51 protein-coding genes, 1 pseudogene and 1 riboswitch are annotated in these 57671 nt (G+C 42.7%); of the genes and pseudogenes, 31 read left to right on the top strand and 21 right to left on the bottom strand.

From position 1 onward, the window contains the following. The first annotated feature begins 199 nt into the window (after positions 1-199). From BMZ58_RS12935 to BMZ58_RS12925, 3 genes are all read left to right on the top strand, one after another. Positions 200-1072, top strand: a complete 873-nt coding sequence (locus tag BMZ58_RS12935; protein ID WP_075036980.1) for an AraC family transcriptional regulator — start codon at positions 200-202, stop codon at positions 1070-1072. A gap of 234 nt (positions 1073-1306) precedes the next feature. After that, on the top strand, positions 1307-2176 hold the full coding sequence (locus BMZ58_RS12930; protein WP_075037152.1) for an SDR family oxidoreductase: 870 nt from the start codon (positions 1307-1309) through the stop codon (positions 2174-2176). Between the two features lie 19 nt (positions 2177-2195). After that, on the top strand, positions 2196-2723 hold the full coding sequence (locus BMZ58_RS12925) for a cupin domain-containing protein (protein WP_075036979.1): 528 nt from the start codon (positions 2196-2198) through the stop codon (positions 2721-2723). Between the two features lie 115 nt (positions 2724-2838). Here BMZ58_RS12925 and ahpF read toward each other — a convergent pair whose 3' ends face one another. Together ahpF and ahpC are read right to left on the bottom strand one after the other, a co-directional pair. Beyond that, complete coding sequence (gene ahpF / locus BMZ58_RS12920) at positions 2839-4374, bottom strand: alkyl hydroperoxide reductase subunit F (protein WP_075036978.1); 1536 nt, start codon at positions 4372-4374, stop codon at positions 2839-2841. Between the two features lie 14 nt (positions 4375-4388). Continuing rightward, the gene (ahpC, locus tag BMZ58_RS12915) at positions 4389-4955 is read right to left on the bottom strand and encodes an alkyl hydroperoxide reductase subunit C (protein ID WP_075036977.1); all 567 of its coding nucleotides are present in this window, start codon (positions 4953-4955) and stop codon (positions 4389-4391) included. Positions 4956-5291: 336 nt separating this feature from the next. Between ahpC and BMZ58_RS12910 the strand changes: the two genes are divergently transcribed. From BMZ58_RS12910 to BMZ58_RS21340, 4 genes are all read left to right on the top strand, one after another. Further along, entirely contained in the window at positions 5292-6119 is an 828-nt protein-coding gene (locus BMZ58_RS12910) for a PRD domain-containing protein (protein WP_075036976.1), read from the top strand. Positions 6120-6408: 289 nt separating this feature from the next. Next, positions 6409-7782 carry a sucrose-specific PTS transporter subunit IIBC gene (locus BMZ58_RS12905; protein WP_075036975.1) on the top strand — a complete coding sequence of 458 codons (1374 nt, stop codon included), beginning with the start codon at positions 6409-6411 and terminating at the stop codon, positions 7780-7782. A 109-nt stretch (positions 7783-7891) separates the two neighbouring features. Beyond that, positions 7892-8833 carry an aminoimidazole riboside kinase gene (locus BMZ58_RS21345; protein ID WP_083412763.1) on the top strand — a complete coding sequence of 314 codons (942 nt, stop codon included), beginning with the start codon at positions 7892-7894 and terminating at the stop codon, positions 8831-8833. 18 nt (positions 8834-8851) lie between these two features. After that, positions 8852-10303 carry a glycoside hydrolase family 32 protein gene (locus BMZ58_RS21340; protein ID WP_083412761.1) on the top strand — a complete coding sequence of 484 codons (1452 nt, stop codon included), beginning with the start codon at positions 8852-8854 and terminating at the stop codon, positions 10301-10303. Between the two features lie 114 nt (positions 10304-10417). Here BMZ58_RS21340 and BMZ58_RS12895 read toward each other — a convergent pair whose 3' ends face one another. Beyond that, positions 10418-11005, bottom strand: coding sequence for a hypothetical protein (locus BMZ58_RS12895; protein ID WP_075036974.1), 588 nt, complete (start codon positions 11003-11005; stop codon positions 10418-10420). Positions 11006-11148: 143 nt separating this feature from the next. Between BMZ58_RS12895 and BMZ58_RS12890 the strand changes: the two genes are divergently transcribed. Then, positions 11149-11508, top strand: a complete 360-nt coding sequence (locus BMZ58_RS12890) for a hypothetical protein (protein ID WP_075036973.1) — start codon at positions 11149-11151, stop codon at positions 11506-11508. 101 nt (positions 11509-11609) lie between these two features. Here the strand turns inward: BMZ58_RS12890 and ymzB are convergent, their stop codons facing one another. Both ymzB and BMZ58_RS12880 read right to left on the bottom strand, forming a co-directional pair. After that, the gene (gene ymzB / locus BMZ58_RS12885) at positions 11610-11951 is read right to left on the bottom strand and encodes a protein YmzB (RefSeq protein WP_244151569.1); all 342 of its coding nucleotides are present in this window, start codon (positions 11949-11951) and stop codon (positions 11610-11612) included. A gap of 147 nt (positions 11952-12098) precedes the next feature. Further along, the gene (locus BMZ58_RS12880; RefSeq protein ID WP_075036972.1) at positions 12099-13067 is read right to left on the bottom strand and encodes a hypothetical protein; all 969 of its coding nucleotides are present in this window, start codon (positions 13065-13067) and stop codon (positions 12099-12101) included. 167 nt (positions 13068-13234) lie between these two features. Here BMZ58_RS12880 and BMZ58_RS12875 point away from each other — a divergent pair, with 167 nt between their 5' ends. Continuing rightward, positions 13235-13942 carry an LppM family (lipo)protein gene (locus BMZ58_RS12875; RefSeq protein ID WP_075036971.1) on the top strand — a complete coding sequence of 236 codons (708 nt, stop codon included), beginning with the start codon at positions 13235-13237 and terminating at the stop codon, positions 13940-13942. Between the two features lie 259 nt (positions 13943-14201). After that, on the top strand, positions 14202-15110 hold the full coding sequence (locus tag BMZ58_RS12870) for a hypothetical protein (RefSeq protein ID WP_083412753.1): 909 nt from the start codon (positions 14202-14204) through the stop codon (positions 15108-15110). A gap of 33 nt (positions 15111-15143) precedes the next feature. On the opposite strand, the gene BMZ58_RS12865 is transcribed toward BMZ58_RS12870, so the two are convergent. The 5 genes from BMZ58_RS12865 to BMZ58_RS12845 form a co-directional block, all read right to left on the bottom strand. Next, complete coding sequence (locus tag BMZ58_RS12865; protein ID WP_075037149.1) at positions 15144-15764, bottom strand: NUDIX hydrolase; 621 nt, start codon at positions 15762-15764, stop codon at positions 15144-15146. A gap of 60 nt (positions 15765-15824) precedes the next feature. Continuing rightward, positions 15825-17768, bottom strand: coding sequence for an ABC transporter permease (locus BMZ58_RS12860; protein ID WP_075036970.1), 1944 nt, complete (start codon positions 17766-17768; stop codon positions 15825-15827). After that, positions 17758-18519: an ABC transporter ATP-binding protein gene (locus BMZ58_RS12855; RefSeq protein ID WP_075036969.1), complete on the bottom strand. Its 762-nt coding sequence runs from the start codon at positions 18517-18519 to the stop codon at positions 17758-17760. Before BMZ58_RS12855 ends, BMZ58_RS12860 begins: the two co-directional genes overlap by 11 nt. Positions 18520-18619: 100 nt before the next feature. Continuing rightward, positions 18620-19624 carry a sensor histidine kinase gene (locus tag BMZ58_RS12850; RefSeq protein ID WP_075036968.1) on the bottom strand — a complete coding sequence of 335 codons (1005 nt, stop codon included), beginning with the start codon at positions 19622-19624 and terminating at the stop codon, positions 18620-18622. Then, a complete protein-coding gene (locus tag BMZ58_RS12845) occupies positions 19621-20304 on the bottom strand; it encodes a response regulator transcription factor (protein WP_075036967.1) in 684 nt (227 codons plus the stop codon). Before BMZ58_RS12845 ends, BMZ58_RS12850 begins: the two co-directional genes overlap by 4 nt. A gap of 227 nt (positions 20305-20531) precedes the next feature. Here BMZ58_RS12845 and BMZ58_RS12840 point away from each other — a divergent pair, with 227 nt between their 5' ends. Next, the gene (locus BMZ58_RS12840) at positions 20532-21593 is read left to right on the top strand and encodes a branched-chain amino acid aminotransferase (protein WP_075036966.1); all 1062 of its coding nucleotides are present in this window, start codon (positions 20532-20534) and stop codon (positions 21591-21593) included. A gap of 113 nt (positions 21594-21706) precedes the next feature. Next, positions 21707-22066 (top strand): nuclear transport factor 2 family protein, encoded by a 360-nt coding sequence (locus BMZ58_RS12835; protein ID WP_075036965.1) that lies wholly within the window; start codon positions 21707-21709, stop codon positions 22064-22066. A gap of 82 nt (positions 22067-22148) precedes the next feature. Here the strand turns inward: BMZ58_RS12835 and dapA are convergent, their stop codons facing one another. Then, the gene (gene dapA, locus BMZ58_RS12830) at positions 22149-23045 is read right to left on the bottom strand and encodes a 4-hydroxy-tetrahydrodipicolinate synthase (protein WP_075036964.1); all 897 of its coding nucleotides are present in this window, start codon (positions 23043-23045) and stop codon (positions 22149-22151) included. A gap of 120 nt (positions 23046-23165) precedes the next feature. Beyond that, a riboswitch (Lysine riboswitch) is annotated at positions 23166-23344 on the bottom strand. Between the two features lie 437 nt (positions 23345-23781). Between dapA and BMZ58_RS12825 the strand changes: the two genes are divergently transcribed. Then, entirely contained in the window at positions 23782-25053 is a 1272-nt protein-coding gene (locus BMZ58_RS12825) for an MFS transporter (protein ID WP_139207343.1), read from the top strand. Between the two features lie 150 nt (positions 25054-25203). Here the strand turns inward: BMZ58_RS12825 and BMZ58_RS12820 are convergent, their stop codons facing one another. The 3 genes from BMZ58_RS12820 to desA all read right to left on the bottom strand — a co-directional run bounded on the left by BMZ58_RS12820 (position 25204) and on the right by desA (position 28117). Continuing rightward, positions 25204-25812 (bottom strand): response regulator transcription factor, encoded by a 609-nt coding sequence (locus BMZ58_RS12820; RefSeq protein WP_075036963.1) that lies wholly within the window; start codon positions 25810-25812, stop codon positions 25204-25206. Beyond that, positions 25809-26945 carry a sensor histidine kinase gene (locus tag BMZ58_RS12815; RefSeq protein ID WP_075036962.1) on the bottom strand — a complete coding sequence of 379 codons (1137 nt, stop codon included), beginning with the start codon at positions 26943-26945 and terminating at the stop codon, positions 25809-25811. Before BMZ58_RS12815 ends, BMZ58_RS12820 begins: the two co-directional genes overlap by 4 nt. A 122-nt stretch (positions 26946-27067) precedes the next feature. Beyond that, entirely contained in the window at positions 27068-28117 is a 1050-nt protein-coding gene (gene desA / locus BMZ58_RS12810; protein ID WP_075036961.1) for a Delta(5) desaturase DesA, read from the bottom strand. A gap of 270 nt (positions 28118-28387) precedes the next feature. Here desA and BMZ58_RS12805 point away from each other — a divergent pair, with 270 nt between their 5' ends. The 5 genes from BMZ58_RS12805 (at position 28388) to BMZ58_RS12785 (ending at position 34047) form a co-directional block, all read left to right on the top strand. Further along, entirely contained in the window at positions 28388-28822 is a 435-nt protein-coding gene (locus tag BMZ58_RS12805) for a universal stress protein (RefSeq protein WP_075036960.1), read from the top strand. A 497-nt stretch (positions 28823-29319) separates the two neighbouring features. Continuing rightward, entirely contained in the window at positions 29320-30237 is a 918-nt protein-coding gene (locus tag BMZ58_RS12800) for a proline dehydrogenase family protein (RefSeq protein WP_075037147.1), read from the top strand. A gap of 30 nt (positions 30238-30267) precedes the next feature. Then, a complete protein-coding gene (pruA, locus tag BMZ58_RS12795) occupies positions 30268-31815 on the top strand; it encodes an L-glutamate gamma-semialdehyde dehydrogenase (protein ID WP_075036959.1) in 1548 nt (515 codons plus the stop codon). Positions 31816-32220: 405 nt separating this feature from the next. Further along, positions 32221-33525 carry a PucR family transcriptional regulator gene (locus BMZ58_RS12790; RefSeq protein ID WP_083412752.1) on the top strand — a complete coding sequence of 435 codons (1305 nt, stop codon included), beginning with the start codon at positions 32221-32223 and terminating at the stop codon, positions 33523-33525. 171 nt (positions 33526-33696) lie between these two features. After that, entirely contained in the window at positions 33697-34047 is a 351-nt protein-coding gene (locus BMZ58_RS12785; protein ID WP_075036958.1) for a YidH family protein, read from the top strand. Positions 34048-34256: 209 nt separating this feature from the next. Here the strand turns inward: BMZ58_RS12785 and BMZ58_RS12780 are convergent, their stop codons facing one another. Further along, positions 34257-35654, bottom strand: coding sequence for an MDR family MFS transporter (locus tag BMZ58_RS12780; protein WP_075036957.1), 1398 nt, complete (start codon positions 35652-35654; stop codon positions 34257-34259). A gap of 607 nt (positions 35655-36261) precedes the next feature. Further along, positions 36262-37656, bottom strand: coding sequence for a sodium/glutamate symporter (locus tag BMZ58_RS12775; RefSeq protein ID WP_075036956.1), 1395 nt, complete (start codon positions 37654-37656; stop codon positions 36262-36264). A 123-nt stretch (positions 37657-37779) separates the two neighbouring features. Between BMZ58_RS12775 and BMZ58_RS21165 the strand changes: the two genes are divergently transcribed. Together BMZ58_RS21165 and BMZ58_RS12770 are read left to right on the top strand one after the other, a co-directional pair. Then, complete coding sequence (locus BMZ58_RS21165; RefSeq protein WP_167360081.1) at positions 37780-38025, top strand: hypothetical protein; 246 nt, start codon at positions 37780-37782, stop codon at positions 38023-38025. Between the two features lie 185 nt (positions 38026-38210). Further along, entirely contained in the window at positions 38211-39494 is a 1284-nt protein-coding gene (locus BMZ58_RS12770) for a globin-coupled sensor protein (protein ID WP_075036955.1), read from the top strand. A 94-nt stretch (positions 39495-39588) separates the two neighbouring features. On the opposite strand, the gene BMZ58_RS12765 is transcribed toward BMZ58_RS12770, so the two are convergent. The 4 genes from BMZ58_RS12765 to BMZ58_RS12750 all read right to left on the bottom strand — a co-directional run bounded on the left by BMZ58_RS12765 (position 39589) and on the right by BMZ58_RS12750 (position 41698). Further along, positions 39589-39945: a DUF488 domain-containing protein gene (locus tag BMZ58_RS12765; protein ID WP_075036954.1), complete on the bottom strand. Its 357-nt coding sequence runs from the start codon at positions 39943-39945 to the stop codon at positions 39589-39591. Between the two features lie 83 nt (positions 39946-40028). Continuing rightward, a complete protein-coding gene (locus tag BMZ58_RS12760) occupies positions 40029-40778 on the bottom strand; it encodes a hypothetical protein (RefSeq protein ID WP_075036953.1) in 750 nt (249 codons plus the stop codon). After that, a complete protein-coding gene (locus tag BMZ58_RS12755; RefSeq protein ID WP_075036952.1) occupies positions 40778-41224 on the bottom strand; it encodes a DUF948 domain-containing protein in 447 nt (148 codons plus the stop codon). The genes BMZ58_RS12760 and BMZ58_RS12755 overlap by 1 nt, the downstream gene beginning before the upstream one ends. An 18-nt stretch (positions 41225-41242) precedes the next feature. Beyond that, the gene (locus tag BMZ58_RS12750; protein ID WP_244151567.1) at positions 41243-41698 is read right to left on the bottom strand and encodes a DUF948 domain-containing protein; all 456 of its coding nucleotides are present in this window, start codon (positions 41696-41698) and stop codon (positions 41243-41245) included. Between the two features lie 569 nt (positions 41699-42267). Between BMZ58_RS12750 and glgB the strand changes: the two genes are divergently transcribed. From glgB to BMZ58_RS12705, 9 genes are all read left to right on the top strand, one after another. Then, positions 42268-44187, top strand: a complete 1920-nt coding sequence (gene glgB / locus BMZ58_RS12745) for a 1,4-alpha-glucan branching protein GlgB (RefSeq protein WP_075036950.1) — start codon at positions 42268-42270, stop codon at positions 44185-44187. Next, positions 44177-45337, top strand: coding sequence for a glucose-1-phosphate adenylyltransferase (locus tag BMZ58_RS12740; protein WP_075036949.1), 1161 nt, complete (start codon positions 44177-44179; stop codon positions 45335-45337). The genes glgB and BMZ58_RS12740 overlap by 11 nt, the downstream gene beginning before the upstream one ends. Before the next feature lie 19 nt (positions 45338-45356). Further along, the gene (gene glgD / locus BMZ58_RS12735; protein ID WP_075036948.1) at positions 45357-46463 is read left to right on the top strand and encodes a glucose-1-phosphate adenylyltransferase subunit GlgD; all 1107 of its coding nucleotides are present in this window, start codon (positions 45357-45359) and stop codon (positions 46461-46463) included. A 136-nt stretch (positions 46464-46599) separates the two neighbouring features. After that, on the top strand, positions 46600-48030 hold the full coding sequence (glgA, locus tag BMZ58_RS12730; protein WP_075036947.1) for a glycogen synthase GlgA: 1431 nt from the start codon (positions 46600-46602) through the stop codon (positions 48028-48030). A gap of 31 nt (positions 48031-48061) precedes the next feature. Beyond that, positions 48062-50500, top strand: coding sequence for a glycogen/starch/alpha-glucan phosphorylase (locus BMZ58_RS12725; protein ID WP_075037145.1), 2439 nt, complete (start codon positions 48062-48064; stop codon positions 50498-50500). A gap of 22 nt (positions 50501-50522) precedes the next feature. Continuing rightward, positions 50523-52442, top strand: a complete 1920-nt coding sequence (locus BMZ58_RS12720) for a glycoside hydrolase family 13 protein (RefSeq protein ID WP_075036946.1) — start codon at positions 50523-50525, stop codon at positions 52440-52442. Between the two features lie 11 nt (positions 52443-52453). Continuing rightward, complete coding sequence (locus BMZ58_RS12715; RefSeq protein WP_075036945.1) at positions 52454-52828, top strand: PH domain-containing protein; 375 nt, start codon at positions 52454-52456, stop codon at positions 52826-52828. 602 nt (positions 52829-53430) lie between these two features. Further along, complete coding sequence (gene rpoN / locus BMZ58_RS12710) at positions 53431-54750, top strand: RNA polymerase factor sigma-54 (protein WP_075036944.1); 1320 nt, start codon at positions 53431-53433, stop codon at positions 54748-54750. A gap of 59 nt (positions 54751-54809) precedes the next feature. Continuing rightward, positions 54810-55634 (top strand): YihY/virulence factor BrkB family protein, encoded by an 825-nt coding sequence (locus BMZ58_RS12705; RefSeq protein WP_075036943.1) that lies wholly within the window; start codon positions 54810-54812, stop codon positions 55632-55634. 87 nt (positions 55635-55721) lie between these two features. Here the strand turns inward: BMZ58_RS12705 and BMZ58_RS12700 are convergent, their stop codons facing one another. Further along, positions 55722-56777, bottom strand: coding sequence for a DmpA family aminopeptidase (locus BMZ58_RS12700; RefSeq protein WP_075036942.1), 1056 nt, complete (start codon positions 56775-56777; stop codon positions 55722-55724). Between the two features lie 365 nt (positions 56778-57142). Between BMZ58_RS12700 and BMZ58_RS12695 the strand changes: the two are divergent. Continuing rightward, positions 57143-57352 (top strand): annotated as a pseudogene (locus tag BMZ58_RS12695) (hypothetical protein); the annotation flags it as partial. Between the two features lie 114 nt (positions 57353-57466). Further along, positions 57467-57671 (top strand): transposase (locus tag BMZ58_RS21335; RefSeq protein WP_482793308.1); only part of this gene is annotated, 205 nt, incomplete at its 3' end.

Genomic DNA, 57671 nt, shown 5'->3' with positions numbered 1-57671 from the left:
AGAGTTCCGATTTGCTTTAGGGATAGTAAATATTTGACCTTTATCTACCGCTTTAATTCGCTAATAGATTGGGGCGGGCTCAAAAATAATGAAGAAAGTACATATATTTACTGGTAATGATAATCCTACATAACCGTGCACAGAAAGTCGGGAGGAATATTCATGCTCCTGTTACGATAAAGGAGAAGGAGGTCAGAGGATGGATATGCTTAAGACCATGAATGATGCCATGAATTATTTAGAAGATAACCTTACAGAAACTATTGATTTCAAGATGGCAGCGAGGATAGCGCATTGTTCTGAATATCATTTTAAACGAATGTTTTCTTTCCTTGCCGGTATGACATTATCTGAATACATCCGCAGAAGACGCTTTAGCCTTGCTGCGTTCGAACTTTATAATAGTAAAGTGAAAATCGTGGATGTTGCGTTGAAATATGGCTATCATTCACCAGATTCGTTTACCAGGGCTTTTCAACATTTTCATGGGGTGACACCCTCTGAAGCTAGAAATAGTGATAAACCATTGAAAGCTTACCCCCCAATGACCTTCCAATTATCCATAAGAGGAGGGAATGAAATGAACTATCGAATCGAACAAAAAGATGCTTTTCGATTAGTGGGGATTATGAAAAGAGTGCCAATTATTTTCGGAGGAGAAAATCCGGAGATCACAAAGATGTGGAAATCTTTAACAAAAGGGTGTGTGGATGAATTAAAGCAACTCTCCAATGTTGAACCAAAAGGAATGATTCAAGCATCCACAAACTTTTCGGAAGGACGAATGGAAGAGAAAGGGGAGCTTGATCAATATATCGGTGTAGCTACGACAAAAGAGTGCCCCGAAGATTTTACAGTTCTAGAAGTGCCTGCTTTAACATGGGCCAAATTCGAATCGGAAGGGCCTTTCCCGGATACACTGCAGGAAACTTGGGGCAGAATTTACTCTGAGTGGTTTTCATCCTCTAATTACGAAGTAGCTGAAGGGCCTGAAATGTTATCCATTAAAAGTAAAGATCTTTCCGCGTCATCGGTGAAAAGTGAAATTTGGATACCTGTAAGAAAAAAATAAATGTACGACAGGTTGTTTCTCCATAAAAAAGACGTCATTGCTATTAAAGCAGGACGTCTTTTTTTCAATAAGAAAGCTGTATTCTCAATTGCTTGTTGTAGAGGTGTTACATGTGGGGGCCCCTTTCGTTTTATCGAAATTTCCTATGCATCCGGTTACAAGTGTTTACAAACACAAAAGGTGAGGTATTCCTTCTACATAGACAAAATGATTAAAGATAAAGGAGAATGCGAAATGGATATTAATAAACGCCAGGTCGGCGGTCAACCGAAACAGACTCAAGCGAGACAGCCAGGGATAGAGTCTGAAATGGATCCTCTTCCTGTTCAGCCGCTTGATTACAAAGGAAGTGAGAAGCTCCTAGACCAGGTCGCTCTGATCACAGGCGGAGATAGTGGAATTGGACGTGCGGTCGCAATTGCTTATGCGAAAGAAGGGGCCAATGTGGCCATTAACTATCTAAACGAAGAAGAGAGTGACGCCCAACAGACGAAGGAATGGGTCGAGCAGGAAGGCGTAAAATGCTTTTTGATGCCAGGAGATATCACCGAGGAAGAAACATGCAAGGAGCTAATTGAGAAAACGGTGGATCACTTCGGCCAGCTCGATATACTGGTGAACAACGCGGCGGTCCAATATCCGACGGAAGACCTTCAAGACATTTCCTTTGAACAATGGGATAAGACGTTCAAAACGAATATCTACTCCATCTTCCATTTGACTAAGTTTGCGCTGCCGCATTTGAAAGAAGGGAATTCCATCATCAATACTACTTCCGTTAACCCTTATAAAGGGAATCCGGCTCTTATTGATTATACGTCTACAAAAGGTGCTATCGTCGGCTTTACCCGCAGCATGGCAGCCAATCTCGTGGAAGAAGGAATCCGTGTCAATATGGTGGCACCGGGTCCGATCTGGACACCACTGATTCCCTCCACATTCGATGAAGAGAAGGTTGGCGAGTTTGGTACCGATACCCCGATGAACCGTCCTGGTCAGCCTTCAGAGTTGATAGGTCCATATGTGTTGTTAGCTTCAAAAGAAGGTTCTTATATGACTGGTCAGTGCATTCATGTCAATGGTGGCCAGATTATGACCTCGTAGAATAAGGTGGTGATTTGGCATGTATTTGAATGAATTACCTGAACGGGAAGTCCAACGGAAAGTTAATGAATATTTTCAGAAGGCAGATGTAATCTTGAGTGATGAGGAGATTCAATCGATCGAGGTGAATGATTTCGGTCTCAATCGGTTGGATGAGGTAGGTCTGCAATTGTTTATCTATATCAATACTGACCGCTACTGTGCGAAGGAATGGGTGTTATTTCCGCGTCAAACTTGTCCGGAACACTTGCACCCGCCGGTGACAGACGGGGATCCCGGCAAGGAGGAAACATTTCGAGTGAAATTCGGTACGGTTTACTTGTACGTAGAAGGAGAGCCGACCGAACACCCTAAAGTTCAGCCACCGGAGCGAGATCAAGAATATTTTACAGCAGCCCATGAAATCATCCTTACAGCGGGCGATCAATATACAATCCCTCCGAATACCAGGCACTGGTTTCAGGCCGGGGAGGCAGGAGCTGTGACTACGGAGTATTCGTCTCCAAGCACCGATGAACATGATCTATTCACACATGCAAATATATAAAAATAAACAGCAGGGCTCTTCATGGGCCCTGCTTTACTATTGTTGGCTATGAGCCATGAAAAAATCCCGGATTTGGCTTGAACAAATCCGGGATTTTTAGTAATCTATGAACCTATTAGTTACGAATCAAATAATCAAATGCACCGAGAGAAGCATTGGCTCCATCCCCCATTGAAATGATGATTTGATTGTGCGGGCTGTCGGTAACATCACCGGCAGCAAATAAACCAGGGACGCTTGTTGCTCCGCGTTTATCTGTGATGATTTCACCGATGCGGTTTCTCTCAACTGACTCATCCAACCATTCCGTGTTCGGTACAAGACCGATTTGGACAAAGACCCCTTCAAGGTCGACGTGTTGTTCTTCACCAGATGCACGGTCGATATATGTGATTCCGTTCACATTATCATCACCAGTGATTTCTGTTGTTTGTGCATTCGTTTTAACATCGACATTCGGGAGGCTATTCAAACGCTCTTGTAAGACTTCATCAGCTTTCAATTCGCCTGCGAACTCAAGTACAGTCACATTCTGAACGATGCCTGCAAGGTCGATTGCTGCTTCGACACCAGAGTTCCCTCCACCGATCACTGCAACGTCTTTGCCTTCGAACAATGGACCATCACAGTGCGGGCAATACGCGACACCTTTGTTCTTGAACTCTTCTTCGCCAGGAACGCCGATTTGACGCCAGCGTGCCCCTGTGGAGATGATGACGGTTTTACTCTTCAGTACACCACCATTGTCGAGTTCCAATTCGAACATGTTGTCGTCGTTCTTTTGCAAGCTTTTCGCACGCTGCAAATTCATGATATCGATCTCATAATCCTTGACGTGTTCTTCGAGGCTTGCTGCAAACTTCGGTCCTTCCGTGCTTTTTACACTGATGAAGTTTTCAATCGTCATCGTATCAAGAACCTGACCGCCAAAGCGTTCGGCAACGATTCCGGTACGAATACCTTTACGCGCAGAATAAATAGCTGCACTCGCACCTGCAGGTCCACCACCAATAACAAGAACATCGTATGGATCACGGTTGGTGAATTCCTCTGGAGATGGTCCTTCACTGATTTTCGCAACAATTTCCTCAAGTGTCGTGCGTCCTCCACTGAAGAATTCTCCATTAAGATAAACAGATGGAACTGCCATGACGTTGTTGTTTTCCGCTTCTTCTTTGAATGCTGCACCGTCGATCATTGTGTGCGTAATACCAGGGTTCAGCACGCTCATGATATTCAGAGCCTGAACGACATCCGGACAGTTATGGCAGCTTAAGCTGACATAGGTTTCGAAATGGAACTCACCGGAAATGTTTTTGATCTGATCGATCATCGTATCGTCGATTTTTGGTGCTCTGCCACTCACTTGCAGTAAAGCAAGTACAAGGGACGTGAATTCATGACCAAGCGGAACGCCGGCAAACGTGACACCTGTTTCTTCTTGAGGACGGTTCACACTGAAGCTTGGTGTGCGTTTCATTTCTTTATTTTGTACAGTAATTTTAGGTGACATGGATGCAAGCTCATCCGTGAGAGCCAGCATGTCACGGGAGACTTTATCGTCTCCCGCGCTGACTTTCAGTTCGATGTCACCTTCTAAAAGCTTTAGATACTCTTCTAATTGTGCTTTTATTTGTGCATCGAGGACCATTGATGTTTCACTCCTTAAATTTTGCCGACTAGATCAAGGCTTGGCGTAAGTGTTTCTTCGCCTTCTTCCCATTTCGCTGGGCAAACTTCGCCTGGGTTGTTGCGTACATATTGAGCGGCTTTGATTTTACCGACAAGGTTGTCTGCATCGCGGCCGATTCCGCCTGCGTTGATTTCTACTGTTTGGATGACGCCGTCTGGGTCGATAACGAAAGTACCGCGATCAGCTAGGCCGTCTTCTTCGTTCAATACGTCGAACTGACGGGATAGTTGCTGAGATGGGTCACCGATCATTGGATATTTGATTTTGTTGATTTTTTCAGAGCTGTCATGCCAGCCTTTGTGTACGAAGTGTGTATCTGTAGAAACAGAGTAAACTTCTACACCTAGTTCTTTCAGTGTTTCGTAATTATTTTGAAGGTCTTCCAATTCTGTTGGGCAAACGAATGAAAAGTCTGCCGGGTAGAAGCAAACAACGCTCCATTGACCTTTGAAATCTTGTTCTGTTACATCGATGAAATCTTGACCATCTTTGAATGCTTTTGCCTGGAATGGTTGTACTTCTTTTCCGATTAGAGACATAGTAGAATTCCTCCTGTAATGTTTGTAAGCAGCGTATGTTTACGCAGCTTTTTATAATAATTCTAATTCAGTAACCATTATTATATAAAATCTAATGTTTGTCAACAAAGACACAAATCTGTCGAAAATTAGGTCCACATCAGGAAATTATATTATTCATGAATAATGGGGACTGGTGGTTACTGATGGCAAATGTGCTGAATATTTCTTCTCTCTTCTTTAATAGGCTGGCTAAACGGCTTTTTTCTATTCAGACAGGAATAAACCAATATCATATCTTCAAGGCAGCTCTTCGTGGTAATATCTAAGAAGTAATGATTCAACCGGAGGGCTAGCATGCGTATTTTTAGAATTTTGAACAATAACGCTGTCGTTGTCTATGATGGATCCCAAGAAAAAATCGTGATGGGCAAGGGAATCGCCTTTCAAAAAAAGCGTAACGACATTGTACCGAAAAGTAAAGTAGAAAAGGTTTTCCTCTTGCGCGATAAGTCATCAGAGAAGTTCCAACAAATCTTAGCGACGCTGCCTGAGAAACATATTGACATTGCAGAGCGTATCATCAGCCATGCAGAGGGATATTTAGAGGCGCCGCTAAATGATCATATTCATATCGCTTTGACGGACCACTTATCCTTTGCGCTTGAGAGGCTCGAGCAAGGATTCCCTATTCAAAATAAATTGACGAATGAAATTAAGTTCCTTTATAAAAAAGAATTCGATGTCGGGATGTGGGCTAAGGAGGAGATAAAGAAAGAACTGGGGGTCGATATTCCAATGGATGAAGTCGCTCATATCGCTCTCCACGTCCATACTGCTAAGATGGACTCACCATCCATGAGTGAATCCCTTCAAACGGCGACGGTACTCCGTGATTTCGTTGAGAAAGTCGAAGAGACCGTAGGAATTACAATTGAGGATACGAGTATTAACTATCAGCGATTGATCACTCATCTGCGTTTTGCCTTGAATAGAGTCGAGGAAGGCAGTAACTTTGAACCGATTGATGAAGATATGCTCGATTTAATTCAAACAAAGTATAAAGAAGCTTATGAAACATCGGCTGAGGTAGCGCGGTATTTAAAAGAAGAATACGGGATTACTTTTCCAGATTCCGAGATCGCCTACATCGCTTTGCACATTCAACGGCTTTTAAGGGCATAAAGGGAAACGTCCGAATTTCACCCACCTCCTTGAGAGGAATACTCACGGTCTCTGAGCTCAGAGGGGCAGACAGTGCAAGAAAAATTTTGTGATAAAAGCGTTGACGGTAACGCTTACATGATATAGACTAAGAAGTGTTAAAAGCTTAATATTGTAGGATTGTTACTGTTTAAGCAGGCAAGACCTAAAATGTGTAGAGTGACAGAGGTAACTCGTGTATTCGACTTACCTGTGCGTACTGTGCGCGTTTTAGGTCTTTTTTATTGTCCAAAAAAAGGGGGAAAATATCATGAATCATAAAGAAGTAGCAGAAAAGCTGGTTCCATTGCTAGGTGGAAAGGCCAATGTTGTAAGTGCCACTCATTGTGCCACACGTCTCCGTCTCGTTATTGATGACGAGAGTCAAATTGATAAATCAGCCATTGAAGAACTTGATGGCGTAAAAGGGGCCTTTTCAAGTTCCGGGCAGTTCCAGATCATTTTCGGAACAGGTACGGTAAATAAAGTTTTTGCTCACTTTGGTCCACTTGTAGGAGTTTCGATGGAAGAAGAGGAAGGTGGAAAAGACGTCTCCCATAAAGATGCAGCGAAACGAAAAATGAATCCGTTCGCTCGTTTCGCCCGGACGCTTTCTAACATCTTCGTCCCTATTATCCCGGCGATTGTGGCTGCAGGTATGTTGATGGGACTACTCGGTCTGATGAATACGTACAACTGGGTAGACCCGGAGAGTGGCATGTTCGTCATGCTGGACATGTTCTCTTCTGCTTCCTTTATCATTCTGCCGATTCTGATCGGTTTTAGTGCTGCCAAGGAATTTGGCGGGAATACTTACTTAGGTGCTGTCATCGGTGGAATTATGACCCACCCGTCCCTTTTGAATCCGTGGGGACTTTCTGATGCACAGCCGGAAACACTTGATTTTCTCGGTTTCGGGGTAGAAATGCTCGGTTACCAAGGAACAGTCATTCCAGTTCTTTTAACAGTCTATGTAATGGCGAAGATGGAGCAAGGTTTCCGGAAAATTGTACCAAATGCGATCGATCTATTGCTGACACCGTTCTTGACGGTCATTTTCACCGGTTTTGTTGCTTTATTGGTCGTAGGACCACTTGGGCGCATGCTCGGTAATGGTTTGACTTCTGTCCTTGGTATTGTCTATGAGACGGCTGGGCCGATTGCCGGTCTCATCTTTGGTGGGTTGTACTCTACCATCGTACTGACAGGGGTTCATCACAGTTTCCACGCGATTGAAGCGGAACTCTTGAATGTCGGCGGGAACTACTTACTGCCAATCTGGGCGATGGCCAACGTAGCCCAAGGTGGGGCAACGTTAGCGGTCTTTTTTAAGACGAAAAACAAAAAGACAAAGGAAATTGCTCTTCCAGCTGGAATCTCTGCTTTTCTTGGGATTACAGAACCGGCAATTTTCGGTGTTAACTTGAAACACCGTCGCCCATTCATCGGTGCAGCTATCGGTGGTGCGCTTGGGGGAGCGTACGTGGTGTTCACGCAGGTGATGGCGAATGGAATTGGCTTGACTGGTTTACCGATGTTCGCGATTGCACAGGATCCAATTAACTATGGCATCGGTTGCTTGATAGCCATTGGTGGCGCTGTTATTGCTACATTGCTTCTTGGATGGAAAGAAGAAGTGAAGTAAAGGAACAGGGGCACAAGTCCTTACTGGCGGATGGAGCTGGTAAGGATTTGTTTTGTATAGAGGAATGCAAGATAATAACAATAGAATGACTTTTGGAGGAGGCTGAAAAATGAAAAAAGGTATCATCTCGCTCGGTGAAGCATTGATCGACTTTATTCCATTAGATCCAACGAACACGAACTATCAAAAAAGCCCAGGTGGTGCTCCGGCGAACGTAGCAGTAGGGGTAGCCAGACTTGGTGCGAAGTCTACATTTTTAGGTAAAGTCGGGGAAGATGTATTAGGGCGCTTTTTGAAGACGACGTTAGATGAGTATGGGGTACAGACACACCGCATGTTATTGACGCCGGATGTGCGGACAGGAGTTGTTTTTGTCACGAATGCCGCTTACGGAGAGCGCAGCTTTGATTTTTATATAAATCCAAGCGCCGATCAGTTCCTAGAGCCGGCTGAAATTGAGGATGTTGATTTTGATGACCACAAAGTGCTTCACTTCGGTTCGATTTCCATGATTGGAGACACGGTTAAGGAAGCGACGCGTCATGCAGTTTCTTTGGCTAAACGAAAAGGAATGATTGTCTCTTATGATCCGAATTTGCGTTTACCGCTTTGGAGTTCCGAAGATCAGGCACGTGAGACGATTGCATCGATGCTGGGAGAAGCGGATTTTCTGAAAATATCTGAAGAAGAACTTGAATTCATCACTGGTGAAACAGACATGCAGAGTGGACTTGAGAAGCTCTCCGCCTATGATATTCCTCTTACTCTCATCACAATGGGGGCAAATGGCAGTTATGTTTGTACCTCTGACGGTTTTGAGCATGTACCGGCCAGGAAGGTGAAAGCGGTGGATACAACAGGTGCCGGTGACGCCTTTGTTTCCGGAATGCTGTATTCTTTGAACGAATACAATGGTGACATCAAGGAAATGACGCTTGCTGAAGCGGTGGAGATGGCGAAGTTTTCTTCTGTTTCTGGTGCCTTGGCAGCTTCCACGAAAGGTGCCATGACCGCCCTTCCTAGATTGGAAGAAGTGAAAAAACAGCTGTAAAAGTAAGGAGAGGAATCGATGAGTAAAGATCAAGAGTTACGTCAGGCTGCCTATGAAGAAATAGAAAAATACCAGGAACAGGTCGATCTCGATCCTTACCGACTGCATTATCACTTGATGCCACCCGTCGGTTTGCTGAATGACCCGAACGGCTGGGTTCATTGGAAAGGAACGTATCACCTTTTCTATCAATGGATGCCTTTTCACGCGGGACATGGTGCAAAATTTTGGGGTCATTACACATCTCAAGATCTGGTGAACTGGCAGCACGAAGATATCGCACTTACTCCAGCGGAATGGTTTGAGGAAAATGGCTGCTACTCAGGGAGTGCCATTGACTATAACGGGGAATTGTTCGTCTTTTATACAGGGAACGTGAAGGATGAAGAAGGGAATCGTGAAACATATCAATGCTTAGCGACTTCAAATGACGGCATTCATTTTGACAAAAAAGGTCCTGTCATCCATCTGCCGGAAGGGTACACGGCTCATTTCCGTGACCCGAAAGTGTGGGAGCAGGACGGTACGTATTATATGGTTGTCGGTGCACAAACCGAAGAATTAAAAGGTGCTGTTGCGCTCTTTTCGTCTGATAATGTACAGGACTGGAAACACCTTGGCATTATAGCAGGCGGCGGAAAAGGGCAGCTTGGTGATTTCGGATATATGTTCGAATGCCCAGATTTGTTTGGATTAGCTGATCAAGACGTTCTCGTTTTCTCCCCACAAGGGTTGGAACCGGAGGGAATGAAATATCAGAACACCTATCAGGCCGGTTATGTTGTAGGGAAGTTTGATACGGAAGAGGTGACTTTTGATCACGGTGATTTCTATGAGCTTGATCAGGGCTTTGACTTTTATGCACCACAGACAACAGAGGACGAGCATGGTCGCAGGTTGATGTTCGCTTGGATGAGTGTCCCGGACCAAAACGAACAAGACCACCCGACTGTCGAACGTCAGTGGCTGCATAACATGACACTGCCGCGTGAATTGACGCTTGTAGATGGCAGGATCTATCAAACTCCTGTGAAGGAACTGGAAAACCTACGTTCAAAGGAAGTTGTGGAACATGAAGTGGAGCTGAATCAGGAATGTCGCAAGCTCGAAGGAGTCGAAGGGAAAGCTGTCGAGGTCCAGTTGAAAGATATTGATGTTAAAGACGGATGGTTTGCGATTGAATTCGGTGGTGCGGGTCGTCTCGTCTATTCCAGGGAGCGACAAATTTTTACGGTCGAACGAAAAAGTTATGTGGATGGTGTGATGGAAAAGAGACAAACAAAGCTTCTGGAGTTGAATGATTTACAAATCTTTGTGGATACCTCGTCCATCGAAGTTTTTGTTAATAAAGGAAAGAAAGTGTTTACCGCTCGTTTCTACCCAGACCCTAACAATGACAACATCGAATTCACAGCTTCCAGACAAACGGATTTCCATATGAAAAAATGGAAGCTTAACCAAGTGTTTTAATTTCCAAAATATGTATGACCTGGTACGACAGAAATGGGAAATGAGCAGAAAAAAAGAAGCCGGGGTTTACTTGGTATCGTACTAAGTAAATTCTGGCTTCTTTAGGGAGGGGGGTCATTTATTCTTGTTTGCTTCTTGTATCGATGCTGTGAAATCTTCTTTTTGCCCCCTGAACACAGGGAATTTCTCTTCTTTATGAGAGACATACTTCCCTGTAAATGCGAAGCCGATTTTAGAAGCGATTCTTTCCCCTTCCTCCGAAATTGCGATGGCTCCGATTTCTTTAATGTTCGTTCCCATTGTTTCTATCTCATTTAATCTCTTTGGAATATCTCTGATAAGTTGTTTGGCATACGCTTTTCTTTCCGAATCATAAATATCCACGATCATCGAGATGAAGTAGAGATATGCTTCTTCTGAAGAGGCGTAATCAAGGATGTATGAATCCAGGTGTTTTTCGTCCATCTCTCCCGATAAAATAGCTTCGTATACTTCTTGATTGAGAGGGAACATGCTGTAAATGCCTTTCACCTCACCGTCCACCTCTATAATCCTGTAAACATACGGATTCTTATTCATCACTCTTTCAACAAAAACAGGGGAGACATGCCAATCTTCCGGATAGATTTTATAATTAAGATTCAACATGCCCTGGATGTGATTTTTGGTGGGATAATGTACGGTATATTTTTCTTTCGTCATTTCATTCGCCTCCAATAATTACAAATAGCATATCATATTCACTCCTGAGTAGATTGAAATACCTGTCATGACGTAGGTTTTTCTTCCGAATCAGTCTCCTCCTTCATACTATATAACATTAAGGTTTATCAGGGGGAGATGAGGTGTCCAATCGTGGCAATAACCTTCTCTTTATCACGGATCCAAAAGGCCAGGTGATCGAAGAAGGGGAGACGGTCGAGCTGACGGAAGCCTATCCGGAAGGGTTGGATGTCCAGCCTTTTTATACCATCCGTGTCGCGGCTGGGAACCGGGTGGTGTCAGAAGGGGCAGTGACGTTTAAGTTAATCATGAAAGTCGATGGGGACAGCTTTTTGTTGCTTGATACATTCACCTTATATCCAGGGGAAAAGTTCAATCGGACCTACAATGCGCCTGGGATTGGACTCGCAATTAAAGCAATGGGAGAAAGTGTAACAGGGGTGGATGCGGTCGATGTAGCATTGTTCGGATATAAATTTTAAAACAGGGAGGGAGCCCTGTTTTTTTATTTTGCATAATTGATGGAGATCGGGCGTATGAATCGTCTGAAAAAGGGGCGCCAAAATAGCGCCCCTCTATTCGATTACTCTTTTTCAATTGTGTACGTGCCGCGTTCCGTTTCCAGGGTGAAGCGATCATTCAAATGTTGGTAACGAGTCGAGTCTTCCAGTGGAATTTCATAATATGAGGTAGGAAGTGGCTGGGCATTTTGAAAGCTTGTTTGTGTCTGTCCCTGACCATGCAAAAACAATACATGCATAGGGGTGTAGTCGTCCAAACGCCTCGTATTCGTCTCGTAGGAGATTTCCTGTAAGTTCATGGTAACTGTGTCTTCATCACGAAGTTCGTGTTTTTGAATGCGAATGTTTTCCCCTTGCCATTGTTGCAAAAGCTGGTTGAATTCCTCAATGGTTAAATCGGTCATGTTAATCCCTCCTGCATTTATCATTTCCACGTGGGGGGTTATCATGCAAAAAGGTGACCCCTTACATCCAATATTTTACTTGATAATGGTAAAATGAAAGTAAAGGTGCTTCTATGAAAACCGGTAGCCTTACTTGGGAATAAACCATTACGCAGAATTATTTTTCGGAAAGGTGGTGTTTGCCCACATCGATTCATAGGAACGGATAATTTTTTCTGTCTCTCTTTTTTTCTTATCTAAAAAAGCGATCAGAGCGGAATCGATGACAGACACTTGCCGGAGGACCAACTGCCTGCGTTTTTTCTCCAGCTCCCTCATCCGAAACACTAACCGAACTCTCTTCCTCTTTAATCGAGAAGAAGGTACTTCTTTCCCAAGGCTTATAGCTTCCCGTTCAAAAGACTGGTTGTCGCCTTTGATCACAGATGCCTTGTGGTAAAGAGCATCAAAGATTCCGAATTGAAAGCTGCGCATCCCTTCCGGACATCGGGTGCGGACAGCGCCACAGCCGATGATCAGCTGGTCTTGTTCAGCAATGTATTGTGTAGATTCATTCGATTGAGTTACGAAACGCAGGCGCGACCCTTTATACCCGAGATGGTCGAATGCCTGCCTCATTTGAAAGGCGGTGTGCATCCGCTTATATGTACGGGGATATGCAAAACGGTAAGAAGCAAGCGACAGTTCTTTTTCTTTATGGAATGCCTCTGAGTCAATCAGTAGGTTAGACCGAATCAATAATTTTTCCGCGAGAACCCAGGCCTTCACTTCCGCTTCATATTGCCATTGAATGTGTTTTCGATAAGCCTTTCTCATCGCTTCCAAATCATTAGTTCGGGTAAGGTGGGACTGGGCTTCTTGAAACGACGCTGCGATTTGGGAGAAACGACCGGTCTTTTCAAAATCAATCGCGTGTCCGACCTCATGGGCTAAAGTATAAAAAGGATCATCCGTATGGAGGTGTGCTTTGTTTATATGAATCTCCTTCGTTTTCGGGCGAAGGAAAGCGGTCTGAAAATCGTTAGGACTATTAAAGAAAACGAGGGATAGAGAGAGGGAATGGAGTTCGCTCCACTCTTGACACAGGTTCTTTAGTTTATTGCAAAGGTGGTTCAAAAGGTCACTTCCTTATTTTTTTCTAATTTTATACGCTCAGTAGTAAAAATTCAATATAAAAAACGAATGACAGGCTTTTTTATAAATCCCGTAAGTTTTAACGAATATTCCATCATCATATAAATGAAAAAGCTTACATATTTAGGATTAAGAGAGGTGTTCTACTCATGCAAAGAAAAAGAATGGTATTTTCGCTTATCTTGTTATTGCTTTTTTTGACGGCTTGTGTAGAAGGGGATTTACGCTTGAAGGTCAATAAAGACGGAAGCGGGGAGCACACGGTTACAATAGGAGTTGATGAAGAGACAGTGGAGCGTTTTGGCAGCCGTGCTCAGGGAATGATCGAATCTGCTAATCAGGAGTTGGAAGCTAAGGGCTATGAAGTGGAACCTTACGAAGAAGATGGCTATATTGGTTTTCGGGCGATTAAGAGTTTCGATGATATTCAAGAAATGGACATTCTCCCGGTTTCTGGCGGTCTGACAGAGGCCGGAGCCTCGCCTGCGATCGGTGAGGTCCCTGTTAATATGACCACAGAGAGTGGGATATTTATAAATACATATAAAGCGGAAGCAGAAATCGATCTTTCCAATTCCGGTGTGCTTGGCGGGATGCAGACGCTAGTTGCGGACCAGCTGGACCTTTCGTTCACCCTTGATCTTCCTATATCCCCTAAATCTCATAACGCGGATCGGGTGGAAGGGAATGTATTGCAATGGGACATTCAAGCGGCGGGAACGACGGATATCATGGTAGAAATGAATGTGCCGAATGTGCGAAATATCGCTATTTTGGTTGGCTGTGTGGCCGTCGTCATAGGGATCATCAGCATTTGGTTTATTAGAAAACATAGGAACAAAAAGTTTGAAAAATAGTTAGGAAATCTCTCCGTCTTTTATAGGCGGGGAGTTTTTCTTGGTGAAAAGTCCAGGATGATGAGTTATGAGGAAGTGTAATGATCACTCTTGTACAATAGGAAATAAAGGATTGTTATCCTTTCCATTATTCGACAACATCGGTTATATTAGAAGGAGAACTGAACAACGGTAGACATATAATTTTTTTAGATAGTTTAGCATTCCCGGTGTCTACATTAAGACCTGCACATCAACTAAGGCGGATGGAGGAGAAACCATGACATGCTTCCGGAAGAAGATGAAAAACGGTTCCATGATGATCATGGCCGTGTTAGCTATTGTTGTCGTAGGGATTTTGGCTGTCGGATCGATGGATACAGAGGCGAAAGGTTGGAAGCACAAGCTTTCACAAACGGATGATTTGAAGTATTCAGAACAAATCGTTGAGGGTGTCTTCAAATCGCTTCGTAAACAAGAAAAAGGCCCACTGGATTTTTCTGAAGCATTAGAAGAAATAAACACAATGAGCAAAGTAGAAGTGATGGATACTTATTTGGGGCAGAATAATAAAAATGTGAAGCCGGATGAAATTCGTCACGTTATCCAACAAATTTATGATATTGATTTAGAAGCTATTTCTGAATTGGGTGTAGGAAAACAAACGAATACGTACTCGGATGATGTATTGCAAAAAGTGAAACAAGCTTCCAATCAAGCGGCCACCGCTGAAGAGATTCGTGCCATGAGCAAAATCGAGGTCATGGATCTTTACTGGAAGGCATTTGAGGGAAAAATGACGGGCGAAGATATCCGGATGATGATCAATGCGATTTACGGTGTTAACTTGCAAGGTATCTCTGATCTGGAAGACACCGGGGTCTCGCTTTATTCGAAAGAGCAGTGGATCTCACAATATGACAAAGATTTATTTGTTGTCCAAACAGGAGCAGATGATGTAGATGTTTGGGTCTACCCGACAGAATATTTAAAAGAGCAAGCTGGTATTGAAAATAACCCACGTTCCCTTGAAATGGCTCTTACTAAGTTAGGATTTGACTATAATAAAGAAGTCGATGCTCTTTATTACAGCAATCCCACAGGGGAGTCTGTACCTGATAACTTTAAAGGACAGACCTTAGGGACGATTATCGGTGTCATACAAGAAGAGTATGCTCATTTGAAATGAAAAATAAGCTCTGGGCTTTGATAAAGCGCAGAGCTATTGTTTTATGAGATCAACAAAGTGGGCGAGAATTCTTGCTGTCATCCCCCAGATCACTTTATCTCCATAAATATAAAAATACTCCTCAAGCTGACGCGTGCGCCAGTTGTAATCTTCTCCGCCCGGAATCAAATCAAAAGGGAAGTTCGATTCCGGTCGTGCTTCAAAATGGACATGATGAATCCGTGGTCCATTTTCCATGAAGAAGGAAAGGGGCACGGTGAACACTTCGCGCACTTCGTCCGGGTTGCGAATTAGTTCCTCCTCCGTCACGTTCAGGTAGCCTGCGAACGAGTAAACGATCATTCCAAAAGGAGAAATCAAATAATCCAAGGGATGGACTTCTGTAAAGTTACCAGATTCGACACCCAATTCTTCTTCCGTTTCCCGGATGGCAGCTTGTTTAGCGGAAGGGTCTTCGGGATCGATTTTACCACCAGGAAAACAAATCTCTCCCGGCTGCCTTCTTAGCTGATGGGAACGCACTTCAAAGACGACGTGCAGTTCACCGTTTTTCTCTATTAAAGGTAAAAGGACAGCGAACTTGCGAAATTGTTCGTGCCCAAGAACGGAGGGTTCATGTTTTTTCACTTTATCCAAAATGGTTTTCGCGTTCATAATCTCACCTCGTTCTTTTACTATACCAGAACATTCCTGAGAATAGAAAAGAGGCACTTCTTAAAGCGCCTCTTTGATAATTTTTTTATAATAGAGAATAGATAACAAGCCGAAGATCGAATAAAGGACTGTATAGAGACCCATCACGATGCACATTGGTGTCCATAGCTCTGTCCCGAAGAAGAACCATCCGGATTTGACTGCAAAATAACTATGCAGCAACCCGATCAGTAATGGGATTCCGAAATTGTACAGTTGCTTCCCTTGAATCCCTCGCAAAAGATCACCACGGGTGAAGCCCAATTTTCTTAAAATCGTATAGCTCCCTTTTTCGTCTTCTCCTTCATCCATTTGTTTAAAGTAAAGCACACATCCCGATGTGATCAAGAAAGTAAGACCAAGGAAACCGACGATGAACATGACGACTCCCATGTTTTGCTTTTGTGATTGAGCTTTGTACCATTGGGATCCATGCTCCCAAGTCTCATGCAGTCCCATTTCCTCAAAAACACCATAAGCCTCTTCTTGTTTACTTTCGTCTTCCAGGTTCACGCCTGTGTACAGGGTGGATTTTTCTTGTAAGTCGGGATTGTACTTTTGGCTGAGTTCGGTGAAAAGTGCTTCGTCGATGACAGCAATGGGAAGCCCGCCGGCCACGTAATAAGAGGAGAGTACATAATCCTTTTCCAACCCCTGATAATCAAGGGTGTGCCATTCTCCTTCTAATAAAATTTCTGCAGAACCATCTCCATGCAAAGAAATGAATGACTGCATCAGGTCTGTATAACCTGTCAGTTGCATTTCCCCTTCTTCAAGGCTCACCCCGTCAACAACCGTTTCGCTGACTACAGGTAAGCTCGTTTGCTCTGTATCGAAATTCAGATTGTCAATTTTTGCATCTAAAATGTCTTTCACGTTAAATTCAGCTTGGTAGACTTCAATTTGTTTTTCAGAAAAAGCGATCCCATCCTCTTCTAAACGGTTCATAAACTCACTCGCAAGTGCAGGATCCGTAATGGCAAAATCGTCAGGTACTGAATTCTCCGCCGATTTTTCAGCGGAATAATACGAAATGTAACCAAGAGAAAGCAAACTGATCGTAAGCGCAGACAAGGTTGTAATGACAGTCAGTAGAAATGCGTTCGATTTCATCCGGAACATTACCGAAGAAAGCGAAAGGACCTCATTGATGTTCAAATAACCTTTTTTCTTTTTGCGAATCAAATTCGAAACAAAGCGGACAGAACCTTTATAAAGGAAATAGGTACCGATAATGACCACAGCTAATATGAATCCCATGGCATAAAACAAACCGTTGATGGTTGTTATGTCACCTTCAAATAATTGGGAAGAGACATAGTAACCAGAAGCGATTAATCCGATACCAAGAATACCCATGATATGCTCCCATACGGAAAGTTTCTTCACTCTTCCTTGAGTACTTGATGTTACACGGAAGAGGGCGAGAATAGACTGCCTTTGTATGAACAAATAGGTCGTCCCCATGATCAATATATAAATACCTGCAAAAACGAGAAGCGTCTGTAAGAAAGCCTGTCTGGAAAAACTCAGGTTGGCTACTTCGTCGACACCAACAACCTGAAAGAAGCTCATTAATATCAATTTCGAAATAGCAAAACCGATGAAGATACCGACAGCCAGGGAACTGAAATAAATCAGCAAGTTTTCGATGCTTAAAATCCGGAAGATTCGGTTCTTTGTCATCCCGATCAGTTGAAATAAACCGATCTCCCTGCTCCTTCGCTTAATAAAAAGCGCATTAGCGTATAGCAGGAAGATGGCGACTATGGCAATCAATAAAATGGAGGCGACCCGAACGGCGGCTTCTCCTTTAACGGATCCATCCTGACTCATCGATGGGTCATATTGTAATGTTACAAAAGAAAAATAAAGAGCGACACTGAAAATGAGTGCAAATACGTAGAGGTAATAGTTTTTCAGGTTCTTTTTCAAGTTGCGAAAGATCAGTTGATTAATGCTCATAGTGCACACCACCGAGGACACCTTGTGTTTTCATAATGTCCTTTAAGAATGTTTGTCGCGTTTGCTCCCCTTTGTTCAGCTGGGTGTAAATTTGTCCGTCACGAATGAAAATGACGCGGCTGCTGTAACTGGCGGCAACAGGGTCGTGGGTGACCATGGCAATCGTCGCCTCACGCTTGGCATTCATATCACTCAATTTGTCGAGCAGATCGGAAGCTGATTTGGAATCAAGCGCCCCTGTAGGTTCATCTGCAAAAATTATGCTTGGTTCATGGATGAACGCCCGTGCAGCAGATGTCCGCTGTTTTTGTCCTCCGGATATTTCATTCGGATATTTATCCTGGACATCTTCAATGCCAAGTTCTTTCGCGACCGCTTCAAATTTTTTCTGGGCATCCTTTCTGGAGACTTTCGAAATCGATAGGGGCAGCAGAATATTTTCTTTTACTGTCAACGTATCGAGCAAGTTGTACTCTTGAAAAATGAAGCCGAGATGGTGTTTGCGGAATTCAGCAAGCTTCTTATCCTTTTGACTGGTAATCTCTTGACCATCGATTTGGATTGTCCCATGACTGACACGGTCGATGGAAGATAGTACATTGAGTAATGTCGTTTTCCCTGACCCGGAAGCCCCCATGATGGTGACGAACTCTCCTCGTTCAACCGAAAGATCGATGCCTTCTAGTACATGTTGTTTCATGAATTTATTGCCGTAACTTTTATGGATTTTCCTCGCTATTAGTAAACTCATATCAATAACCCCCTTCGTTCTATGACTTCATTTTATTAGCTTCTATCATGTTTTTCCTTTGATTCACCTAACAAAATGACGGAAGCATGTGACAGTTTTGTCACATGCTTCTTAGCTTTGTGAATTCATTCTCTTCCGGAAACAAAAGCGTGAATCTTGTCCCTTCTCCAGGAGTAGAAGCAACATCAATTTCGATCTTCAATGCTTCCCGAATCTGATCGGTCAGATATAGTCCCATGCCTGTTGCAGCCCCATCCTGGTGGTCGGTGGTCGATGTAAACCCTTTTTCAAAAATGCGTGGTAGATCACGAGGATCGATTCCACGACCCTCATCCTCGATATGGATATGAACACGACCGCATTTTTCATAGCTTGAAATCACGATATCGGATTGCTCACTATACTTGATCGCATTGGTCATCAGTTGGCGGAAGATGAATGCTAGCCATTTTGCATCAGAGAGCACTTTTTCTACTTGCAGATCGATATCAAAGCCAATTCCTTTCTGCATACACCATGATCTTAAAGACTTGATTTCATTGAATAACAATGGCTCGATGTCCACTTCTTCTATATACAAGTCGTTTTTGATAAAAGGAATCCGTTTCTGATGCAGCTGCTGGTCGAGGAGCAGGTGGATCCGCATCCATTCGAATGTCAACTGTGATTTCAGCTTATAATCATCTGTGCGGTCGATAATTAAGCGCATGGCAGTCAACGGTGTTTTCACTTCATGAATCCAGGATAAAAGGTCATCTTTCTCTTGTGCAAGTAAGCTTTGATTACGGGATAATTCCTGTTTCAGTCGTTCTATCTGCTCAAGTACGTTGGTTTCAATCACTGTTTCAAAAGGGCTGTCCGCTTCCGGGAAAGTAGTTATGTCAAGGTCATTATCTCGTTCCTCGATCCCTAAATAAAAGGGAGTTTCCTTTCGATAGCGTATGAATAGAAAAAATATCATAAGAATGCTCGATAAAAATACGTAATAAAGAACGGATGGGAGGGGGATGGTCTGGTCCACATAGGCAATAAGCAGAGCGAGAAGTTGTAGCAGTATGAAAAAAAGAATCCAGCTGATCCGTTCCAATAGAAAGGTTCGGATCATGACTCTTCCCTCGCGACATACCCTTGACCAACTTTCGTTTCAATCGCACCACTTAAACCGATGTCTGTGAGTTTTTTACGTAGACGATTGACGTTGACGGTCAGCGTGTTATCACTAACAAAGCGTTCGTCTTCCCAAAGCCGGTCGATGATTTCTTCCCGACTCACGATTTTACTTTTCTTTTCGATGAGCTGCTTGAGGATCAGCATTTCATTTTTAGTTAAATCGACGACTCCTGCCTCATTGGTCAATCGATTCCGTTCATAATCGATCGTAGCGCCAAGCCATGTTTTCAATTCATTTCTTTCCGTGTTGTAATTGTACACACGTCGCAAAATCGCCTGGATTTTCGCTATCAGTACATCAAAGTGAAATGGCTTTTGTACAAAATCATCGGCTCCGAGGTTCATGGACATAACCATATCTGTCGGATGGTCCCGGGATGAAAGGAAGATGATGGGGACGTTGGAGTGCTCGCGAATCATCCGGCACCAGTGAAATCCGTCAAACTTAGGAAGTTGGATATCAATGATGACAAGGTGGGGGTCTGAAGAAGTGAACACGTCCATTACACGACTGAAATCTTCAATTCCACATACATCATAGGACCATTGAGCAAGTCGCTCCTCCATCTCCTGAAACAATGTGCGATCATCTTCAATCAATAACAATCGGAACAAAAGGGACACCGCCTTTCCGTATTTTACCTTTTATCAGTATATCAAATGCGGAGACTTCTGCGAATTTTAGTACAACGAAGCGGCACTGTAATAAAACTTTTTTGATAATTCGATTAAATACCCTTTAAAAATGAGGGGGATGGGCGTACAATATATACTAATATTCAAATACGGCTTCGGCCAAAATTACATAAAACAACGTTCATATAGAAAAGGAGTCATGCAAAATGCCATTGAACATAGTTGAAACTACCCACAAGAAAGCCAAACCGGAAAGTGAAAAGATTCCTTTTGGTCGTACGTTCACGGATCACATGTTTGTGATGGATTATGAAGCAGGTAAGGGGTGGCATGAACCGAGGATCATTCCTTATGAGCCATTGACGCTAGATCCAGCTGCAATGATTTTTCATTACGGTCAGACCGTTTTTGAAGGGTTGAAAGCCTATCGCACTGATGATGATCGTGTCCTGCTATTCCGTCCGGAAAAGAACTTTGAACGTCTGAATTTGTCCAGCCAACGTTTAAGCATTCCGTCCATTGACGAAGAGGAAGTGCTGGGCTATTTGAAAGAGCTCGTTGAACTGGAAAAAGACTGGGTGCCAGCCTTTGAAGGTACATCTCTTTATGTGCGCCCGTTCATCATCGCGACAGAACCAAGTCTAGCTGTTGCCCCTTCGAAATCTTATAAACTGATGATCATTCTGTCACCGGTAGGACCGTATTTTTCCGGAGGCATCAAGCCGGTCACGATTAACGTAGAAGATCAATTCACAAGAGCTGTCAAAGGTGGTACAGGGATGGCCAAAACAGCTGGTAACTATTCTTCAGGTTATCAGGCACAAGCCAAAGCTGCAGAAGAAGGAAATGCGGACGTCCTCTGGCTTGATGGTGTGGAGAAACGCTACATCGAAGAAGTCGGCAGCATGAATATCTTTTTCAAAATTGATGGGGAGATCGTTACACCAGCCTTGAGTGGAAGCATTTTGCAGGGGATTACACGCATGTCCATCCTTGAGCTGTTGCGAAAGTGGGAAATCCCAGTGACAGAACGCCGGATCTCCATTGAAGAACTGTATCAGGCCTATGAAGATGGAAAGCTTGAAGAAGCATTCGGAACTGGTACTGCAGCAGTGATTTCCCCCGTCGGTGAGCTGAATTGGCTAGGCAAGAAAATGGTCATCAATAATCACGAAATCGGCTCCTTATCCCAAGAGTTGTATGACACGATCACAGGTATTCAACGAGGAAGAAAAGAAGATGTCCATGGTTGGACGGTAGAAATATAATGGAATTTCGAGCCTCAGGTAATCGTGCCTGAGGCTTTTTGGTGCTTGATCCCCGCTGTGTTAATATTTTAGCCCAATGTGGGTCAGGCATCATTTAGAGGAGGGGAATTTTAATGAGAGAAATGAAGGAACAATTATATGCTCTAGAAACAACGCTATTAAAAGAGGAAGTTCGTAAGTCTGCTGAAAGATTAAATGAGCTTATAGCAGATGACTTTGTTGAATATGCAAGCACTGGGGAAATTTATGACAAAGGAAACATATTAAGTCGGTTACCAAAGGAAGATGATCCGGGGATAACAATGAGGAATTTTGAAGTGAAGTATTTATCACCAGCGAGTGCCTTAACTACTTTTACAATTTTTATCGAAAGTAAACAGAAACATTCTTTACGAAGCTCTGTCTGGATATTAAACGATGGAAAGTGGCAAATGACCTTCCACCAGGGGACGGTTACAAATATTGGTACCTGACCCCCGCTGCGTTAATGCTTTAACACAGGGGGCAGGTGTGATGCAAAATAAAAAACCGCCCTGCTATGGGGCGGTTTGCTAGTTATTGGGCACTGACGGCTTCTTGTGGTTGAACTTTTTCTAACTCGCTCAAGACTCGCGCTTCTTCTTCCTGTGTCAAAGGTAAAAGAGGCAGGCGGACTCCCCCGACTTGAACGCCTTTCGCATTCAACGCAGCTTTGACAGGAGAAGGGCTTGGAGCAGAAAAGATTGCATGCATAACGGGAGCAAGTTTCTGATGAACCCGAGCTGCAAACGCGAAGTCTCCTTCTCGGAAGCTTTGAATCATTTGCTGCATTTCATTTCCTATCACATGGGAAGAGACAGAAACTATTCCCGTACCTCCAATAGATACGAATGGCAGCGTATTGGAGTCTTCTCCACTATAAACGGAAAAGTCCTCGGACGTCTCCCGGATGATTTCTGTGGCGGCATCGAGATCGCCACTTGCTTCTTTGACAGAAACGATGTTTTCGATTTGAGACAAACGGATAATCGTCTCTGGCTTCACGTTCACAACACTCCTGCCTGGAATGTTGTAAAGCATGACAGGCAAAGAAGTAGCTGCAGCAATGGTAGAGAAGTGTTGATAAAGACCTTCTTGTGTCGGTTTATTATAGTAAGGGGCCACAAGCATGATCGCATCCACGCCTGCTTCTTCCGCTTTTTCCGTCAAGCTTATCGAAGCTCTTGTGTTATTAGACCCTGTTCCTGCAATGACTGGAACTCTGCCGTCAACAATCTCGACGACGAATTTGTATAAGCTCACTTTCTCTTCTGTAGTCAGTGTCGGTGACTCACCTGTTGTTCCTGCGATGACTAAGGCGTCCGAACCGTTTTCGATCAAGTGATTGACTAGTACTCGTGTCGCATCATAATCAATATTCTCATTGCTGTCGAAAGGGGTCACCATGGCTGTTAGTACTTGGCCGAAATTCATAACCTCACACCTTTGTTTAGATTTTTGAATACATTCGAGGTGGTGAGGGCTGAACGGCAAACAAAATAAAAACGGCAACAACGAGGGCTCGCTGCTGCCGTAGAAACTTTTACCGTTCCTGCGTAAGATAGCCCTCCATATAGTTTCCTATATGACAGTTCTGTACTTATTCAGCAGCAGAACCAGCTTCAGGGGAATGAGTTCCCTTTAGCTTCGGCAATTTCCCCTTTCCATCTGTGTCCCAGGAGCTCATTCTCCTCCGACAGATGTACTCATGTCATTGCACCTCTATCCTTACTTCAAAATCAATTGAAATAAGAAAATGTTTAGTTATAAAAATACTATCAAACAATTGCTTTTCATACAAGAGGTTTGACAGGACTCCTGTCCATTCGACATTAGAAATCATTTCCATACTATAGGTGTTATTGGGAGGAAGGTGTATTGGAGGAACGACTCATTTAAAGAAACTTAAAAGCACATTCCTTTGGAACATAAAATTTATAATGAAAGAATTACCGCCCGGCGTCGGCAAATATAGATAAAATCTGTTTGCTGAGGGAGGCACACCGAACTCCCACGTTTCTCAGAACCCTTTCACTTCCCCGAAAGGAAACAGGACTGTAATGTGGGAAAATCCGTCTGGAGGCGGAAGATGAATCATTCTCAGGCATATCGTCATCGCTATGGGATTTTTATACACTTGCATTAATCAATAAAAAAAGGTGTGAGAATCATGGCTGGTAATGATATTGCTATGGAAAATGCAACGATAGAACCAAAAGAAATTCCCTCTATATTCAAAAATAGAAATTTTCTATATTTGTGGGGAGCTGCCCTTTTATCCAGTTTCGGAATTTCCTTTTTTCTCTTTTCCCAAAGCTGGTATGTGGTCAATGTGCTAGGTTTAGAAGCTTCACTGGGAATTCTATATGTCGCTGTAAGTATTCCTCGTGTTTTATTCATGATTATTAGCGGAACTGTAGCGGATCGGTACAGTAAAACAAAAATCATGTTTTTATCAGACTTCATTCGTGGCTTACTCTTAATCGGTCTTGTCGCATGGTTTTTGTTCGGTGGAATAACTTTATGGACTTTTGTTACTTTCGCTTTTTTCTTCGGTATTTTAGATGCTTTTTTCTGGGCGGCGGAGAGTGCGGTTATTCCCTCTATTGTTCATAAAGAAAATTTAACGCGTGGAAATTCGGTCATTCAAATGACGAACCAGACTTCATTTATTCTAGCACCAATGCTCGCAGGAATCATCATTGCTTTCGGGAATTATGAAGTGGTTTTTGGAACAACTGCTGTCATGTTGATTATTGCAAGTCTTCTTATATTCCTTATGCGTGTTCGGAAAGAGGGTGGCGAAGCGGGTGAACAGAAGGAGTTCTGGGAGACATTTAAAGAAGGGCTGCTTTATGTGAAACAATCGAGAGTACTGTTGATCATCGTTTTGACTACTGTCTTCTCGAACTTATTTTTGGTCGGGCCTATGACGATGGGGCTTCCCTTGTTTGTTAAAAATATTTTGGGTGGTACGTCAGTGGACTTCAGTTTTCTAGAAGCTGGATTAGCGGGTGGGATGCTAGTTGGTTCTGTCGTTATCGGAGTATTGAACTTGAAGAAAAAACGTTGCAAGGTGGCACTCATTTCATTGATATTTTCGGGGCTCGCTTTTGTAGGTTTAAGCTTCACTACAGAGGTTTGGATGAGCATCCTGGCTCTTGGAATCTTCGGTATTTCTTTATCGGTAACGAATATTCCTTTTATTGCCTTTATCCAAGGTTTAATAGAAGAAAAAATGCTTGGGCGAGTGATGGGGCTCATTTCATTAGCATCGATGGGGCTCATACCCATCAGTTATCTAGTGACTTCAGGGGTCTTAGCTCTCGGGTTTCCCATTAATCATATTATGGCCGTCGGTGGTACCCTTGTTGCTCTCTATGCTGCTTTTATCTACTTTAAATTCAAAGAACTCAGGGAGATTGATTGGGCGAGAGGGTGAAAATTCATTACCAGTAAATCCGAAAGGTGAAGGGGCAATGATAAAAAAGGAGCTGTTTTCCCCGACACTCACTCCTTTTCAGTAGAGGGGACTCCATCGTTCTTCTATAAATTGTTCCCATTAAACAAGACCCCTTGTTAGAGGCCTTGCTTATCGGGACTTATTGTACCAACCCTTTTCCTTGAAGCGGGAAATGGCTTCAATTCGGTTGGTCACTTCTAATTTTTCTAAAATAACAGATATATAATTTCGAACCGTGCCAGGAGTGATATATAAAGATTGCGAAATTTCCTTTGTGTTTTTTCCATCTGCCATCAGTTGGATAACTTCTCTTTCTCTTTCTGTCAGGGGGTTCGGTTCAGTAAAAGCAAGGTCTACGAGCTCTGGATCGAATATGCGCTGTCCATTGATGATTTTACGAATAGCGGTCGCAAGTTCCTCGCTCGGGCTATCCTTCAATAAATAACCACTGACCCCTGCTTTTCTTGCACGGTCAAAATAACCTGGACGGGCGAATGTAGTTAAAATGATGACTTTACAAGGCTCTCCATACAACTCTTCGGCAGCGTCAAGGCCATCTTTTACAGGCATCTCAATGTCCATGATACAAATGTCAGGCTTCAGATCACGAACAAGCCTGCACGCTTCTTCTCCATTATTGGCTTGCCCGACGACTTCCATCCCATCTTCTAAATCGAGGAGAGCGCCTAGTGCACCTAATAACATTTTTTGATCCTCAGCTATAACAATCCTGATCATTCATGATCCTCCTTTTCCTTCTTTTGAATGACATTTGGAACGTGCAAGCGGATGGTGGTACCGTTCGTTGACTCAATATCTAATTGCCCGTTCACAAATTCCAATCGCTCGCGTATTCCTTGTAATCCGTTACCCTGAAAAGGCTCAATGGATTTAGGGAGCCCTTTTCCGTCATCTTCAATAGTGACTTGGATTTCGTTAGGCGATTGTTCAATAGTGATTCGGCATGTTGTAGCACCACTGTGTTTAACAATGTTTGTCGCCGCTTCTTTCAAACACATGCTGAGAACATTTTCTACAAGCAGCGGTGTGTTCTCTAAATGGGGGTCCCCTTCGTAGTAAAATGACATTTCGGCTGCTTCAATTATCTGTTGGACACGGATGAGTTCATCTTCAAGCTTCGTCCCTTTCATATTCGATACCATCTCGCGGACTTCCTTCAAAGCAGTGCGAGCGGTATTACGGATATCTTCAATCTCCTGTGTTGCTTTTTCCGGCTGGACGGTCATTAATTTGCGAGCTAAATCACTTTTCAAACCGATCATCGATAGTTTCTGACCAAGTGTGTCATGCAGGTCACGGGCAATCCGCTCCCGTTCTTCAATCACCATCAGTTGGGATATCCGTTCATTAGCATCTTCCAGTTCCCCTTCCAACTTTTGTTGTTGATTACGGTATCGTACCGTGAATGGAAGAAGGATAACCCCGATGACCGTAATAATGATGAAGGGGAGGTTCGGAAATAAAGATTCCACCTGGTAAACGAATGTGGTTGTAACGGCGATCAGGGTTGTGGTCAGATGAACGATGTAGAGCGATAAAAATCCGCCGAGGTGCTTGATGTTTCCAATGAAAAAAGCAAGAAACAATGCAAAATAGATATAACCGAACAACGCTGTCATCACTAGGCTGATCGCCATTTCCATACTGACCCATAAGTAGACGAACTTGCTGTTGGATATAAACGATAGTCTATAGGAAAGGAAGAAAATCAAGGTCATGAGTATGCCGAACATCATTTCGTAAATAGAAGAAGAACGGAAGATGAAGAAGAAAGGCAGAACACAAAAGATAATCCAGACATATATACTCAAACCTGTGTTTTTCGGAACAATTTGATACCAATTATGCATATGAGAAGCACCTCCTTTTTCTTTCTAGCATATAGGAAAAGTCCATTCCTTGGAATGGACTTTCTTGAGAATGTTGTATATATCATGTGGAAACTTATAAAGGTTTCGAACCTGATGGCACATTATTTGTCTTGTAGGCTTGGTTGTCTTTGCTCAGGCAGGGACAGTCGTTTTTTCTTGAGCAAAGGCTTGACCTCTTTGAAAGAGACAAACGTTTTGTTTTCTGTATCATATAACCGGAACCGGATGGATTCCAAACTTGTCGCAAGCGTAATTGTGGTTGCATGCTGTAATGGTGGTGTCTGTTCATGGGCTTCTTCAAGTGCGTAATTAGGTACTCGCGGACTCAAATGGTGCACATGATGAAACCCGATATTACCAGAAACCCATTGTAGTAGTTTCGGCAATTTATAGTATGAACTTCCATCGACCGCAGCTTTGACAAAGTCCCACTCTGACTCGTCTTCAAAATAAGAATCTTCGAATTGGTGTTGAACATAAAACAACCAGATACCGAGAATACCGGACACGTACAGAATCGGAATTTGGATGAGTAAGAATGCTTCCCAACCAATCGCCCAAATGAGCATACTATAGATAGCAGCAATAGCTCCATTTGTGATATAGGTGTTCATTCTTTCTTTACGCTTCGCACCTTTTCTGTTGAATCGGTTAGATACAAGGAACAAGTAAAGTGGGCCTAGACCGAACATGACGATAGGGTTGCGGTAAAGGCGATAAGCGATACGTTCTTTAAGGGAAGCTTCTACATATTCATCAACAGTCATGACCCAAATATCACCGGTACCACGCTTATCCAGGTTTCCACTTGTTGCATGGTGAATGGAGTGGCTTCGTTTCCACTTATCAAAAGGAAATAATGTGATAATCCCTGTAATGGTACCAATGATTCGATTCGCTTTATTACTCTTCAAGAAGGACTGGTGGGTGCAATCGTGAAAAATGATGAAAACACGAATGACGAACCCACCTGCAAGCATTGCGACGGGGATCGTCAACCATACAGATACAGATAAGCTTACATAAGCTAAGTACCACAGTAAGATGAAGGGTACGATTGTATTGACCAGCTGACGGACACCCGCAGATGTATTAGGTTTCGCAAAGTTTGATACGCTTTTTTTCAACTCTCTTTGTTTATCCTTGTTCATATAAAACGACTCCTTCACGTTTGTTCATGGTCTTATGATAGGATAAACTCCGTCATTTTATAAGGCACAAACGTCAGGACATATACATGACACTTATCATGGGTGTTTGGTTATTCTTAGGAGGGGGGAACATAGGAAGGGATGGTTGGACTTTAAGGAACGATTCATACATCCACCTTCATGTGGAGTTAAGATCACCATTAAGAAATCGTTCACAATGTGATATAATGGAAATAGAAAATCGATACTCTATTAATGGAGGGTTCCCCTATGACCAAACGGATTCTCGTTGCATACGATGGGAGTGACTTGAGTAGAGAAGCGGTATATGAAGCTAGGAATCAGGCGTGTGAAACTCCTAAAAGGGAAATTCATATTGTCTCCGTCATCAATCCTACAGGCCCCGTGACAAATGCTGTGGTCTCACGTAGTATCGGAAACGAAATGGCAGAGAAATTGAGGTCGGAAATGGATGTCTTGAAAGAACAGATGGCTTCTTCTGATGTGGATGTCATCACAGAGGTTCTCGTTAGTAAAGTAGAAGGAAACCCTGGTATCAGCATCTGTAAGTATGCGGATGAGCAAGCGGTCGACTTGATCATCGTCGGGAATCGCGGTCTTGGGAAAGTGAAAAAAATGTTCTTGGGGAGTGTGAGCAATAACGTCGTACAGCATGCCAACTGCCCTGTTCTAGTTATGAAATAAAGAAAAAACGAGCGCCTGAAGGCAATTCCTTCAGGCGCTCGTTTTTTGACCAACATTTCGGGGGCTTACTGGGTGACATTTTGGCTGACCAGGTCACCCATAAATTTCCATTAACTCTATTAAAAAGAAAGTATCGACATATAGAGGCATTTCAGACATTGTATTGAAACTCATCTGGGAAAGATAGCCCTATAAATATAACAACCATAATTTAACACACCAGGTCATCCAAATTATGGATGACCTGCTGCAGGAATAATTCCATTAGATAAAAACCCTGCTTTCCCGCTTACTGCCTTTTATAAACAGGGTTCTGACGGTTTTGTGCTTAAACTATAAAACTAAGGGCGTATCTTTGTGTTTCCTACACGTTGTTGGTTGTAAGCGATATCCGTTACAATTTTCTTAACAGTAAAAAAACATTAAATACATCCATTCCACCTAAAGAGGCCCACATGGTGAACCAAATAGGAGAATGATGAAAGGGTGTGGTGATCCTGGAAGCCATCAGTAAGAATTTTTTCTTATACCTTTCCAACAACAAGTTATTAGACCGCTTTGCGAAACGCTTTGGCAGTAATTTTGGAGCTGACAAGATAGTTGGGGGAGAAACGTTCTCCCAGGCAATACCGTTAATACAGCAACTGAACCATGAGGGGCTCGTAGTTACTGTCGATCATTTAGGTGAGTTTGTAGATTCTGAAGAAGAATCGAGGGATCGAGCGGGGGAATGCATCCGCTGTATCCAACAGATTGCAAGCAACCAATTGCAGTCAGAAGTTTCTCTTAAACTGACATCCCTCGGGCTGGATATCAGTCGTGAGCTTGTCATGGAGAACATGGAACTTATATTGAAAGAAGCCCAAAAACACGATGTTACAGTCACCATTGATATGGAAGACTCGTCACGGTGTGGGGCGACATTAGAAATTTATAAAGAACTGAAAAAAGAGTACCCGAACCTGGGAACCGTCATTCAATCTTATCTTTATCGTTCTGATGAGGATCTTGATGATTTGGATGAGTACCAACCTTACTTGCGACTCGTTAAAGGAGCGTATAAGGAATCGGGGAAAGTGGCCTTTCCTGAGAAAAAACTCGTCGATGATAACTTGAAGCATCTGATAAAAAAGAACTTGCTAAACGGCAATTATACAGCCATCGCGAGTCATGATGATGCCATCGTCGATTATACAAAGCGATTAGTGAAAGAACACAACATTCCGAATGATCGTTTTGAATTTCAAATGCTTTACGGCATGAGGAACCAAATGCAGAAGGACCTTCTACAGGAAGGATACAATGTCCGCGTCTATTTACCATATGGAGAAGACTGGTATGGATATTTCATGAGAAGGCTCGCTGAAAGACCAGCGAACATCTCATTTGCTATCAAAGGTATTTTCAGTAAATAACATTTTTAAAATCAGAAAGGGGAATTTATCATGGTCCAGCCTTATAAACACGAACCATTCACAGATTTTACTATTGAGGAAAACAAGAAAGCTTTTGAAGAAGCATTGAAGCAAGTGAAAGAGGAATTAGGGAAGCATCATGATCTTCTGATTGACGGAGATCGCATCCGTACAGACAACCACATCACTTCGACAAACCCGGCGAACACGAAGGAAGTAGTCGGAACTGTTTCGAAAGCAAACCAGGGTCTAGCAGAAAAAGCGGTCCAGTCCGCTTCCACTGCTTTCGAAGATTGGAAAAAGTGGGATCCTCGTGCCCGGGCTGAAATACTTTTCCGTGCAGCTAGTATCATCCGTCGCCGTAAGCATGAATTTTCTGCTTATCTTGTCTATGAAGTTGGTAAGCCGTGGAAAGAAGCGGATGCTGATACTGCAGAAGCGATTGACTTCCTGGAGTATTACGGACGTCAAATGATTGAGTTGGCAGAAGGGAAGCCGGTTGAAAGCCGTCCAGGGGAACAAAACCGCTACATTTACACATCCACAGGTGTAGCTGTCGTCATTCCACCATGGAACTTGGCCTTCGCGATCATGGCGGGTACAACAATTGCACCAATTGTTACAGGAAGCACAGTTGTGATGAAGCCAGCAAGTAATAGCCCTGTAATCGCAGCGAAATTCGTAGAAGTGCTTGAGGAAGCTGGTCTTCCGAAAGGTGTCTTGAACTTTGTACCAGGAAGCGGTGGAGAAGTTGGTGACTACCTTGTCGATCACCCGAAAACAGCGCTGATCTCCTTCACAGGTTCTCGTGATGTTGGTACACGTATCATTAAACGTGCAGCGGAAATTCAAGAAGGTCAAAATCACTTGAAACAAGTCATCGCTGAAATGGGCGGGAAAGATACCGTTGTCGTTGATAATAAAGCGAACATTGAAACAGCGGTTGAAGCAATCATCGTTTCTGCCTTCGGATTCTCTGGGCAAAAATGTTCCTCCGGATCGCGTGCCGTCGTCCATGAAGACGTATATGATGAAGTTTTAGAAAAAGTAAAAGAGCGCACAGAGCAACTGACTGTCGGAAACGCTTCAGAAGAGAACGTTTATATGGGACCGGTTGTCGACCAGGGAGCCTATGATAAGATTATGAGCTATATCGAAATCGGTAAACAAGAAGGGCGTCTCGTTACAGGCGGTAAAGGCGATGATTCCAAAGGTTACTTTATCGAGCCGACGGTATTTGCTGACCTTGATCCGGATTCCCGTATGCAACAGGAAGAAATCTTCGGCCCTGTCGTCTGCTTCACAAAAGCGAAGAACTTTGATGAAGCCATCGATATTGCCAATAACACAGAGTATGGTCTGACAGGTGCTGTCATTTCTGACAACCGCGAACACCTGGAAAAAGCGAAATACGACTTCCACGTAGGGAACTTGTACTTCAACCGTAACTGTACAGGGGCTATCGTCGGTTACCAGCCATTTGGTGGATTCAAGATGTCAGGTACTGATTCTAAAGCAGGTGGACCAGACTACTTGGCCCTTCACATGCAAGCGAAAACGATCTCAGAAAAGTTTTAATGAAAACCTAAGGCTCTCCCACTCTTGGGAGAGCCTTTTTTAATAAAGTCTGAACGACGGAAAAAGGGAAGAACTTCTTCTTCTTTAGAAGATCTCAAGGTGTTAGGTGGGTATGGTGGCTTCATTATGGACTGATCATTTAAAAAGTGATTCAGGCACCAACACATGGCTAGGTGCTTGAAGGAAGGTGAGGACATAGTTGGAACTCCCTGCTGTTCCGTTGAGTAATAGGGTTCAACGAAAGCTGCAGCAATTGATTTATTTCTATCCTACTAGATTGAGAATAGAGACTGAAAGATCCTGCCATTTACGAAAAACATTAACTCTGAGAACGGTAAAAAAATCCTTAGATATATATTTCTTTTTCTTTCCATCCACAACCTATATAATGGAGGGTAATGAAGCATGACATTTAACCTACTCGGAAAGGTCAGGATCCCTATGGAAGTCAAAGAATTGATCCTTCAGGCAGAAGATATTCATAAAGCGACAGAGTTGGTCAGTTCAAGGTTGGAAAAGCCTGTCATTATAGAAAACAAGAACTTTGAACTCATATCGTACAGTTCCTCTTTTGATGATTTCGATCAAACGCAACAGAAGACAATCCTTTCGAAAAAGTGTCCGATCTTTATCATTGACCGGTTGAAAAAAGAGGGGATTGTCCAGCGTTTAGAGAAACAGTCGGATCCCATCCGTGTTCATCCAATGGAGGATTTAGGTTTTCAGCAGCGTGTCGTAATCGCTGCCAAACACCTGGGTCACACGATGGGATACGTATGGGTCCAGGAATCGGATCGGTTGTTGGAAACTGAAGAACTGAACTTTTTAGAAGAAATCACGGCCCATCTTGGTAAGTTGATATATGATCAATTTATTAAGGCAAATGTAAAGGAAGGTCGGAAAGAAGAACTGATATGGCAAGCTCTTCACCATGAATATGGTAGTGAGAGTCAATTCCGTCATGATGCTTCTCTTGCCCAACTGCAAATCCCTGAACGCTTTTCTGTTATTGTTTTCTCTGTCACGGCCCCTCAGTACAAATATATGCTTGATCATCTGGAGAACATCGTCAATCGTTTCCGGGCGACCAGGCAAATGTTTTACTTGAAAACAGAGTTCCAGATGATCCTGCTCATCGATGGAAGGTCCGAGGATCGCTTTTCCTCGAGGGACATCGGCCGGGATTTAATTGATGAGGTGAAGTTTGAGACAGGAAAAGAGGAGTTTTACCACTTTTTGATCGGGCTCGGGAAAGAATACACGAAATTATTTTATATGAGGAAAAGCTTTCTGGAGGCTCTCGAAGTAATTGAAACAGCCAATTTCATCAGCCCTCGCCCTGAAACGATGCCACGGGAATTCTCAAAGCTTGGCCTCTACCGATATTTGGCTGCCCTCTATGAAAAGAACAGTTCGGAAGATTATTATAGTGAAGACCTTTTAACATTGATCAAAAATGATACGATGAAACAAACCGAATTGCTTATCACATTAGAAGCTTATCTGGCTAATAATGGGAAAGGGAAGCAGACCGCGAATGAATTGTTCATTCATCCGAACACGTTGAATTATCGGATTAAACAAATCCAGGAGATGACGAATATCGATTTCTCGGATTTCAATATGAAGGCTTATTTGTATACGGAATTGTTATTGCTAAACAATGTAGAGAGTTATTATGAACGATATAAAGCGGCTATACAGAAGTAATGCAAAGAGGCGGCGATGGCCGTCTCTTTTTGTAATTGGTCAAGGAAACCATTATACTCCATCCTTGTAGTTTACTATGAGTGGTGACACCTTTTAACTTTTAGTAGCACTTCCCTGAATGGCAACTTTAGAAGGATGTAAGATAGGAAAGGTGAAAGGAGACGATAATCAGTGGTAGATGAAAGAAAGTTGATTCAACAGCATTTAGCCAATGAACGCACGTATTTAGCTTGGATTCGGACAAGCATCGCTCTCGTAGGGATCGGTTTTTTAGCGACAACCGTCCATATCACGGCATTGCCGATGGAAGGAGCAATGGTTAACAAGCTGGCGATGCTCGTAAGTATAGCCTCTTTGTTCCTCGGTCTTATGACAATTGTTGGAGCAACAGTGAATTATTATCATACAAGACGGAATATAAACGAAAACCGTTTCGTCTCTTCTCACAGAATCATCATCTATATGACTTCTGTGGTTCTATTATTACTTATTCTTGTGATGACATATTTGATGTTCATTTGAAACAAATACAATAAAAAGCCTCGTTGTATAATACAACGAGGCATGTCTTAATCCTGTCGGAGATGACCGAGGCCCTTCCGCTTTTCTTTTTGTCCAGCTCAGTGCCTATCTCCTCGGGGTCTTAAGTCAATCCTCTCTGTGACAAAGAGCGTCATGGCGAGGCTTGTCTTAAGCTTGTCGGAGACGACCAAGGCCCTTCTTCTTTTCTTTTAAGCGGTACTGTATTCGTTTTCGCCTGGCCTGGATTTTTTTATGAAAAATGCCATGATGAAGCCGACAATGGAAAATATTCCAGCTACGATGAATGAAATATTAACTCCATGAATGACCCCTGTAACACCATCTGCAGGTATTGCCTGACTAGTCATTACAGAGACGAGCAAGGCTGTCCCTACGGCGCCGGATACTTGACGCATTGTATTGTTCATAGCTGTTCCATGTGGCATCAAATGTTGAGGCAATTGGTTCAGACCAGCGGTTGTTACTGGCATCATAACCATGGAAATGCCGAACATCCGAACACAATTGACCAGCGCCAAATAAAGGAATGTCGTAGACGGATCTAAAATCGTAAACATGAACGTCGATATCACAAGGAGGCCGAGTCCTGTGACAGCGAGCCAACGGGCTCCGAATTTATCAAATAATCGGCCTGTGATCGGGTTCATAATACCCATTAAGAGAGCCCCCGGTAAGAGCATCAGCCCTGATTCAAAGGCAGTAAAACCAAGCATGTCCTGCATGAGAATCGGTAAAATAACAGCACCGCCGATCATGGAGATAAATACGATCATGCCAAGAGCTGTCGTCAAAGTAAACGTCTTGTACTTGAAGATCCTGAATTCCAATATTGGTTTTTCCAGTTTCATTTGCCTGTTGATAAAAAGCGTCAGAGTTACAGCCCCAACTCCTAATGAAAGAAGAACTTCATTACTTAAGAAACTTTCACTCCCCGCTACACTGAACCCATATAAAATCCCGCCGAATCCAAAGGTCGAAAGGATGATGGAGATAGGATCCACTTTCGGAAATGTCTGCTTTGTAACATTTTTCAAGATGAAATAGGCGACAATAATATCCGCAATTGCGATTGGTAAAATGACGAAAAACAAACTTCTCCACGGAAATTGTTCGACCAGCCATCCTGAAAGAGTGGGCCCGATAGCTGGTGCAAAGGCAATGACCAGCCCGAACATCCCCATGGCTGAACCTCTTTTTTCAATAGGGAAAACGAGGAATAAAATAGTCTGCATCAAAGGCAGAATGATACCGGCGCCAGAAGCTTGCAGAATTCTCCCAGATAAGAGAATCGTGAAGTTCGGTGCAAGTCCACAAACAAGCGTACCGGCTGCGAAAAGACCTACAGCAGTCATGAACAGTCCTCTCGTAGTGAATCGTTCGATTAAAAAGGCAGTAATAGGGATCATAATCCCGTTCACTAACATAAAAATAGATTGGAGCCACTGGGCCGTATTTGCATCCAAGTTCAGGTCTGCCATGATGTGGGGCAGAGCTGTAGCGAGCAACGTTTGATTCAATATTGCAACAAACGCCCCTGATATAAGGACAATCATTAAAGGAACACGGTTTATTTCTTGAGATGACATGTTATAACCTTCTTTCTAATTACTTAGGCAACTAATAAAATATAATATCATAATAAAGAGTATCTGTTCAGTGACTTGCTTATTTTTGGGGGAAAAGTTTAGGTATCTAATTGTTATCTGAAAGAACGAATGTTTTGTTTATTATGGGGTTAGAGCTGTGGGGAACAGTACGCTATTCTTAAAACTTTAGTGAGGGGAAATCAGATCGGTACCATGCAGGTATCATCAAGCAAATTCATATGTCGTGGCCAAGATATCTTTATTTTCTATCCAGGGTCCATTACTTACTATTAAAGTGTTTCACTAAATTGCATAAAGTATGAACTGTTGGTTGATATGGTGTAACCATCAACCATTTCCTGGTGATAACATTTGGGGGAGAAAGGGGTTGTATACTGTAGTCCATTTATCGAGGAAGCGAGTGTGTGAAAAAGCTGATAAGCCAGAAACACCGCCAGCTAATTTTGTTAGCAGCGGTGTTTCTGGCTTATCTAGGAAGGTATTTAAATATGGAAAAAGGAAGTCCAGACTCTCTGTGACAAAGAGCGTCACGGCGAGTCTCGCCTTAAGCTTGTCGGGGGTGAACAAGGCGCTTGCGCATTTATTCTTAACCCGATTCCTTTTTACCGAAGTAGAATAGTCCAGAAAGGATGCCGACGGCGGTCATGGCGGCTGCAAGAATAAGGCTTGGCCATGGGCCGAATTGGGCGATGAATGGTACGGATAAAGCCGTTACGAATCCTCCACCCAGGAATGGTTCATAAAAAAGCTGCTTGTATCCAAAAGCTTCAAATGCTGGTGATTCATTATCCGGGTCGACGACACGCATTAATAGTAAGCCAGTTGCCGTAACGCCCATGGATTGCCCGAAGTCCCCAATTCCTCGTTCAAACCAGAATTTAGGGATGAACCGTGGAGCAAGTACGAGGAAACCGAATAAGTTCCAAGCTATACCTGCTGCTGCTAAGATAAGGAATGGTACTAAATACTCTCCGATCACTTCCAGGGATACAGTAGCAATCGCAGATAATATCAATATGTCGAGGGCGAGTCCTTGAATTCTGTTGATCATTCTTCGATCAACAAGGTTATATTTATCTTTTTTGCTGAAGAATATCTGCAAGATGATTCCTCCCATCATGGCAAGCGGGAACAATGGGATATATTCCATGAAGTCTGAACCTAAGGTGGCCGCTTCCAGCTGGACGAGCCCTTGCAGTATAAGCCAGCCAAGTAAAATAGCGATCATCACGATTGACAAGTGGAAGGAAAGGGGCTCAATCGATTCTGGTCGAAGGGTCATCTTTCCTGCGGGTTCACGGTTTTGATATTCCATAACACCGCGCTTTCTCAAGTTTGAAAAACCTTCCACGTCCTTAATGACTTTAGTCTTTTTATTTCTCACACCCCAATTGATCAGGATAATACCGAATATGACACCAGATAAAACACCGATTGTGGCAAGTCCGATCGCAAGGTCGAATGCTTCTGGAAATCCTAGTTCTTCAAAGGTGCTGGCCATCCCAGCGGCCGTCCCATGTCCACCTTCAAATGCGACTTCAATCAATGCTCCTGACATTGCAGGAAGGTCGAAAAAGGGAACGAGCACCAGGACGGCAACCATAAGACCGATAACATATTGGCCCCATCCAATTGACCAGCCGAGTGCCAATTGCGGGCCAGCATAGCTCCAAATATCTTTCAGTTTAGGAATCGTTGCTCCTAAGAATAAAGCTGCGAAGACGACATTAATCATTAATCCTGGTAAAGCAGACCATACTTCGATAATAGAGTCTGTCATGACCCCATTTGAAAAGGTACTATCTTCTGGCATGAATTTTCCGAAAACTTGGGGCCCTAAAAGCAGAGCGATAAACCCTCCAATAATGGAAGAAGGTAAAAATAAATTTTGTAATAGCGTTGAATAAACTCGGATGATTTTTCCGATCAACAAGAAGACGCCGATGTATAGTATTGCAAATCCTATTTCATTCGGGGTCATAGGAACACCTCTCTTATCTATGATTGCTATTCCCTTGAGGGGGATGTATAACATTTATTACCTTTTCCCCCGTAAGTACTCTGTTAAAACTTACTCTGTTTTTTTCATGGAAATGGATCTCTTATGAAACCCATGAATAAATCCATTGCACTGACACAAAATAATCGTGTAAGACAATTTGTTTTACATGAGGTGATTAGGATGGGCAAAAAGGAAAAAAAGCCGGATCGCCAGTTTAAGGAAAGAAAGAACCATGGCGAAAGCCGGAATGGCCGAAAAGCTCAATTCAAAAACCACAGTACAGAGTTCGGAGAGTTTCCGAATGAGTACATCGATCGTGAGCGTTTAGGTTATAACGCTGACGCTTAAAATAGTCCCTCGTGCTGCATGCAGCACGAGGGACTATTTGTTTTTGTCAATATCCTTGTAGACGGTTTTCTCTAAAATTTTGGCACAGGTGAGCAATGAGTCCCGGTTTTTATTTTTCACATTCACTAAAGGGTTTCTTTCTTACCGTCGATAATAGAGAGAGATAGTCTTAAAGGGGGATGAACATGGGTTTGTTTATGACAAAGAAAAAAGAGGAAGTACCTCCGCTAGGAGAAGGGTTCACAGGAGTGATCAATATCCCGGAGGATTCAGACTTACATACGCAATTCGAGATGGTTCACCTTTCTAAAAGGGACCTCGCAATATTGCAATCACTGCAACCTGTAATCAGTAAGCATATCGAGCAGCTTGTCCGCCAATTTTATAAAAATCTTGAAAATGAACCTTCCTTACAACGAATCATCAATAATAACAGTTCTGTCGATCGCTTGCGCAGGACTTTGACCATCCATATTCAGGAAATGTTCAATGGGGTCATTGATAAGGATTTTATTGAAAAAAGAATGCGTATTGCCAAAGTCCATCTGAAAATTGGCCTGGAGCCGAAATGGTACATGTGTGCTTTTCAGGACCTATTGCTTTCTTTCATGGATATTTACGAATTAGAGCTGCCGAAAGAACATTACGGGGAGGCAATCCGTGCGACTACGAAGATTTTGAATATCGAACAGCAACTTGTTTTAGAAATGTTCCAGAGCGAGGCGGAAGAACTGCGCCAAGTCGAAATAGAGAAACGGGAAGAAGCATACCGAAGGGTTGATCAAATGTCGGAAGAGGTGGCTGCTATTTCTCAGCAGGCAAGTGCTTCGACGGAGCAATTGACGAAACAGACGGACAAAATCGTTGAAGATTCCAAAAAAGGTTCCCAGGTCGCTCAACAAGTCGAGCAACAATCCATGGATGGCAAACAGCGTTTGGAAATTCAACAAAACCAAATGAATCAAATCCAAGAAAATATTACAGAAATCTCTGGAGATATGGAAAAGTTAAAACATGTTGCTGAAGAAATTAGTAAAATTGTCACCATCGTTTCGTCGATCGCTGAACAAACGAATCTTCTATCGTTAAATGCTTCGATTGAGGCAGCAAGAGCCGGTGAACACGGAGCGGGTTTCACTGTAGTTGCGAATGAGGTGCGGAAGTTGTCTGAGCAGACTCAAAATTCCGTAGCAGAAGTCTCTGATTTGATCTCTACAACGAGTGGGCAAATCCACAGTGTTTCGAGTAACGTAGGAAATATCAATCAAATGATCTCAGAAGGAACAGACAGTATGGAACAAATCAATCACTTTTTCACAGAAATTGTTTCAGCTATGGGACAGAACAAGTCCTATAACTCAGGTATTGAAGGAGAGCTTGCACAGTTTGCGCAAGTTATTGAAGAAATCAATGGCGCAGTCTATAAAGTGGCAGCATCTTCTCAACAACTGACAGAGCTTACTGACTAATTGGATTGAAATAATCGATACGGAGATATTGGAAAGGGGGAGAGGGGCTGAGGAAAGGTTTATCCTCTCCTGCACTCGCTTCATTAGCAGGCTATTAAGAATTTTCCAGCCATTCTTTTAGTATCACGGCATGATTGTGTTCTTTATCCTTTGCGCCATATAAAAGAACTACTTGCTGGTGCTGGGCTTTTTCTTGTAATTCTCTTTTCTTTTCCGTTGCAGATTCAGATTTTTGGAGTTCTTTTATATAACGCTCTGCAAATTCTGCAAATTTCTCCGGGACGTGATTGAACCACTTTCGAAGGGAGGCGTTGGGTGTCAGTTCTTTCATCCAGTCATTCAGGTATGCTTGCTCTTTAGATATTCCTCTTGGCCATACCCGATCTATGAGGATGCGGTAATCTCCTGTAGGCTTGTCTTCGTCATAGATGCGTTTTAAAACGATCGGCATTCCGTTTTCCCCCTTAATTAGAATAAAGACTTAAGAAGCTCGACACATTTTTATGTCGAGCTTCCATTGTATGAATCTGTTGATTAACGTTGTGGGTTTACTTCTACGACTTTTTCCTGAGGAGTTTTCTCGTTTTCTTCTTCTGACTTTTCCTCTGTCAGTTCACTTTTCGCTTCTTTTGCCTTATCACCGACGTTTTGCAGATCTTCTCCCGCGTCTTTAGCTGTATTTACTATTTCTTCTGACTCTTCTTTAATGTCCTTGGCTTCTTCTTTAATGTCTTTAGCTTTTTCTGTGATTTCTTTTCCTTGATTGTTGAAGACTTCCTGAACCGTTGTTGCTGCTTCACTGACAATACTAGCGACATTGCGTGCACGCGTGACCAGGTCATCTTTTTTGGCTGACGGATCTTCTTTGACGTCTGATGCGTAATTAGAAACAGCATCTTTTGTTGAACGTGTTCCCTCTTTCAGTCGTTTTCTTTGACTTGGATCTTTGATTAAAATGAAAGCCCCGCCGATTAAAGCACCTGTAAGGATAGCGATAGGTAACTTCTTATTTCCTCGTTTTGTAGCTGTTTGTTGCTGGTTAATGTTTTGGTTTTCCATTATGGATGTTCCCCTTTCAGTCATAAGATTTTTTTTCGCTTCCATACGCATTTTCTTTTTCGTTGTCTGGATGTCTTTATGTTGAATTCTACCTGTTTGGTAGAAATCCTCTTTTTTACGGTCGTACTTCATTTTTGTAACAGATGGTTCTTTCCTCCATTTTCGCAGACTCAGACCACTGATCAAACCTGCAGATGATCCGATCAACCACTCTAATCCCTTCATTATGATGTACTCTCCACTTGTGCGGCTTTCAAAGCCTTACGTTTTTGGGAGAAATAATAAGTCAAGGCTAGAGCTCCATAAATACCACGCCAACCTTCTTCGTTTATCTTTTGCTCACCTTCATGAGTCGTTTGCTTAAGTGAATAAGTCATGTCGACGAGAGAAGAAGTCAGTTTCCTTGATGATTCGCCGATATCTCCAACAATATAAAACAGAGGGCTGAGAGCACGAATCTTCTCATTGACATCGGCTAATGTGTCATTGCTGTGATGTAAGACACCTGTTGTTTCTTTCATAACTGAATCCAGTTGATCAGGTAATTGATCGACTGTCTTTCTTACACCTGTCAGAACTCCTGCCAAATTGTTCAAAGCTTTTATCAGGAAAATAGATACGATTGCGAAGGCAATACCGATGATAAGCACGCCTATTCCTAAATAATCCATCTGAAACACCTCTCCTTCTTATTGTACTTTCTTCCGCTTCCATTTTACGTAAAGGTCTATGGCAGCATCACCCCAGCGAAGAGCCTGTGCTACTTTTTCATCCTTTTCATGTGAAGCGTGGGCAACACTCTCAGATACCCCTTGAATCGATTGATTTACGTTACCGACTGTTGAACCTACATTATTCAATGCTTCCATCAAACTGTCCAATGATTGGGTTTTGGTTTCAATATCTGAGGCGATATTATTTGATTTCTTAAGTAAACTTTCTGATTCTGTGGTAATACCTTCCATTTGGCCTTCCACTTTTTCTAACGTTTGCGAAACGCTAGTCATAGTGCTTGAAGCAGCTTTAAGCGTTTTGACCACGTAGATGGCTATGAACGCGAAGGCGATGGCGATGATGAGTAAACTGATACCCGCTAACGACATACTGTTCACCTCTTTGTATTTTTTTGGAAATATCTTGGTCATCATAGAATAAAAAGCCTGTGGCTGAGGAGACATCCCCATCCACATTGGCTTTTTATAGAGTGCGCTAGGGGGAAGCGCATGAACTTTTATTTCTTCTCAAATCTATACCACTAATTTATTTAAACAAAACACCCTGAGACGAAGAAGTTTATGAAAATATAAATGCTTCCCATTTAAGCCTTTGGCATAGTAGAAGAGTAGTTGAGTAAAGGGAATAGGTACATTCTTAATATAGTTAGTTTGTGTTTTTTGTTAACTATCATTTATAAAGCAGGAATTATATTCGAATAGATTTTAATTTGTAGGTTTTTACATTTGTTATAAGTGGGTATACATATTTATGCAAACGCTTACTTAAAAAACTATATATTATAGTAATTTTAAATAAGGATAATGTATAAAAATTCGTCAGGATTCGACAAAACTTTTCAGAAAATTTTTATTAATAGCAATTGTAAATGGGCTTTCGTGATTTTATGATTAATATAGGCTGACTAAAACGTTCTCAAATCCTTTTAGTAATCGAGTCTATCAAACTTACAAATCAAACATGAAAGAGGAGTGATGGTGTGGTCCAAGATACAACATTAGAGCATGATCTTTACTTATTCCATGAAGGGAACCTCCGATACAGCTACCAGCTGCTCGGTGCCCACCCTGATACGAGAAATGGTGAAAAGGGTGTACGGTTTGCGGTTTGGGCACCAAATGCTGTACAAGTAAGCGTTGTCGGAAACTTCAATAATTGGGACGGCAGGGAGCATCCCATGGAAAAAATCAATGAAAATGGTGTTTGGATCGCCTTCATTCCCGGGCTGAAAAAAGGGACAATGTACAAATATGAAATTTTGACTGCACATGGACATCTTCGACTGAAAGCGGACCCATACGCTTTCTCAAGCGAACTTCGCCCAAATACTGCGTCAGTCGTTTATCCGCTCGCCAATTATACATGGGGGGACCAGGAATGGATGAAGCAGCGAAAAGCGAAAAACCCCTATGAGTCGCCGATGTCCATTTATGAGCTGCATTTAGGGTCTTGGAAAAACATAGAGCCGGAAGTTTTTTACAATTATCGGGATTATGCCGAAATGGTCATTCCGTATGTAAAAGAACTCGGCTATACCCATATTGAGCTTTTACCTCTCACTGAACATCCTTTCGACCGGTCGTGGGGGTACCAAGCAACTGGATACTTTTCCGTTACCTCGCGTTATGGTACTCCAGATGATTTCAAATATTTTGTCGACCAGTGTCATAAAAATGGAATCGGTGTCATATTAGATTGGGTCCCTGGTCATTTTTGTAAAGATGAACATGGGTTGCGCCGCTTCGATGGAGAAGCATTATATGAATATGAAAATCCTAGTAAGGCAGAAAAGACTCAATGGGGAACGCTTACCTTTGATTTCGCACGCCATGAAGTACAAAGTTTTCTTATTTCTAATGCGGTCTATTGGCTGAAGGAATATCATCTGGATGGCTTGCGGGTGGATGCGGTGGCAAGCATGCTTTATTTGGACTTCGGTAAGAATGACGGCGAATGGGAGCTGAATGAGCACGGTGGACGCGAGAATCTGGAAGCGGTGTCGTTCATCAAAAAAATGAATGAAGCAGTATTTGAAGAAACGCCGGATGTATTGATGATGGCAGAAGAGTCCACATCCTGGCCGCTTGTCAGTGCCCCGACCTATATCGGAGGACTCGGGTTTAATTATAAATGGAACATGGGTTGGATGAACGACATGCTCAAATATATGGAGATGGACCCAATCCACAGGAAGTATCACCATAACTTGATTACCTTCTCATTGTTTTACGCGTTTTCCGAAAATTTTGTACTACCGATTTCTCATGATGAAGTCGTTCATGGCAAGAAATCGTTGTTAAATAAAATGCCGGGTGACTATTGGCAGAAGTTCGCTAATTTACGTGCGTTTCTCGCTTATATGTACGCACATCCTGGCAAGAAACTTTTATTCATGGGAGGTGAATTCGGCCAGTTTGATGAGTGGAAAGACTTAGAAGATTTGGATTGGGAGCTATTAGATTATGATTCCCACGCATCCATTTTGGAGTATACAAAACAGTTGCACCAACTTTACCAGGATATGCCTGCACTTTGGGAGCTCGACCATAAGGAAGAGGGATTCTTATGGATCGACCCTAATAATTATGAGCAGAGTATCGTTTCTTTTGCACGCAACAGTCGTACTTCAAACGATCAACTAGTGGTTGTATGTAACTTTACTCCACAAGTCTACCAAGATTACAAAGTAGGAGTCCCGAAACATGGCTCATACAAAGAAATCTTCTCGAGTGATGCGGAACATTTCGGAGGCTCTGGGCAGACGAACGGTTTGCCGCTCGAAACAGTGCCTACACCATGGCAAGGCCAGGATCAGCATATCACCATGACGATTCCCCCGCTCGGTGTGAGCTTCTTAAAAAGAACTTCAGTATCCAAGGAGGAAAACCATGAAAAATAAAGAATGTGTAGCGATGCTTCTGGCTGGTGGTCAAGGGACCAGGCTGAAGTCACTGACCAAACAGATTGCAAAACCGGCCGTTTATTTTGGCGGTAAATACAGGATTATTGACTTTCCCCTAAGTAACTGTACAAATTCAGGAATCGATACTGTTGGGGTACTTACCCAATATGAACCTCTTATATTAAATGACTATATTGGGATTGGTGACACATGGGACCTCGACCGTAAATATGGCGGGGTATCCGTTCTTCCTCCATTTATGCAGGCGGAAGGTGGAGGCTGGTACACGGGAACAGCCAATGCTATCTATCGGAATTTGAAATTTTTGAACCAATATGAGCCGGAACACGTACTCGTACTCTCTGGCGATCATATCTACAAAATGGATTATAACGCGATGCTGGATTACCATAAGGAGTCCGGTGCCGATGCGACGATATCTGTAATAGAAGTCCCTTGGGAAGATGCAAGCCGTTTCGGGATCATGAACACAGACGAGGAAGGAAAGGTTACGGAATTTGACGAAAAGCCTGAAAATCCGAAGAGTAACCTGGCGTCCATGGGGGTTTATATTTTCCGTTGGGATGTATTGAAACAATACTTGATTGAGGATGCGGAAAAAGCAAATTCCTCCCATGACTTCGGGAAGGATATTATTCCAGCTCTTCTTTACGATTATAAAAAATTGATGGCCTACACGTTCGAAGGCTATTGGAAAGATGTAGGTACAGTCGATAGCTTGTGGGAAGCGAACATGGACCTTCTGAAAAGGGATCCTGAACTCAATTTAAATGACCAGAAGTGGCGGATCTATTCGAAAAACCCAAACCAACCGCCTCAATATATTGCTCCTCAAGCAAGAATAAGGAAAGCCTTGATCAATGAAGGGTGCCGTATATATGGCACTGTAGATACGTCGATCATATTCTATGGCGTCCACATCGATGAGTCATCTGTTGTTAAGGACAGCGTCATTATGCCGGACGTGAAGATTGGGAAAAACGTGACAATTAATCGTGCCATCATTTCAAAAGGAAGTGTCATCGAGGACGGAGCAGTAATCGGAGACCCATCACCAGATAGCGAAATCACACTTGTGGCAGACGAAGGTAGTGTACTTGCCACAAGTTTTGCAACAAGCACATAAAGGGAGGATTAAGGATTTTATGGACCGTATAGCAGGAATCATAAACTTGGATCACGAACAGGACATGTTAGACGAATTGACATACTTCCGATGTGGCGCTGCCGTACCTTTTGGTGGACGTTACCGGATGATCGACTTTGCTATCTCGAATATGACGAACTCACGGATAGAATCCGTTGCTGTATTTGCAAGACGAAAATATCGCTCCCTGATGGATCACCTTGAGCAGGGGAAAGCCTGGGATTTGGATCGCAAGCGAGGAGGTTTATTCATTTTACCTCCTGACTGGAATGATCCTACTGATATCTCCCGTGGTGATTTGCAACACTTTCATAATAATATTGATTTTATCAATCGGACGCTTGCCGACTATATTGTCGTCTCCGGTTCGCAACACATCTGTTCCATCAATTATCAAGACGTTCTGCAGGAGCATAAGAATTCCGGTGCTGACGTCACAGTGATTTACAAGAAAGTGGATGAATTGTATCCCGAGCATCAGCGTGCACACAAACTGGATATTGATGAAGACAATCGCGTGACCGGGATTCACAATGACCATTCCAATACGAATGTGTACATGGACATGTATATCATTGAAAAAGATTACCTGTATGAATTGATTGAGAAGTGCATTGCTCACGGATGTGCCCACTTCTTCCTTGATGGGATTAAAGCGAAGTTACCGGAAATCAACATCAATGCTTACGAGTATCATGGAACACATGCCATGATCAATTCGGTTGAGAGTTATTACCGCAACAGTGCAAAGTTATTGAACGCAGACGAACATGATGAATTGTTCAAAGATGATGCCCCTGTCTTTACGAAAGTCAAGAATGAGGCTCCTTCCAATTATACAGAGACATCTCATGTATCTAATACGCTGGTTGCAAATGGTTGTGTAATTGAAGGTCAGGTGGAAGACAGCATCCTATTCCGTGGAGTGAAAGTAGCGGAAGGGGCGGTAATTAAGAATTCAATCATCATGCAACGTTGTGAGATTGATAGCGATGCCGTCTTAGAAAATGTCATTCTCGATAAAGATTGCAGTATATCGAGTGGGAAGACGCTAATTGGTGCACCAGAGAAACCGTATGTGTTAGCGAAAAGAAGAACAATGTAATACCCCCAAGGTAAAGGGACTGTCTAGACATAAACATTCTGGCAGTCCTTTTCGTATAACAGACCTATAAGTGATGTTTTGAACAAATAACCATTAAGGTAAAAAAGTTAAATACATGATAAGGAGTTGGATTGTAATGAATGTATTGATGATTGGTTCGGAGTGCACCCCTTTTATAAAAACGGGAGGACTTGCTGATGTGCTGGGATCCCTTCCACATGCCTTGAAAAAACAAGGAGCAGATGTCCGCGTCGTTCTTCCGAAATATGAAAATATGGACAATCATTGGAAGGAGCAGTTGGAACATTTAGACGAGCTTAATGTCACGATCGGATGGAGAAACCAGTATGCTGGCATCGAGTATATCAAATACGACGGTATTCCAATTTATTTCATAGATAATGAATATTATTTCAAACGTTCTAATCTTTATGGATATGACGATGAAGCAGAACGCTTTGTTTTCTTTAATCGGGCAGTTATGGATTTAGTGTGCGCCATGGATTGGACTCCAGATGTTTTACACTGCCATGATTGGCAGACAGGGTTGATTCCGGTATTTCTACATACCCATTATAAAGAGGTAGAAAAACTGAAAGGTATGAAAACCGTTTTCACCATCCATAATTTGAAATATCAAGGAGTTTTTGCGCAATCTGTTCTTCATGATTTGATGGATTTTGATGAAGGCATGATGTCAGACGAAGCTTTTGAATTTTTCGGAGACATCAACTTCATGAAAGGGGCACTGAATTATGCTGATTTTATTACAACCGTCAGTGAAACTTATGCAAAAGAGATTCAAACCCCTTATTATGGGGAAAACTTAGACGGAGTACTCAGAAAACGCACCGATGAATTAATTGGAATCGTCAATGGTATTGATGACCAAAACTATAATCCTATGAAAGACGATGCCCTTGCGTTTCCATATCGGAGTTCATTGATCAAGAAAAATCAGAACAAAATGTGGCTACAAGCAGAACTGGGGCTGCCGGTCAGGAAAGATGTGCCGATGATTGGCATCGTTTCCAGATTAGTAGAACAAAAAGGATTCGATTTGATCGGACGCGTCATTGATGAGTTGCTTCATCATGATGATGTCCAAATTGTCCTGTTAGGTACGGGTGAATATCAATACGAACAGATGCTTCAATGGGTCCAAGACCGACATCCAGAGAAAATGTCTACAAATATCCGATTCTCAGAACCTTTCTCAAGGCAAATTTATGCGGCAAGCGACTTATTTCTCATGCCATCCCGATTCGAACCGTGTGGGATCGGCCAGCTGATTGCCCTCAGGTATTTAGCAGCACCAATTGTGAGAGAAACGGGAGGACTTGCGGATACTGTCCAGCCATATAATGAAGAGACAGGAGAAGGAAACGGGTTTACTTTTACCAACTACAATGCCCATGACATGCTGTACACCATTCGCCGTGCCATCGAATACTATCAGGATTCTGCTAGTTGGCAGGTACTTGTGAAGAACATTTGCAAGAGTAAGTTCACTTGGAAAAACTCCGCTGATCAATACATGGATCTGTATCAGTCGATGTATCGTTAGACGGGGGTGATAGGAGGAACCAAAAATGGTGATGTTCAGTGACAAAGAAGAATTCAAAACAGCGTTCAAAAATCAGTTGGAAGAGAAGTTGGGGAAGACAATAGACACAGCGTCGGATTTTGATACGTATCGGGCGTTAGGGTCATTGATTCGGGAAAAGATTAACAAAGACTGGTTGAAGACGAACCAGGAGTACAAGACCAACAAAACGAAGCAAGTGTATTATTTCTCCATGGAATTCTTGATGGGGCGCTTGCTCGGAAATAATTTGTTGAATTTAAATGTACTCTCTCTCGTCGAAGAAGGGTTGGCTGACCTGGGCCTTTCCTTATCTGAACTTGAAAAGAAGGAGAGTGACGCCGGTCTTGGTAATGGCGGCTTAGGAAGATTAGCTGCATGTTTTCTTGATTCCCTGGCTTCTTTAGAATTAGCTGGACATGGCTATGGCCTCCGTTATCGATACGGAATGTTCGATCAGCATATTATCGACGGAAAACAGGTGGAATTTCCTGATTATTGGCTTACTAAGGAGTTCATATGGGAAGTGCGCCGTCCTGAGGATGCGATTGAAGTGCGCTTTGGTGGGCAAGTGTCCTCCAGAAGGGATAAGGACGGAAAACTTCACTTTAAATATGAAAATTATGAACCGATTCAGGCAGTCCCTTACGACGTTCCTGTTGTTGGTTACCATAATGACACAGTGAATACACTGCGGCTCTGGTCAGCAGAACCTTCGGTTGAAGATACGATGAAAAAAGCGGAAAAAGAAGGGGAATTCGGGCACTTTTTAACCTACAAGCGCTCATTGGAGTCGATTTCAGACTTCCTTTATCCGGACGATTCCACAGAAGATGGCAAGAGGCTCCGCTTGAAGCAGGAATATTTCCTAGTATCTTCTGGTGTGCAATCAATTGTGCGTTCTTTTGAGCGGCTTGGATTGCCCTGGTCTTCTTTTCCGGAAAAAGTTGCTCTGCACATCAATGACACCCATCCGGCTCTGGTCATTCCTGAGTTGATGAGAATCTTAATGGACGAAAAAGGGATAGGTTGGGAAGAGGCATGGGAAATTACGCAGGCATCTGTATCTTATACCAACCATACGACTTTAAGTGAAGCTTTGGAATCTTGGCCGGTTGGGCTGGTACGATCTTTGCTGCCTAGAATCTTCATGATCATCAACGAGATCAATGAACGATTTTGCCAGGCATTATGGAAAACCTACCCTGGTGACTTCAGCAGGATCGCTGATCTTGCCATAATCGCAGATGGTCAGGTGAAGATGGCTCACTTATCGATTGTAGGCAGTCATAGTATCAATGGTGTAGCAAAGCTGCATACAGATATACTGAAAGAAAGGGAAATGAAACGTTTTTATAACACATTTCCAGAGCGATTTAACAACAAAACAAATGGCATTACACACAGGCGCTGGTTGATGCACGCTAATCGACCGTTGTCATCCTTAATTACAGAAGCTATCGGAGATGAATGGGTACAGGAACCGAAGCAGTTGAACAAACTGATGGAAAGGAAAGATGATCTCTCTTTCCTTGATCGCCTTCATGAAATAAAGCAAGAAAATAAGGTGGATTTCTCTAATTGGATAAAAGATACCCAAGGCATTTCTGTAGACCCGGACTCCATTTTTGATGTCCATATTAAACGACTGCACGGATATAAGCGTCAATTGCTTAATGCTCTTCATATCATGCATTTATATAATGAATTGAAATCAGACCCGACGCTTGATATTGTCCCACGCACGTTCTTTTTCGGAGCGAAAGCAGCACCGAGCTATCATTTCGCAAAGAAAGTCATCCAACTTATCAACCGGATTGCATCTGTAGTCAATAATGACCCGGATGTAAAGGATTATATAAAAGTGGTGTTCATACCGAACTATTCGGTATCGATTGCAGAGAGAATTATTCCTTCGAGTAACGTCAGCGAACAAATTTCCATGGCTACAAAAGAAGCTTCGGGGACAGGGAACATGAAGTTCATGATGAACGGAGCATTGACACTCGGTACGATGGATGGGGCCAATGTTGAAATTCACGACCTTGTTGGAAATGACAACATATATATTTTCGGTTTGAGGTCTGAGGAAGTGTGGGATTATTACCGCAATGGCTCTTATTCTTCTAAAGCTGTCTATGAAAATGATGAACGTGTCCGTCATACGCTCGACCAGCTCATCCATTACAGTCCTTTCTCCAGAGGGGAGACGGATTTCCAAGAGATTTATGATGCTCTACTGACCTATAATGATGAATATTTTGTGCTTAAGGATTTTGCCAGTTATTTGCTTGCTCAAAAGAAAGTAAGTCAGGATTATCAAAGGAAACGTCAATGGAACTTGAAGAGTTTAGTCAATATATCTCAATCAGGGATTTTTTCCAGTGACCGGACGATCCAGGAATATGCCCGTGACATATGGGACCTTCAGCGGGTAAAAACGTTAAAGTGAGGGATTTGAGGAGGACGGATTTGTGAGACAAAAGGATATATATCACAACAGTTTTGAAGCATCTTATCGAGAGCCTTTCGGTGCAGCGCCGAAGGGTTCTCCTGTTAATCTCAGGATTGATATCAATGATCGGTACCGTGTGTCCCACGTCATCCTGCATTACATTTTGGACCGTACAGATGATGAAAAAACGAAGGAAATGGACCTTTTTAGTCAGGAACATCAACAGACCTCTTATGAAGTGACACTCACGATGCCCCAGACACCTCAATTAATTTGGTATTTTTTCGAAATCATCCTCGATGATCGTACCGTTTACTACGGTAGGGAAAAGAGCGATGAAAGTGGAGAAGGGCACATGTATGATCATATTCCGCCATCCTGGCAAATCACCGTGTATGACCCTGATTACGAAACACCTTCCTGGTGGAAAAATGCCACCATGTACCACATCTTCCCTGACCGTTTTTATGCCGCCGGTGAATTGGAACTGGATAAAGCTCCAGAAACGAGTCTGGTTCATGCTCATTGGGAAAATGATCCTGTTTATATTCGTAACGAACGAGGCGAAGTCATCCGCTGGGATTTTTTTGGTGGAAACCTGCAAGGGATTACAGAAAAGCTTGATTACATTGGGTCTCTAGGTGTCACCGTCATTTACTTGAATCCTATTTTCGAAGCAGAGAGTAACCACCGTTATGATACTGGTGATTACCATAAAGTTGATCCTTTGCTCGGAACAAAGGAAGATTTAGAGAACTTGATAGAAAAGGCAGCAGACCGTGGTATTGAAATTATGCTGGATGGGGTGTTCAGTCACACGGGTAGCAATAGCATTTATTTTAATAGAGAAGGAAAGTATGATTCTCTCGGTGCCTATCAATCCAAAAACTCAGAGTATTATAGCTGGTACACGTTCCATCGCTATCCGGATGAGTATGATGCCTGGTGGGGAGTAGGGACATTGCCTACGATAAATAAAGAGAACGAGGACTATCAAAATTTTCTCGTCCATGATGAAGACAGTGTCATCAAAACATGGCAGAAGTCGGGGATGAAGCATTGGCGCCTGGACGTTGTAGACGAACTAACCGATGATTTGGTCAGTCAAATTTATCGTCAATTGAAACAGGAAGATGAATCTAGTGTGTTGCTCGGAGAAGTGTGGGAAGATGCTTCCAATAAAACGGCCTATGGGAAACGGAGGGACTATTTCCTTGGTGGTGTGCTGGACTCGGTGATGAACTATCCGCTTCGTAGAATCATGCTGGAATTTATGAAAGGTGAAATGGACGCCCGTACTGTCCATCGGCGGTTGATGACATTGGGGGAACATTACCCGAAGCAATACTTCTATGCGGTAATGAATATGCTCTCAAGCCACGATGTGGAAAGAATTAAGACAATGTTGCATGGATATCTCCCAGAAGAGTACCCATCGGAAGAAGCAGAGTCTCTCATAATAAGGCAACTAAAATCGCTTAGTTTATGGCTTTATGCTATACCCGGAGTCCCATCTCTCTATTATGGAGATGAAGCAGGGGTTATTGGGGGTGCAGACCCAGATAACCGCAAGCCATACCCATGGGGAAGAGAAAATAAAGAACTGTTGGATTGGTACCGTAAGATCGGTCGGTGGCGTAGAGAACATGTGGCACTCCGAACCGGCCATTGGAAATCGTTCGCGCTTGATGAAGATGTATTCGGCTTTGAGCGTTGGACAGAAAATGGCCTGGATCATTTTGGGGAAGAGGCATCTGATGAACGATTGCTATACTTGTTCAATAGGAACCATGGGAAAAAAAGAGAAGTCAAATTACCTACTCAAAAAGGTAAATGGCAAAGCCTTGAGAATAAAAAAAGGATCTTCCATTCAAAAAATAAGGTACTTACGGTAGAGCTGGAACCATGTGAAGCGATGCTGTTACGACTAATGAAATAGGAGGAATCGAAATGGGATTTTTAGATGGTCTAATGGGAAACGCCAGTGAAGTGGATGTGGAAAAGCTTGAGAAAGAACTAGCCGGCATCCTCATTGAAGGTGAACAAATTCAAAGCGGTTATAAAGTGTTACGTGATTCCTTTCTCTTTACAGATCGTCGACTACTCCTCGTCGATAAGCAAGGCATGACCGGCAAGAAAGTAGAATATCATTCCATTCCATATAAAAGTATCACCCACTTCAGTGTCGAGACAGCCGGCAGCTTCGATCTCGATTCCGAGCTGAAAATCTGGTTGTCGGGATCAGATGAACCGATCGGAAAGCTATTTAAAAAGGATAGTCCGATCGAGGAAGTACAACAAACCCTCGCCACCTATGTTTTATAAATACCATTGTTCCACGTGGAACAATATTTTCCCAATTCAAAAACAGCCTTACTTTTTCTTTTTACAGAAGAGTTAGTAGGGCTGTTTTTATGCTTATCCTCGCCTTATCCCTCCTCCACAAAAGCTCCCTATTCTTGAAGAATCAATTTCGAGACGTTTCCGGGATTCGTTGCCGTGTTGGACGTCAGGGGTGATTGGGAAGCTACTCGTCTAGCTCCATCCTCCAGACACTCGCGTCATAAGCAGAATATCAACGGAATGAAAAAGCACATTCCGTTGATATTCTGCTTATGTCAGTCGTGTCTACCAGGACGATTCCGCATTTGAACACTTTCCTGTGGGGAACTGGCGAGCTTCCTCGGGCGGCCTATCCCACTACGGGATCTCGCCTACTTCCTTCTTCCACGGGAGTCTAGCAGCCCCACCCACTTACACAAAAGTCTCGAAATCAAGTCCCCCAGAATACTGCCATGTACTTGAATAAAGTCTATTTTGGCGAGAAAATGAAGCGATTGTTGAAATTTTGGTCTGACTCAGCCATCATTAGTAATAGATATATACTGTTAAACTACAATGAAAGCGCTAACAAAAGAGGTGTGTACATGAAGCTTGAGTTGAGTCAAAAGCAGACGACCGGATTGTTGATGACAGCGGAGATGCGTCAAGCCATAACCATGCTGCAATGGTCCTCCGCTGACCTTTGGAACCGTGTACAGCGTGAAGTGAACGAAAACCCTATCCTGACGTTAGATTCACCCGGTAACTTCCCAACCTTTCGCGGGAATAGGGAAGCTTATCAGGATCAGATCGACAAAATTGCTCATGAACATAAGGGGTGGAGGGATAGCTTAGTTGAGCAAGCTGGCTATCTTAAAATTTCCCCTTCTTTAAAGGAAGTTTTATTATTTTTGATTGGTAACTTGGACGGACGAGGCTTCTGTAAGATATCGGAGGAAGAAGCGGCTGATCAATTAGGAGTTCCAGTATCCAAAGTCACTCACGCAAGACGGCTCCTGCTTCAGTTTGAACCCTTTGGTGTAGGGTGTTATGACTTCAAGGAGTTTCTTATGTTGCAAATTGAAGGGCAATACCCTGACTCCAGTCTGCTAGGGATACTTGTTTCTTACCATTTAGAGGAATTGGCTGAGGGGAATTTCGGAAAAGTGGCTCAAGCACTAGAAGTGGAAGATAATCGAGTAGAAGATGCTTTCAATCTTATAAAGACATTAGAACCTCGCCCTTTACTCTCAACAGATGATACTGATGTCTTGCCGGTCATGCCTGATTTGATTTTAGAAAAAGGGGAAGGTGGGTATTTGCTCCATGATCCTTTGTCTATTTCAAAACAAATTAAATGGGATGAACCACTTTTGAAGATGTATGAACAAGGGCAGGAAGCCTACGAATATTTAGATGGCTGCTATAAGAGAGCACGATGGCTTTTTCAATGTATTGAACAGCGGAGAAAAACAGTGCTCCTAGTGGCAGAAGCAATTATCAAGCATCAGAAAAGGTTTTTAAATGGGGGCTCACTAAAACCGCTAACATTGAAAGATATCGCAGAAACTATTGGTTTACATGAGTCTACGGTTAGTAGAGCCGTAGCGAATAAGGTCATACAAACCCCGGATGGAATTATCGAAATGAAGAGTTTTTTTATCACCGGTTATAAAACAAGTCAGGGAGCGGAGTATTCTTCCCAGCATATCAAAGAATGGATTAAGACATTGATTTATGAAGAAAATCCTTTAAAAGCTTTATCCGATCAAAAAATTTCCAGCGAACTGCATGCCAAATATAACGTCAAAATTTCGCGTCGGACGATTGCAAAATATAGAGAATCTCTGAATCTTCCTTCCTCCTCCAAACGGAAAGCAGCAGCTCGAGATAATGTGGTCCTATCAGGGCTTCTACATTCATAGATTAACTTTAAGAAAAAAAGGGGATAGTCAAGTAGATGAAGGATGAGGAGGAATAACCAGTGAAGAAATTAATCTCGTATACAAAAGCTTTGATTGCTGAATTTCAAAAAGATAACATCCCTCTACTGGGCGCAGCACAAGCCTATTACTACTTGCTATCCATTGTTCCTTTATTAATTTTAATATTATCGATTCTCCCCTATTTGAATATTGATTCTGAGACGGCCATCCAGGCTATGGGGAATGTCCTGCCGAGTGATACGGCTGAAGTATTTCGTGAGAATATCATTGCTGTTGTAGAAAGACCGAGTGGCGGTCTTTTGACTGTGGGTATCCTTGGTACTCTGTGGTCGGCATCTAATGGGATCAATGCTTTCATACAATCAGCTAATCAGGCCTACAATGTAGAAGAGACACGTTCCTTTATAAAGGTGCGCCTCATGTCTATTGCACTTACAGTAGGGATGATTCTTGCGATTATCGTGGCATTAGTATTGCCTGTGTTTGGTCAAGTGTTGATAGATATGATCAATATTCCTTCACAAACGGCTATTCTATTAAATGTCTTGCGATGGATCATAAGTATTGCGGTCATCGGAGCGGTTTTGATGGCACTCTATCACTTTGCCCCGAACAAAAATATTCCATTTAAGCATATCTTGCCAGGAGCGATATTGACAGCAGTCCTTTGGCAACTCATCTCCCTGGCTTTCTCTTTTTATGTAAGTAATTTCGGGAACTTTTCAGCGACATATGGAAGTCTCGGAGGGATTATCATCTTGATGCTATGGTTCTTCCTGACAGGGATCATTTTGATGATCGGTGCTGAAATCAATGTCATTTACCATCGTCGAAAAGACCGTGGGGAAACCCAAGCAGCTTAACCTAAAACAAGCGTCTTTAAATAAGAAAGGCGCTTGTTTTATGGTTATAAAATTAGATCACTTCTATTAGCAGGCAGGGATAGGAATCTAGAGTATCTGTTTGTACTTTTGAAGTAGTTCCGTCAATGTGGGGCGCGTGTGCCCATCTCTTCCAGTTACTGGTTCAGCTTGAAGAAGTGATTCGATGACAGCTTCTTCAGTTGCTTCTCCGACCGCACGAAAAGCTACATCTATCTCCTCTTCATGAATTGCCGGTATGGAAAGGGGAGAGGGCGCTTGTTCATGAGGGATCCTGGTTGCTGTAGAAAATCCGAGGACAATCTCCCCACTTCCATTTCCAATGATAGATCCCGTCCTTGATAAACCTGTCACGGACCGTTTTAATATCCTGTTCAGTTGACGGTCGGACACAGGGAGATCGGTAGCTACGATAATCATTACAGACCCTCTGTCTTTTTCCTTCTCTTCAAGAGCTATATGGTCTCTCAATTTTCTCCCGATTGGTATACCATCCACACGCAAATCACTTAACTTCCCGAAGTTCGTCAACGTAAGGACACCGATACTATAATCGCCATGAGAAAGCTTAATAACTCTGGAAGAGGAGCCAATCCCGCCTTTTAATGAGTAACAAAGCATTCCTCTTCCAGCACCGACAGCACCCTCCTCAAAATCTATTTCGGTATTTTCCAATGCGTAGGAGACATGTTCTTTTTGTACGGCCTGTTTGCGAATGTCATTCAAATACATATCGTTACACTCGCCAATAATAGGGTTCACGGTGCCTGTCGTCCTCCCGATAGTGGAGTTTTTTTCTAACGAGTAATCAACCAAGGCATCGAAGGCAGCTCCTATACTCAATGTGTTTGTCAGGACAATCGGTGTCTCTAACATACCCAATTCCTTCATTTGAATGGTTCCAGCTGTTTTCCCGAAACCATTGATGATATGGGAAGAAGCAATTAATTTTTCTTGAAATACATTCCCCTGGTGGGGGAGGATGGCTGTGACTCCTGTTTGTATATCCCGATTATTAAGCGTGTAATGTCCTACACTTACTCCAGGAACATCTGTAATTTTATTCCATCTTCCTGTGGGTGTAAATCCAATGCTTATTCCCAATTCACGAATCGTTTTGTTCATTTGTACACCTCCATCCCCTATATTCTCATTGGACGACGATTATTCCTCCTGTGTATGTTCATACATAGAAAGGTTTTTTATATACGTTATTTGGTAGAATCACTATCCCTGAAGTGTATAAAAAGAGTATAAAAATAAAAAAATTCAAGGAAAATCCGAACTTTGATGATTGCGCTTACATCCTTTTTGTGCTTGATTTCAAGCTTGTTCTCTATTGTCTCATTTCAGTGAAAATTCTTGCTTTGCCTGCTATAAAGGCGTGAATCTTAGGGTCTTTCGTGCTATACTTGTAAGAAACTGAAAAGACAGAATTTTTTCTAATTTGCCTGTAACCTACAAGAATAAGTCCGCTAGGGGGAAAAAATATGCAAAAACACGGATATCCTGTTCCGCAAGGGTTATATCATCCGGAAAATGAGCATGAAGCTTGTGGTATCGGAGTGATTGCCAATATCGACGGAACAAAGAGTCATAGTATCGTTGAAAATGCTATCACAATACTTTGCAACTTAGAGCATCGTGGGGGACAATCTGCTGACGTCAGTACAGGAGATGGGGCTGGAATACTGACTGAGGCCACTGAAAAACGCCTCCTAAAATAAGGAAAATGAAATAAAAGCATAAAAAAACCTCCAACTTTGGTAGAATTGAATTGACTAGAAACAAACACCAAATTGGAGGTTTTTATGATGCTCACTCAACATAGTCAAGTAAGCTTCTACACAGAATTATACACCAGAATCCCGGAAGATAACACCCTCCGAATTATACAAGATCATTTGGACTTCTCCTTTATCAATAATCTCCTTAAAAATTCTTATTCTCTTTATTATGGAAGGCCTTCGAAAGAACCTGAAATGATGGTTAAGCTTCTAATCCTCAAGAAATTCTACG

This window comes from Halobacillus dabanensis (genome assembly GCF_900114165.1).
Lineage (GTDB): Bacteria > Bacillota > Bacilli > Bacillales > Halobacillaceae > Halobacillus > Halobacillus dabanensis.
The sequence above is the reverse complement of the archived record's forward strand: the minus strand, read 5'-3'. Positions and strand labels throughout refer to the sequence as shown.

Bases quoted from the DNA above. Each gene is read 5' to 3' on its own strand.
- BMZ58_RS12935 (WP_075036980.1), top strand. From the start codon at position 200: ATGGATATGCTTAAGACCATGAATGATGCCATGAATTATTTAGAAGAT.
- BMZ58_RS12930 (WP_075037152.1), top strand. From the start codon at position 1,307: ATGGATATTAATAAACGCCAGGTCGGCGGTCAACCGAAACAGACTCAA.
- BMZ58_RS12925 (WP_075036979.1), top strand. From the start codon at position 2,196: ATGTATTTGAATGAATTACCTGAACGGGAAGTCCAACGGAAAGTTAAT.
- ahpF (WP_075036978.1), bottom strand. From the start codon at position 4,374: ATGGTCCTCGATGCACAAATAAAAGCACAATTAGAAGAGTATCTAAAG.
- ahpC (WP_075036977.1), bottom strand. From the start codon at position 4,955: ATGTCTCTAATCGGAAAAGAAGTACAACCATTCCAGGCAAAAGCATTC.
- BMZ58_RS12910 (WP_075036976.1), top strand. From the start codon at position 5,292: ATGCGTATTTTTAGAATTTTGAACAATAACGCTGTCGTTGTCTATGAT.
- BMZ58_RS12905 (WP_075036975.1), top strand. From the start codon at position 6,409: ATGAATCATAAAGAAGTAGCAGAAAAGCTGGTTCCATTGCTAGGTGGA.
- BMZ58_RS21345 (WP_083412763.1), top strand. From the start codon at position 7,892: ATGAAAAAAGGTATCATCTCGCTCGGTGAAGCATTGATCGACTTTATT.
- BMZ58_RS21340 (WP_083412761.1), top strand. From the start codon at position 8,852: ATGAGTAAAGATCAAGAGTTACGTCAGGCTGCCTATGAAGAAATAGAA.
- BMZ58_RS12895 (WP_075036974.1), bottom strand. From the start codon at position 11,005: ATGACGAAAGAAAAATATACCGTACATTATCCCACCAAAAATCACATC.
- ymzB (WP_244151569.1), bottom strand. From the start codon at position 11,951: ATGACCGATTTAACCATTGAGGAATTCAACCAGCTTTTGCAACAATGG.
- BMZ58_RS12875 (WP_075036971.1), top strand. From the start codon at position 13,235: ATGCAAAGAAAAAGAATGGTATTTTCGCTTATCTTGTTATTGCTTTTT.
- BMZ58_RS12870 (WP_083412753.1), top strand. From the start codon at position 14,202: ATGACATGCTTCCGGAAGAAGATGAAAAACGGTTCCATGATGATCATG.
- BMZ58_RS12865 (WP_075037149.1), bottom strand. From the start codon at position 15,764: ATGAACGCGAAAACCATTTTGGATAAAGTGAAAAAACATGAACCCTCC.
- BMZ58_RS12860 (WP_075036970.1), bottom strand. From the start codon at position 17,768: ATGAGCATTAATCAACTGATCTTTCGCAACTTGAAAAAGAACCTGAAA.
- BMZ58_RS12855 (WP_075036969.1), bottom strand. From the start codon at position 18,519: ATGAGTTTACTAATAGCGAGGAAAATCCATAAAAGTTACGGCAATAAA.
- BMZ58_RS12850 (WP_075036968.1), bottom strand. From the start codon at position 19,624: ATGATCCGAACCTTTCTATTGGAACGGATCAGCTGGATTCTTTTTTTC.
- BMZ58_RS12840 (WP_075036966.1), top strand. From the start codon at position 20,532: ATGCCATTGAACATAGTTGAAACTACCCACAAGAAAGCCAAACCGGAA.
- BMZ58_RS12835 (WP_075036965.1), top strand. From the start codon at position 21,707: ATGAGAGAAATGAAGGAACAATTATATGCTCTAGAAACAACGCTATTA.
- dapA (WP_075036964.1), bottom strand. From the start codon at position 23,045: ATGAATTTCGGCCAAGTACTAACAGCCATGGTGACCCCTTTCGACAGC.
- BMZ58_RS12825 (WP_139207343.1), top strand. From the start codon at position 23,782: ATGGCTGGTAATGATATTGCTATGGAAAATGCAACGATAGAACCAAAA.
- BMZ58_RS12820 (WP_075036963.1), bottom strand. From the start codon at position 25,812: ATGATCAGGATTGTTATAGCTGAGGATCAAAAAATGTTATTAGGTGCA.
- BMZ58_RS12815 (WP_075036962.1), bottom strand. From the start codon at position 26,945: ATGCATAATTGGTATCAAATTGTTCCGAAAAACACAGGTTTGAGTATA.
- desA (WP_075036961.1), bottom strand. From the start codon at position 28,117: ATGAACAAGGATAAACAAAGAGAGTTGAAAAAAAGCGTATCAAACTTT.
- BMZ58_RS12805 (WP_075036960.1), top strand. From the start codon at position 28,388: ATGACCAAACGGATTCTCGTTGCATACGATGGGAGTGACTTGAGTAGA.
- pruA (WP_075036959.1), top strand. From the start codon at position 30,268: ATGGTCCAGCCTTATAAACACGAACCATTCACAGATTTTACTATTGAG.
- BMZ58_RS12790 (WP_083412752.1), top strand. From the start codon at position 32,221: ATGACATTTAACCTACTCGGAAAGGTCAGGATCCCTATGGAAGTCAAA.
- BMZ58_RS12780 (WP_075036957.1), bottom strand. From the start codon at position 35,654: ATGTCATCTCAAGAAATAAACCGTGTTCCTTTAATGATTGTCCTTATA.
- BMZ58_RS12775 (WP_075036956.1), bottom strand. From the start codon at position 37,656: ATGACCCCGAATGAAATAGGATTTGCAATACTATACATCGGCGTCTTC.
- BMZ58_RS21165 (WP_167360081.1), top strand. From the start codon at position 37,780: ATGAAACCCATGAATAAATCCATTGCACTGACACAAAATAATCGTGTA.
- BMZ58_RS12770 (WP_075036955.1), top strand. From the start codon at position 38,211: ATGGGTTTGTTTATGACAAAGAAAAAAGAGGAAGTACCTCCGCTAGGA.
- BMZ58_RS12765 (WP_075036954.1), bottom strand. From the start codon at position 39,945: ATGCCGATCGTTTTAAAACGCATCTATGACGAAGACAAGCCTACAGGA.
- BMZ58_RS12760 (WP_075036953.1), bottom strand. From the start codon at position 40,778: ATGAAGGGATTAGAGTGGTTGATCGGATCATCTGCAGGTTTGATCAGT.
- BMZ58_RS12755 (WP_075036952.1), bottom strand. From the start codon at position 41,224: ATGGATTATTTAGGAATAGGCGTGCTTATCATCGGTATTGCCTTCGCA.
- BMZ58_RS12750 (WP_244151567.1), bottom strand. From the start codon at position 41,698: ATGACCAAGATATTTCCAAAAAAATACAAAGAGGTGAACAGTATGTCG.
- BMZ58_RS12740 (WP_075036949.1), top strand. From the start codon at position 44,177: ATGAAAAATAAAGAATGTGTAGCGATGCTTCTGGCTGGTGGTCAAGGG.
- glgD (WP_075036948.1), top strand. From the start codon at position 45,357: ATGGACCGTATAGCAGGAATCATAAACTTGGATCACGAACAGGACATG.
- glgA (WP_075036947.1), top strand. From the start codon at position 46,600: ATGAATGTATTGATGATTGGTTCGGAGTGCACCCCTTTTATAAAAACG.
- BMZ58_RS12725 (WP_075037145.1), top strand. From the start codon at position 48,062: ATGTTCAGTGACAAAGAAGAATTCAAAACAGCGTTCAAAAATCAGTTG.
- BMZ58_RS12715 (WP_075036945.1), top strand. From the start codon at position 52,454: ATGGGATTTTTAGATGGTCTAATGGGAAACGCCAGTGAAGTGGATGTG.
- rpoN (WP_075036944.1), top strand. From the start codon at position 53,431: ATGAAGCTTGAGTTGAGTCAAAAGCAGACGACCGGATTGTTGATGACA.
- BMZ58_RS12700 (WP_075036942.1), bottom strand. From the start codon at position 56,777: ATGAACAAAACGATTCGTGAATTGGGAATAAGCATTGGATTTACACCC.